This is a genomic window from Stenotrophomonas sp. YJH_SMC_19 (assembly GCF_059367915.1).
In genome coordinates, this window is the sequence record NZ_JCAFRI010000024.1 from 1 (window position 1) to 57671 (window position 57671).

54 protein-coding genes (1 of these 54 running past the window's edge) are annotated in these 57671 nt (G+C 66.8%); 48 read left to right on the top strand and 6 right to left on the bottom strand.

Going from position 1 to position 57671, the window contains the following annotated elements; genetic code table 11:
• Window positions 1-252: 252 nt before the first annotated feature.
• Window positions 253-759: a hypothetical protein gene (locus tag AC5P5R_RS18940; RefSeq protein ID WP_100438512.1), complete on the top strand. Its 507-nt coding sequence runs from the start codon at window positions 253-255 to the stop codon at window positions 757-759.
• Between the two features lie 122 nt (window positions 760-881).
• On the opposite strand, the gene AC5P5R_RS18945 is transcribed toward AC5P5R_RS18940, so the two are convergent.
• Together AC5P5R_RS18945 and AC5P5R_RS18950 are read right to left on the bottom strand one after the other, a co-directional pair.
• A complete protein-coding gene (locus tag AC5P5R_RS18945) occupies window positions 882-1430 on the bottom strand; it encodes a hypothetical protein (RefSeq protein WP_138927714.1) in 549 nt (182 codons plus the stop codon).
• 4 nt (window positions 1431-1434) lie between these two features.
• The gene (locus AC5P5R_RS18950) at window positions 1435-4194 is read right to left on the bottom strand and encodes a bifunctional diguanylate cyclase/phosphodiesterase (RefSeq protein WP_100438510.1); all 2760 of its coding nucleotides are present in this window, start codon (window positions 4192-4194) and stop codon (window positions 1435-1437) included.
• 131 nt (window positions 4195-4325) lie between these two features.
• Here AC5P5R_RS18950 and AC5P5R_RS18955 point away from each other — a divergent pair, with 131 nt between their 5' ends.
• Both AC5P5R_RS18955 and AC5P5R_RS18960 read left to right on the top strand, forming a co-directional pair.
• The gene (locus AC5P5R_RS18955; RefSeq protein WP_024958757.1) at window positions 4326-6428 is read left to right on the top strand and encodes a sensor histidine kinase; all 2103 of its coding nucleotides are present in this window, start codon (window positions 4326-4328) and stop codon (window positions 6426-6428) included.
• A 4-nt stretch (window positions 6429-6432) separates the two neighbouring features.
• A complete protein-coding gene (locus AC5P5R_RS18960; protein WP_005409582.1) occupies window positions 6433-8205 on the top strand; it encodes an EAL domain-containing protein in 1773 nt (590 codons plus the stop codon).
• A gap of 365 nt (window positions 8206-8570) precedes the next feature.
• Here AC5P5R_RS18960 and AC5P5R_RS18965 read toward each other — a convergent pair whose 3' ends face one another.
• From AC5P5R_RS18965 to flgA, 4 genes are all read right to left on the bottom strand, one after another.
• Window positions 8571-9788 carry an ATP-binding protein gene (locus AC5P5R_RS18965; RefSeq protein ID WP_005409581.1) on the bottom strand — a complete coding sequence of 406 codons (1218 nt, stop codon included), beginning with the start codon at window positions 9786-9788 and terminating at the stop codon, window positions 8571-8573.
• Window positions 9789-9879: 91 nt separating this feature from the next.
• Window positions 9880-10218, bottom strand: a complete 339-nt coding sequence (locus AC5P5R_RS18970; protein ID WP_005409580.1) for a flagellar protein FlgN — start codon at window positions 10216-10218, stop codon at window positions 9880-9882.
• Complete coding sequence (gene flgM, locus AC5P5R_RS18975) at window positions 10215-10520, bottom strand: flagellar biosynthesis anti-sigma factor FlgM (protein ID WP_005409579.1); 306 nt, start codon at window positions 10518-10520, stop codon at window positions 10215-10217. Before flgM ends, AC5P5R_RS18970 begins: the two co-directional genes overlap by 4 nt.
• 75 nt (window positions 10521-10595) lie before the next feature.
• Window positions 10596-11252 carry a flagellar basal body P-ring formation chaperone FlgA gene (gene flgA, locus AC5P5R_RS18980; protein ID WP_100438509.1) on the bottom strand — a complete coding sequence of 219 codons (657 nt, stop codon included), beginning with the start codon at window positions 11250-11252 and terminating at the stop codon, window positions 10596-10598.
• A 282-nt stretch (window positions 11253-11534) separates the two neighbouring features.
• Here flgA and AC5P5R_RS18985 point away from each other — a divergent pair, with 282 nt between their 5' ends.
• The 45 genes from AC5P5R_RS18985 to AC5P5R_RS19205 form a co-directional block, all read left to right on the top strand.
• Window positions 11535-12479, top strand: coding sequence for a chemotaxis protein (locus AC5P5R_RS18985; protein WP_005409577.1), 945 nt, complete (start codon window positions 11535-11537; stop codon window positions 12477-12479).
• 137 nt (window positions 12480-12616) lie between these two features.
• A complete protein-coding gene (gene flgB, locus AC5P5R_RS18990) occupies window positions 12617-13012 on the top strand; it encodes a flagellar basal body rod protein FlgB (protein ID WP_005409576.1) in 396 nt (131 codons plus the stop codon).
• Between the two features lie 3 nt (window positions 13013-13015).
• Window positions 13016-13423 carry a flagellar basal body rod protein FlgC gene (gene flgC, locus AC5P5R_RS18995; protein ID WP_005409575.1) on the top strand — a complete coding sequence of 136 codons (408 nt, stop codon included), beginning with the start codon at window positions 13016-13018 and terminating at the stop codon, window positions 13421-13423.
• Between the two features lie 23 nt (window positions 13424-13446).
• Entirely contained in the window at window positions 13447-14130 is a 684-nt protein-coding gene (locus AC5P5R_RS19000) for a flagellar hook assembly protein FlgD (RefSeq protein ID WP_005413273.1), read from the top strand.
• Between the two features lie 32 nt (window positions 14131-14162).
• The gene (flgE, locus tag AC5P5R_RS19005) at window positions 14163-15386 is read left to right on the top strand and encodes a flagellar hook protein FlgE (protein ID WP_005409573.1); all 1224 of its coding nucleotides are present in this window, start codon (window positions 14163-14165) and stop codon (window positions 15384-15386) included.
• A gap of 32 nt (window positions 15387-15418) precedes the next feature.
• Window positions 15419-16168 carry a flagellar basal body rod protein FlgF gene (locus AC5P5R_RS19010; RefSeq protein ID WP_043033567.1) on the top strand — a complete coding sequence of 250 codons (750 nt, stop codon included), beginning with the start codon at window positions 15419-15421 and terminating at the stop codon, window positions 16166-16168.
• Window positions 16169-16270: 102 nt separating this feature from the next.
• The gene (gene flgG, locus AC5P5R_RS19015) at window positions 16271-17056 is read left to right on the top strand and encodes a flagellar basal-body rod protein FlgG (protein ID WP_005409571.1); all 786 of its coding nucleotides are present in this window, start codon (window positions 16271-16273) and stop codon (window positions 17054-17056) included.
• Between the two features lie 22 nt (window positions 17057-17078).
• A complete protein-coding gene (gene flgH / locus AC5P5R_RS19020) occupies window positions 17079-17771 on the top strand; it encodes a flagellar basal body L-ring protein FlgH (RefSeq protein ID WP_043033568.1) in 693 nt (230 codons plus the stop codon).
• Window positions 17772-17773: 2 nt separating this feature from the next.
• The gene (locus AC5P5R_RS19025) at window positions 17774-18916 is read left to right on the top strand and encodes a flagellar basal body P-ring protein FlgI (protein ID WP_100438508.1); all 1143 of its coding nucleotides are present in this window, start codon (window positions 17774-17776) and stop codon (window positions 18914-18916) included.
• 1 nt (window position 18917) lies between these two features.
• On the top strand, window positions 18918-20117 hold the full coding sequence (locus AC5P5R_RS19030; protein WP_164281658.1) for a flagellar assembly peptidoglycan hydrolase FlgJ: 1200 nt from the start codon (window positions 18918-18920) through the stop codon (window positions 20115-20117).
• Between the two features lie 8 nt (window positions 20118-20125).
• Window positions 20126-22006 (top strand): flagellar hook-associated protein FlgK, encoded by a 1881-nt coding sequence (flgK, locus tag AC5P5R_RS19035; RefSeq protein ID WP_005413269.1) that lies wholly within the window; start codon window positions 20126-20128, stop codon window positions 22004-22006.
• Window positions 22003-23205: a flagellar hook-associated protein FlgL gene (gene flgL, locus AC5P5R_RS19040; RefSeq protein ID WP_100438507.1), complete on the top strand. Its 1203-nt coding sequence runs from the start codon at window positions 22003-22005 to the stop codon at window positions 23203-23205. Before flgK ends, flgL begins: the two co-directional genes overlap by 4 nt.
• A gap of 417 nt (window positions 23206-23622) precedes the next feature.
• Window positions 23623-24843 carry a flagellin gene (locus AC5P5R_RS19045; RefSeq protein WP_005413267.1) on the top strand — a complete coding sequence of 407 codons (1221 nt, stop codon included), beginning with the start codon at window positions 23623-23625 and terminating at the stop codon, window positions 24841-24843.
• A gap of 72 nt (window positions 24844-24915) precedes the next feature.
• Window positions 24916-26091, top strand: a complete 1176-nt coding sequence (locus AC5P5R_RS19050) for a flagellin (RefSeq protein ID WP_099473109.1) — start codon at window positions 24916-24918, stop codon at window positions 26089-26091.
• Between the two features lie 86 nt (window positions 26092-26177).
• On the top strand, window positions 26178-27356 hold the full coding sequence (locus tag AC5P5R_RS19055) for a flagellin (protein WP_005413265.1): 1179 nt from the start codon (window positions 26178-26180) through the stop codon (window positions 27354-27356).
• A gap of 440 nt (window positions 27357-27796) precedes the next feature.
• Window positions 27797-29215: a flagellar filament capping protein FliD gene (gene fliD, locus AC5P5R_RS19060; protein WP_043033573.1), complete on the top strand. Its 1419-nt coding sequence runs from the start codon at window positions 27797-27799 to the stop codon at window positions 29213-29215.
• Between the two features lie 128 nt (window positions 29216-29343).
• Entirely contained in the window at window positions 29344-29760 is a 417-nt protein-coding gene (gene fliS / locus AC5P5R_RS19065; protein ID WP_049448908.1) for a flagellar export chaperone FliS, read from the top strand.
• Window positions 29757-30050 carry a hypothetical protein gene (locus AC5P5R_RS19070; protein ID WP_005413263.1) on the top strand — a complete coding sequence of 98 codons (294 nt, stop codon included), beginning with the start codon at window positions 29757-29759 and terminating at the stop codon, window positions 30048-30050. Before fliS ends, AC5P5R_RS19070 begins: the two co-directional genes overlap by 4 nt.
• Entirely contained in the window at window positions 30047-30625 is a 579-nt protein-coding gene (locus tag AC5P5R_RS19075; RefSeq protein ID WP_005413262.1) for a PilZ domain-containing protein, read from the top strand. Before AC5P5R_RS19070 ends, AC5P5R_RS19075 begins: the two co-directional genes overlap by 4 nt.
• A 92-nt stretch (window positions 30626-30717) precedes the next feature.
• Window positions 30718-31350: a response regulator gene (locus tag AC5P5R_RS19080; protein ID WP_495226429.1), complete on the top strand. Its 633-nt coding sequence runs from the start codon at window positions 30718-30720 to the stop codon at window positions 31348-31350.
• 438 nt (window positions 31351-31788) lie between these two features.
• Complete coding sequence (gene rpoN / locus AC5P5R_RS19085; protein WP_005409557.1) at window positions 31789-33198, top strand: RNA polymerase factor sigma-54; 1410 nt, start codon at window positions 31789-31791, stop codon at window positions 33196-33198.
• Between the two features lie 14 nt (window positions 33199-33212).
• Entirely contained in the window at window positions 33213-33590 is a 378-nt protein-coding gene (locus AC5P5R_RS19090; protein WP_005409556.1) for a response regulator, read from the top strand.
• Window positions 33587-35092 (top strand): sigma-54 dependent transcriptional regulator, encoded by a 1506-nt coding sequence (locus AC5P5R_RS19095; protein WP_033833133.1) that lies wholly within the window; start codon window positions 33587-33589, stop codon window positions 35090-35092. The genes AC5P5R_RS19090 and AC5P5R_RS19095 overlap by 4 nt, the downstream gene beginning before the upstream one ends.
• Window positions 35093-35232: 140 nt before the next feature.
• Window positions 35233-35712 (top strand): hypothetical protein, encoded by a 480-nt coding sequence (locus tag AC5P5R_RS19100; RefSeq protein ID WP_012480112.1) that lies wholly within the window; start codon window positions 35233-35235, stop codon window positions 35710-35712.
• A 177-nt stretch (window positions 35713-35889) separates the two neighbouring features.
• The gene (locus AC5P5R_RS19105) at window positions 35890-36306 is read left to right on the top strand and encodes a hypothetical protein (RefSeq protein ID WP_044570072.1); all 417 of its coding nucleotides are present in this window, start codon (window positions 35890-35892) and stop codon (window positions 36304-36306) included.
• Between the two features lie 447 nt (window positions 36307-36753).
• Window positions 36754-37119 (top strand): flagellar hook-basal body complex protein FliE, encoded by a 366-nt coding sequence (gene fliE, locus AC5P5R_RS19110; RefSeq protein ID WP_005409552.1) that lies wholly within the window; start codon window positions 36754-36756, stop codon window positions 37117-37119.
• Window positions 37120-37132: 13 nt separating this feature from the next.
• Window positions 37133-38779 (top strand): flagellar basal-body MS-ring/collar protein FliF, encoded by a 1647-nt coding sequence (gene fliF, locus AC5P5R_RS19115; RefSeq protein WP_099497310.1) that lies wholly within the window; start codon window positions 37133-37135, stop codon window positions 38777-38779.
• Between the two features lie 7 nt (window positions 38780-38786).
• The gene (fliG, locus tag AC5P5R_RS19120) at window positions 38787-39773 is read left to right on the top strand and encodes a flagellar motor switch protein FliG (RefSeq protein WP_024958226.1); all 987 of its coding nucleotides are present in this window, start codon (window positions 38787-38789) and stop codon (window positions 39771-39773) included.
• A complete protein-coding gene (locus AC5P5R_RS19125) occupies window positions 39770-40411 on the top strand; it encodes a FliH/SctL family protein (RefSeq protein WP_005409549.1) in 642 nt (213 codons plus the stop codon). The genes fliG and AC5P5R_RS19125 overlap by 4 nt, the downstream gene beginning before the upstream one ends.
• Window positions 40408-41793, top strand: a complete 1386-nt coding sequence (locus AC5P5R_RS19130) for a FliI/YscN family ATPase (RefSeq protein ID WP_005413257.1) — start codon at window positions 40408-40410, stop codon at window positions 41791-41793. The genes AC5P5R_RS19125 and AC5P5R_RS19130 overlap by 4 nt, the downstream gene beginning before the upstream one ends.
• 3 nt (window positions 41794-41796) lie before the next feature.
• The gene (gene fliJ, locus AC5P5R_RS19135; protein WP_005413256.1) at window positions 41797-42264 is read left to right on the top strand and encodes a flagellar export protein FliJ; all 468 of its coding nucleotides are present in this window, start codon (window positions 41797-41799) and stop codon (window positions 42262-42264) included.
• Window positions 42264-43421: a flagellar hook-length control protein FliK gene (locus AC5P5R_RS19140; RefSeq protein ID WP_100438506.1), complete on the top strand. Its 1158-nt coding sequence runs from the start codon at window positions 42264-42266 to the stop codon at window positions 43419-43421. Before fliJ ends, AC5P5R_RS19140 begins: the two co-directional genes overlap by 1 nt.
• A gap of 160 nt (window positions 43422-43581) precedes the next feature.
• Window positions 43582-44097 (top strand): flagellar basal body-associated FliL family protein, encoded by a 516-nt coding sequence (locus AC5P5R_RS19145; RefSeq protein WP_012480107.1) that lies wholly within the window; start codon window positions 43582-43584, stop codon window positions 44095-44097.
• Window positions 44098-44107: 10 nt separating this feature from the next.
• Window positions 44108-45112 (top strand): flagellar motor switch protein FliM, encoded by a 1005-nt coding sequence (gene fliM / locus AC5P5R_RS19150; RefSeq protein WP_005409544.1) that lies wholly within the window; start codon window positions 44108-44110, stop codon window positions 45110-45112.
• Window positions 45109-45444 (top strand): flagellar motor switch protein FliN, encoded by a 336-nt coding sequence (gene fliN / locus AC5P5R_RS19155; RefSeq protein ID WP_005409543.1) that lies wholly within the window; start codon window positions 45109-45111, stop codon window positions 45442-45444. The genes fliM and fliN overlap by 4 nt, the downstream gene beginning before the upstream one ends.
• Complete coding sequence (fliO, locus tag AC5P5R_RS19160; protein WP_005409542.1) at window positions 45441-45860, top strand: flagellar biosynthetic protein FliO; 420 nt, start codon at window positions 45441-45443, stop codon at window positions 45858-45860. Before fliN ends, fliO begins: the two co-directional genes overlap by 4 nt.
• A gap of 1 nt (window position 45861) precedes the next feature.
• Window positions 45862-46641, top strand: a complete 780-nt coding sequence (gene fliP, locus AC5P5R_RS19165; protein WP_049404621.1) for a flagellar type III secretion system pore protein FliP — start codon at window positions 45862-45864, stop codon at window positions 46639-46641.
• An 82-nt stretch (window positions 46642-46723) separates the two neighbouring features.
• A complete protein-coding gene (locus AC5P5R_RS19170) occupies window positions 46724-46993 on the top strand; it encodes a flagellar biosynthetic protein FliQ (protein ID WP_005413254.1) in 270 nt (89 codons plus the stop codon).
• A gap of 13 nt (window positions 46994-47006) precedes the next feature.
• Window positions 47007-47798, top strand: coding sequence for a flagellar biosynthetic protein FliR (fliR, locus tag AC5P5R_RS19175; RefSeq protein WP_005409539.1), 792 nt, complete (start codon window positions 47007-47009; stop codon window positions 47796-47798).
• Window positions 47799-47962: 164 nt separating this feature from the next.
• Window positions 47963-50098 carry a putative bifunctional diguanylate cyclase/phosphodiesterase gene (locus tag AC5P5R_RS19180; RefSeq protein WP_100438505.1) on the top strand — a complete coding sequence of 712 codons (2136 nt, stop codon included), beginning with the start codon at window positions 47963-47965 and terminating at the stop codon, window positions 50096-50098.
• Window positions 50099-50214: 116 nt separating this feature from the next.
• Window positions 50215-52464, top strand: coding sequence for a CocE/NonD family hydrolase (locus AC5P5R_RS19185; protein ID WP_100438504.1), 2250 nt, complete (start codon window positions 50215-50217; stop codon window positions 52462-52464).
• An 84-nt stretch (window positions 52465-52548) separates the two neighbouring features.
• On the top strand, window positions 52549-53679 hold the full coding sequence (gene flhB, locus AC5P5R_RS19190) for a flagellar biosynthesis protein FlhB (RefSeq protein WP_100438503.1): 1131 nt from the start codon (window positions 52549-52551) through the stop codon (window positions 53677-53679).
• Window positions 53680-53723: 44 nt separating this feature from the next.
• A complete protein-coding gene (gene flhA / locus AC5P5R_RS19195) occupies window positions 53724-55784 on the top strand; it encodes a flagellar biosynthesis protein FlhA (protein WP_171956755.1) in 2061 nt (686 codons plus the stop codon).
• A gap of 145 nt (window positions 55785-55929) precedes the next feature.
• Window positions 55930-57546 (top strand): flagellar biosynthesis GTPase FlhF, encoded by a 1617-nt coding sequence (flhF, locus tag AC5P5R_RS19200; RefSeq protein ID WP_164281659.1) that lies wholly within the window; start codon window positions 55930-55932, stop codon window positions 57544-57546.
• Window positions 57533-57671 carry the 5' end (the start) of a MinD/ParA family ATP-binding protein gene (locus AC5P5R_RS19205; protein WP_005409532.1) on the top strand. The gene runs 749 nt beyond the window's last position, so the window shows 139 of its 888 coding nt (coding positions 1-139); its start codon is at window positions 57533-57535; the stop codon falls past the right edge of the window. Before flhF ends, AC5P5R_RS19205 begins: the two co-directional genes overlap by 14 nt.

The window sequence follows — 57671 nt, forward strand, 5'->3', positions numbered from 1 at the left end:
CGGGCGGTTCAGGGAGAATCCGGCGTGGGGACCCAAGCTACTTCTCGGTCGCAAGACCTGGATCCACACGGTCGCCCACGCCGGGCTCTCGGCACCCAAGGTGCCAGATTGGCAAGAGATAAGATCCACGCCATGCGTGGACGGCTTTCATCCGCCGGTGTGACGCCTGGCTCTCGCCGCAACATCCACGCATGGCGTGGATCTACTGTCCTGGCAGTGGCATGATCCACCGTTCCCGTTCATGGAAGACCGATGGCCATCGCCCTGATCGCACTCCTGCTGATCGAGACCGTCCTTCTGATGGCCTGGGTGGCCGGCTATTTCAGTTGGGGCATCACCCTGTTCAACGAACGCATCGCGGCGTCACCGGCCATGCAGGCCCGGCTCTCGCTGGGCAGCCTGGAACGTGACCTGCCGCAGGACAGATGGCTGCAACTGGCCTTCCATGCGCTGCCCGATGGCAGCATGGCGTTCCGCGAGAGCTTCGCGCCGAGCTTCGGCCTGCGCTACTTCCCGGTGATGCGCGGTCGCATCGTACTCAACGCGCGACGGCACGAAGTGCGGGTGATTGGCCTGTGCAGCTGGTTCGTGGCGATCCTGTCGCTGTTGCTGTTGCCACTGGTGGCGATGCGCCCGATGGTGGCACCGATGCTGCTGGTGCTTCCGCTGTTCCTGGCCAGCTATCTGGTCCAGAAGCGGCGCTATGCGGCCATTGTCGAGGCATTGCGCATGCAGTTGAAAGCGGATTTTCCGAGGTAGATCCACCCCATGCGTGGATGATCGAGAGGCACAGGCATCCGTGCCGACCAACGGTCGGCACCCACCAAAGCGGGTTGCGGTAGATCCACGCCATGCGTGGATGGTCGCCATGCGGCGCCTGCTTAGGCATCCGAGACACCCTTTCCGTGCCGACTGAGAACACCCGAGACAATCCCCGCGCCAATCGCGCCGAAACCGAAAGCGATGACATTCCTGACGGTCGATATGAGCAGCGCGAAGTTCAGTTGCCACGCGGTAGGAGGTAACCACCTGGAAATGTCCTGCAGCCGATCAGATAGCAGCTCGAAGCTCAGATAGTTCACGCTTGCACTGAGTATCAGGAGACTTCCAAACACACATTTCGAATGGTCGCCATGTACGTTTCTTCTGCAGAAGAGGTAGAAAACCAGGTAGAAATTGATCACCAACGACGCAATGGCGCTGGCGAAACTACCGTCGGCCGTGATGAAACGCGCCTCCGGCAGCCGTGCCTGAAGCTCACTGAGCCCACCCCAAGTGCAGAGCGCGACGACAACGAACATCTCGACCATGCGCATGTCGCTAGTTCGGGAAGGATCGTCGATCCATTCCCGGAAGCGAACAGGCAAACTCTTCGCGTCGCAATCCTCGCCCGATCCTGCTGATGAAATATTGCGCAACTGAGGAATCATCTACTCAGCGCACCAGCATCACTTCCCCACTGGCATCGGTGCGCAGCGAAACCGGCTGTGGCTGGCGCAGCCACTGCGCCAGGTCGCGCGGGCTGAGCGGGCGCGAGTACAGGTAGCCCTGGATCTCGTCGCAGCCCTGGCGGCGCAGCATGTCTTCTTCCTGGTGCGTTTCCACGCCCTCGGCCACCACCTTCATGCCCAGCGCATGCCCCAGGTGCACGATGGCCTGGGTCACTTCGGCCGTACCCGAATCGTGCAGCATGCCCTGCACGAAACTGCGGTCGATCTTCAGGCGCCCCACCGGGAAGCGGTTGAGGTAGTTGAGATTGGAGAAGCCGGTGCCGAAGTCATCCACCGCCAGCGGCACGCCGTGCCGTTCCAGCACGTCGAAGCAATGGCGCAGGATGTCGGTGTCACGGATCAACGCCGACTCGGTCAGTTCCAGCTCCAGCCGCTGCGGTGGCCAGCCATGGGCGTGGCAGATTTCGATCACGCGCTCGGCAAAGCCGCGGTCTCGCAGCTGTACCGCAGAAACATTCACCGCAATGCGGTCGAAACGCAGACCGGCACGGTCCCAGGCGGTTGCCTGGCGGCAGGCCTCATTCAGCACCCAATCGCCGATCCGCACGATCTCGCCGCATTTTTCGGCAATGGGGATGAACTCGGCCGGGCTGCAGTAGCCGATCCCGGGGCGGTGCCAGCGCAACAGTGCCTCGATCGCCGGCGGCTCGCCGTGGTGGGCGTGCAGCAGCGGCTGGTAGGCCAGGCTGAACTCTTCGCGCTCGATGGCGCCGTGCAGGGCATGCTCCAGCTCCAGCTTGCGCTGGATGCGGGCCAATGCGTCCTGGCTGTAGTACTGGTAGGTGTTGCGCCCCGCTTCCTTGGCCGCGTACATCGCGGCATCGGCGGCACGCAGCAATGAACCGAAATCGGTCTGTGCATCGCCCAGCATCGCGATGCCGACGCTGGCGCCGACCTTCAACGTGGTCTCGCCACGACGCAGCGGCTCGGCCAGCGAAGCGATCAGCTTGCGCGCGACGTGGCCGGCGTCTTCCGGCTCGGCCAGGTCGCGCAGTACCACGATGAATTCATCACCACTGAAGCGGCCGAACAGATCGTTGTTGCGCAGGTTCTGGTGCAGGCGCGTCGCCGCGGCCTTCAGCAGCGCATCACCGGTGGCGTGGCCGAAGCTGTCGTTGATGGTCTTGAAGCCATCCAGATCGATGAACAGCATCGCCAGCGATGTGCCACGGTCACGTGCTTCTTCGATGGCCTCTGCCGTCTGCTCGCCGAGCAGCACGCGATTGGGCAGGCCGGTCAGCAGATCGTAGTGGGCCAGCAGTTCGATGCGCTCGTTGGCTTCGCGCTCGCGGGTGATGTCACGGAACAGCACCACGAAGCGCGGCGGCAGGCCGTCACGGCGGTCCAGCTCGATCAGCACCTGCACCCAGACGCGCAGGCCGGACTGGCGGTAGAAGCACAGGTCCAGCTGCTCGGGCAGCCCGCCGTTGGCGATGCGCGCCAACGCCGCTTCGAAGGCATTGCGTGAGTCCTCGGTGTACAACGCCAGCGCCTGGTCGAGGGTGATCGGTTCCTTGCGCAGGCCGTGAATGCGATAGCACTCCTCGGTCCACTGCATGTGCCGGGTCTTCACCTCGATCTCGCAGCCGCCGATGCGGCCCAGCGCGGAGACGCGGTTGAGCAACTCGGTGCGCCAGCGGATCAACGCGTCGGTCTGGTGCTGCTCGGTGATGTTCTGCACCTGTCCGAGCAGTCGCTTGGGCTGTCCGTCCATGTCCAGCAACGGCTGCATCCACAGCCGCAGGTGCTGCGACGGCTCATTGCCCCGGGTCAGTTCCAGTTCGAGATTGGCCGCACGGCCATCGCGCCACAACCGCCGCCACGCCGCACGCAATGCGCCACGTGAACGTGGGTGCAGCTGCTTCAGCCAGCGCCGCTGGCCGGGTACGGCGCCCTGCTCCAGCGCAAGCATCGAACGCAGCTCCGGCGACCACCAGAAATGACCACTGTTGGGGTCGAACGACCAGCTGCCCATGCTGGCGATGCGCTGGGCCTCGCTCAGGTGCAGCTGCTGTTCCTGCAGCAGCCCTTCCAGCTGCTTCTGCTGTTCGATATCGGTATGGGTACCGACCATGCGCAGCGGCTGGCCATCGGCGGTGCGCGCGACCACGCGGCCCCGGTCCAGTACCCAGCGCCACTGGCCATCGGCCTGGCGGAAACGGAACTGCGCGCTGTACTGCTCGCTCAAGCCACGCAGATGCTCTTCCAGTGCGGCCCGCACCTGGGCGATGTCCTCGCCGTGCACGCGGGCCAGCATCTCGGTGGCGGTTTCATCGCCCACTGCCGGGGTGCGCACCACACGGTCACTGGGAATGTCCCAGTCCCACAGGCTGTGGCCGGCACTGTCCAGCGCCAGCTCCCAGCGCCCACCGCCGCCGAGCGGCACCGGTTCGGGAATGCTCAGCGTGAAGGCCAGCAGGTTGCCGGCGCCATCGTGCACAGCGCGCAGGTGGCCATCGTAGTGCCCGTGCGGGCCACCCGGCAGCGTGCAGGCCACGATGCCGCCATCGGCAGCCATCAGGCGCAGATCTTCCAGCATCGGCGCATACGCAGCCACGGTGGCCGGCAGGCCATGCTCGCGCGCAGCCGGATTGGCCGCCAGCGGGCGACCCGTGCGGTCGACGATGACCAGCGCCGACGCAAGCGGGTGCTGCAGCAGGCTGGCGATGATCCCTTGGTCCACGCGATCTTGCTCCGGATGACACGCCCGTCAGCGGGGCACGCAGTGGTTAACGGCGCCTGCGGCGGATAATTGAGTGGTCTGGGCGCACCTGCGCGGTAAGATGGCCGGCGCCCCTTTCAACCAGCCCGTCCATGCCTGCAGAACCGACCGGCACCGCCCTTGTACCCGATCCGCGGATGGCGCAGGCGCTGAGCCGCGACCGGCGACGGGTGGTCCTGAGCTACCTGGTGATGGCATTGGCCTGGATGATCGCTTCCGACAGTGCCGTGCAGGCGCTGGTGCCGGATCCGCAGCAGGCGGCGATGTGGCAGAGCGTGAAGGGCTCGTTCTTCGCACTGGCCAGTGCCGGCCTGCTGTACCTGCTGCTGCGGCCGCTGGCCGAGCATGTGCTGCACACCCATGCGCGCCAGCAGGCCTCGGAGCTGCGCCTGCGGCAGATGTTCGAGGGCAACCCCGGCCCGATCCTGGTCTACGACCTGGACACGCTGGCGATCCTCGATGCGAATCCGGCTGCCTGTACCACCTTCGGCTGGGAGCGTGACGAACTGCTGGAGCAGACCATCGACGCGTTGTGGCCGCCAGGCCAGGACCAGGCGCTGCAGACCAAGCTGGAGGCGATCCGCGAGGCGCCGGAGGAACTGTGCATCCTGCGTGCCCAACTGCAGCTGCGTGACGGCTCGCTGCGGCAGATGGAACTGCGCTCCAACGCCATCAGCTATGACGGCCACAACGCCCGCTTGTTGATTGCCATCGACCGCACCGCCGAAGACCTGGCCCAGCTGCGCCGTGACCAGGCGCTTGCGCGGGTGGAAGAAGCCCACGAACTGGCGCGCATCGGTGCCTGGGAACTGGACCCGTCCACCGGCATGGGCCGCTACTCCAACCAGGTCTACCGCCTGCTTGGCCGCCGGCCGCCGGAAGCCCGCCGCTGGCACCGCTTCGACGAGCTGCTGGTTCCCGCCGACCCCGCCACCGCCACCCAGACCGAACAGCTGCTGGCCGACCTCTGCTCGGGTGATCCGGTGCAGGTGGACGTACTGCTGCCCCTGCTGTCGATGGACGGACGCGCCCTGATGGTGCACCTGCGTGCCGCCAGTGGTGTCGATGAGTCCGGCCGCAGCCGCGTACTGGGCACCCTGCAGGACGTGACCGAGCGGGAGCAATCGCGGCGCCTGCTGCGCGAGCGCGAAGAACAGTTCCGTGAGCTGGTGCGGGTGCTGCCCGATGGCGTGGTGATCCTCTCCGACGAGCACGTGCTGTACACCAACGCCTGGGCGGCCAGCCTGTTCGGCTATGGCAGCCATACCCTGCTGGGTGAGCCGCTGTCGGCGCTGGTCGCTGCCGGTGATCTGGCCCGCGTCCGCGGCCAGCTGCGTGCAGGGCAGCCACACCTGGGCCCCGGCCACAGCAGCGTGGTGGCCATGCAGCGCGCCGACGGCCGCAGCTTCCATGCCGGCCTGGCGGTGGGCGAGGTCCGCTATGGTGGCCGCGACTGCAAGCTGCTGATCGTGCGCGACCTCAGTGATTCCGAACGGACGCGCAGTGCACTGGAAACCAGCAACCGCGAACTGCAGGCGATGGCCGGCCGCCTGTTCTCCCTGCAGGAAGACGAGCGCCGCGCGATCTCGCGCGATCTGCACGACGACATCGGCCAGGCGATCACGGCGATCAAATTGTCCGCCCATGCCGCGCAGGACGAGCACGATCCGCAGCGCCGCGCCGAGGACCTGGCACAGATCGTCAGCCTGGCCGACACCACGGTAGCCAAGCTGCGCGACATCTCCACTCTGCTGCGCCCTCCGCAGCTGGACGCGCTGGGCCTGGAAGCGGCCCTCAGCTGGCAGGCGCGGGTCCTGTTCCGTTCTTCGCAGGTGGAGCTGCTGGCCGAGATCGAGCCCCTGCCTCATCGCCCCGACAACAGCATCGAACAGGCCTGCTTCCGCATCGCACAGGAGAGCCTGACCAACGTGCTGCGGCACGCACGCGCGAGCCAGGTACACCTGCAGCTGCGCGACATCGGCAAGCGCAGCCTGCACCTGCAGATCCGCGACGACGGCGAAGGTTTCGACCCGGACGGCCCGCGCGGCCTGGGCCTGATCGTGATGCGCGAGCGCGCGCAGAGTGTCGGCGGCCATGTGCGCATCGAGTCCGCACATGGCGAAGGCACCCTGATCGACGTTCACCTCCCCTACCAGGCGGCCAGCATGGCCGCCGTTGAGTCACCGGAATACTGAGCCTATGTGGAATCCCAACCAGCCGCCGGTCAGCATCGATGATGCACCCGATCGCCTCGGTGCCGGCAACCCCGAGCTGCAGGCGATGGTCGCCGAAGCGGCCTCCGGCGGCACCGCGCTGATGCTGATGCACGTGGACATCGACCACTTCGCTTCCGTCAACGAGAACATGAGCGCCGAGGTGGGTGACCAGGCGCTGGTGCTGGTGGCGCAGCGGTTGCAGTCCTACCTGCGGGGGCGCGGCAAACTGTGGCGGCATGGCAGCGACGAGTTCCTGATCGCGGTCCCGCGCAACGCCGACGTGCCGCTGCCGGAGGACTTCGCCGAGGAGATCCGGCAACAGATGGAGTTGCCCCTGTCGGTGCTGCCGTACACGCTGTTCATGACCGGCAAGCTGGGGGTGAGCCTGTGCCCGGAACACGCCAGTAACGCCTCGCGACTGCTCGACCACGCCGAGGATGCGCTGTACCAGGCAGCCCGCGAAGGTGGAAACGCGGTGCGCATCCATGCAGTGGATACCCCGCCGAGCGCGCACAGCGAGAGCATCATCGCGCGCCAGATCGTCGACGCGATCCCCAACGGTGAGCTGAAGCTTCGCTACCAGCCGCTGGTCAGTGCCCGCGACGGCCATGTGGTGGGCATGGAGGCGCTGCTGCGCTGGCAGTCCCCCACGCTGGGCATGCTGGTGCCGGAGCGCTTCATGCGCACCGCCGAGCGACTGGGCATCATCGTGCAGATCGGCACCTGGGTGCTGGAGGGCGCGCTCAAGCAGGCCCGCCTGTGGCGCGACCAGGGCTTCGACGACTTCACCATTGCCGTGAACGTCTCCACCCTGCAGCTGCTGCGGCCGAACTTCTTCGCTGAAGTGATGGGCCTGATCCAGGCCGCGGGCGTGCCGGCACAGATGCTGACGCTGGAGATCAACGAAAGCGCGCTGACCAACAATGTCAATTTCGTGCACGAGACACTGGCCAACCTGCGCAACGAAGGCATCAGCCTGAGCCTGGACAACTTCGGCACCGGCGATTCCAGCCTCAGTGCGCTGGTGCGTTACCCGGTGGACAAGCTGAAGATCGACCGCAGTTTCATCAAGAGTGCACCAGCCGGCAACCGCGAAGCGGCCATCGCACGCGCGATCATCGCCATGGGCCACCAGCTGGGCATGACGGTCATTGCCAACGGCGTGGAATCGCAGGCGCAGCTGGGCTTCCTGCGCCGCAACGACTGCGACGTGTTCCAGGGCTACCTGTTCGGCGAACCGATGTCGGCCGATGCCGCCGGCATGACCCTGCGCCGCCGCTACCTGCGCCCGGAAGCCTTCGCCGAGACCCGCCCGGACCGCACGCTGCTGCTGCTGGACGACGAGGAGAACGTGCTGCGCTCGCTGGTGCGCCTGTTCCGCCGCGATGGCTACCGCATCCTGGCCGCCGGCAACGTGCGCGATGCATTCGACCTGCTGGCGATCAACGACGTGCAGGTGATCCTGTCCGACCAGCGCATGAGCGACATGAGCGGCACCGAGTTTCTGGGCCGGGTGAAGATGCTGTACCCGGACACGATCCGGCTGGTGCTGTCCGGCTACACCGATCTGAACACGGTGACCGACGCGATCAACCGTGGTGCGATCTATCGCTTCCTGACCAAACCGTGGAACGACGATGAGCTGCGCAAGCACATCCACCAGGCATTCCGCACCTATGAGGAGCAGCGTCGCAGCAACGCCGGTCCGGCGCCTGCGGAGAGCGGCGATGGCGGCGAGGATCGCCCGCTGCGGTAACGATCCCGTCTGGTAGAGCCAGCCGCTGGCCGGCTGCTCTCGATGCCCGGTTCAAAGAGGTTGCCGGCCAGCGGCCGGCACTACCCGAAGCGCGAACCCGGTCGGGGACAAGCCCTGGTAGAGCCGGCCGCTGGCCGGCTGCTCTCGATGCCCGGTTCAATGGGGTTGCCGGCCAGCGGCCGGCACTACCCGAAGCGCGAATCCAGGTCGGGGACAAGCCCTGGTAGAGCCGGCCGCTGGCCGGCTGCTCTCGATGTCTGGTTCAAAGAGGTTGCCGGCCAGCGGCCGGCACTACCCGAAGCGCGAATCCAGGTCGGGGACAAGCCCTGGTAGAGCCGGCCGCTGGCCGGCAGTACCCGAAGCGGTCAGCGCGGCTGCTTGACCGGCAGCACCACGCGGAAGCGCGAGCCCACGCCCGGGGTGCTGTCCAGGTCGATGCGGCCATGGTGCTTGTTGATGATGCTGTAGGAGATCGACAGGCCCAGGCCGGTACCGCTGCCCACCGGCTTGGTGGTGAAGAACGGATCGAAGATGCGCTGGCGCAGTTCCGGCGAGATGCCGCCGCCAGTGTCTTCAAATTCGACCCATACCTGGTCACCGTCGACACCGGTACGCACGGTGATCGTGCCGCGCTCGGCAATGGCGTGGCCGGCGTTGAGCAGCAGGTTCATGTAGACCTGGTTCAACTCGGACGGCAGGCATTCCACCAGCGGCAGCTGGCCGAACTCACGCACCAGGGTGACCTTGTACTTGAGCTCGTTCCAGATGATGTTGATGGTCGATTCCAGCCCTGCGTGCAGGTCGACCAGCTTCCACGATTCGTCGCGGCCGGAATACGAGAAGTCCTTCAGGTCACGCACGATGCGGGTCACCCGTTCGATGCCTTCGCGCGATTCGGCCATCAGCTGCGGCAGGTCGCGGCTGATGAAATCGATGTCCAGGCGGTCACGGATATCGTCGATTTCCGGAATCAACGCCTTCGGGTCGGGCGCACGAAGGGCGCGTTCGTAGGCTTCGATCACCGTGAACAGGCTGCGCAGGTACTCCTGCAGGCTGCCCAGGTTGGAGTGCACGTAGCCGATCGGGTTGTTGATCTCGTGCGCCACACCGGCAGCGAGCTGGCCGATGGACGCCATCTTTTCCGACTGCAGCAGCTTTTCCTGGGTACCGTTGAGGCGCAGGTAGGCCTGGCGCAGCTCGGCATGGCGCTGCTGCAGCTCGCGCTCGTAGTCTTCCTGCCCTTCGATATGGCGGAACAACGCCAGGAAGTGCCCTTGGCCGACCGGGCCGTGGTGGTAGAGGTGGGCGATGACCACACCCTCCCCCAGCGGCAGGCTGCCGTTCCAGTGACCATGCTGCCGCGCCTGTTCCAGCGCATCGGGTGGCAGCAGCTCACGCAGCCGCTGCGGCGGCAGTGCACCGTCCTCCCCACCCGCCAACAGGTTCTGCGCGGCCGGATTGGCCAGCGCCACCTGCCCGTCTTCAGTGAACAGCAGCAGCCCTTCGCGCAGGCGCTCAAGCAGGGCCTGCAGCACCGGCTGCGGCGGAAGGGGGGCGGTAACCAGGGCGTTGGCAGCGGACACGGCGACTCGGGACGTTCGAACAGGCGCCCAATATACGCGGTCACGCAGCGGGCTTCAGCCCGCGGGGGTGGGTAGTGCGACCGCCGTCGCGTCAGGCGACGGCGAGTGGGCGGCGGGCAGTGACGGTGTGTGACTGGCCCTTGGCGTCATAGGCCGAGGCGTCTTCGGTACGGCCCAACTGGCGCAATGCCCAGTTGACTTCGCGTCGGCGCCGCGAAAGCAGCACGCCATTGGCGCGGTTGCGCTCGGCCAGTTCCTGCAGCTGCTCGCCCTGCCCCACCGGCGGCGCGCCTTCCAGCGCACGCAGCGCTTCCAGCTTGGCGCCGGTGGCCCGGATCAAGGCGTGTACGTCGTGCTCGACCAGGGCCTGGCGTTCAACGTCCAGGGCCTGGGCGAGGCGCTGCAGCGGCTCGCTCATCGCCGCGGTCATCCGTGCAGCTGCTGGTCCAGATCGAGCATGCGCGATGCGATCGCGTCCGGATTGATCTTGTAGGTGCCGTTCTGCAGCGACTCGCGCACGGCGGCCACGCGCTGGGCGTCGATCGCCGGGGCGGTGGTCAGCTCACGCTCGATGGCCTGCAGATTGGTGGCCTCGCCGGTCAGGCGCAGGCTGTCGGCCGCCTCGACCGGGCGCGCCGCCGCATCGGTGCTGACGCCGGGCTTGTTGGCCGGGGTCGTCACGCTGCGCAGTGCCTGGGGGACCTGCAGGTTGCCGTCGATTTTCTGGCTCATGGGGTGTCCTGGAGTTGCCGTTCACAAGGGATAACGGCCGCAGGGCCGTGATCTTTAGGGATATTTTGCGGTAATTCAACGCGCCACGATTACGTCACCTGCGGCATCGACCGTGCCCTGCACGATCCGCCGCGAGGACAGGTTCTCGACCGAGACCCGCTCGTTCTCACCGGCATCACCCATCGCACGGCCGGCAATGCGGACCTCGACCGAACCGCGACGCGACACCAGGGCTACATTGTCTCCTCGCCTGATGAGACGCTGAACCACCAGGTCGTTGTTCGACAGCAGGGCTCCGGCCTGCAACGGACGGCGGGCGATGCGGCCGATCGCTGCATTGGGATCGGCCAGCACCGCACCGGCAATCCGGGCAGCGTCACGCTGGGCAGTGGTGATATCGGCGGCGGTGAGGGTTTCTCCAGTGCCGATTCCACGATTGAGCACCAGCACGGTCTGGTTGCGCCGCACCTTGACCGGCACGAACAGGCGCCAGCCCCCCGCATCAGGGCAACTGACCTCCACCGTGGTGTTGGCGGTAGGCTGCACCTGCAGCGCGCCGCCACACTTGGGCAGGCGCAGCGCATCGGCCACCTGGGCCTCACCCTCACTGCCAGCCGGCAGCGTCGACAACGCTGCGGTGCGGATGCTGGCTACGGGTTGCCAGTCGGCGGCCGCCGCCCACGGCGAGGCCAGGGCAAGCGCGATGGCCAATAGAGATGTGACCCGGCGCATGGCGCCTCCTGTCGATGGGACCTGGCCCAGCTGCGTGCAAGGTGTGTGCCAGAGACGAGGCCTCGGGATGGGGATGTGTAGAGTCGACTGTTAGTCGACTTTCGCGTCAGTCGACTTTCGCGCGAAGCGCGGGATTTCCCGCGATCCGATAAGAGCAGTCGACTATAAGAGCAGTCGCCCAGAAGAGCAGTCGACTAACAGTCGACTCTACAGAAGCGGTGTGGAGCGCGCGGGCGGCAGAGCGCCCTCAAGTTCGGCGCCTACCCCGCCGATACAGCAGCCATGTCCCATGACCTGCTCAACCGGATCGACCAGCGGACCCGTCTGGCCGGCCACAATCGCCTGGCGCTGCTGCTGTTCCGTCTCGGCGGACGTCAGCTTTTTGGCGTCAATGTCTTCAAGGTGCAGGAAGTCCTGCGACGCCCGGAACTGTTCCAGGTGCCCGGGCTGCCCAGCCAGTTCTCCGGCGTGGCCGACGTGCGCGGCCGCTCGGTGCCGGTGCTGGACCTCGGCCTGGCGATCGGCCATCCCGAGCGCGAGCCGGAGGCGGACACCTCGCCCGGCTACCTGGTCGTTACCGAGTTCAACCGCTCGATCCAGGGCTTCCTGGTCAGCGGCGTGGAGCGCATCGTCAACATCGCGGTGGAAGACATCCATCCGCCGCCGGAACTGGGCGCCGAATCGAGCTACCTGACCGCCGTGACCCGCTTCCAGGGTGAACTGATCCAGGTGATCGACGTGGAAAGCGTGCTGGCGGACATCGCCCAGGTGCGCGGCGAAGCGGTGCTCGATCCGGCGATGGCGATGCCCTCCGACGGCCCGCAGCTGCAGGTACTGGTGGTGGATGACTCGCGCGTGGCCCGCCAGCAGATCCGCAGCGTGCTCGACCAGCTGGGCGTGGGTGCCACCCTGCTCTCCGATGGCAAGCAGGCGCTGGACCATCTGCTGCAGATCCACGCCTCGGGCGAGAACCCGGCCGAGCGCTATGCCATGGTCATCTCGGACATCGAGATGCCGGCCATGGACGGCTATACGCTGACGACGGAAATCCGGCGCCATCCGGGCCTGGCCGGCCTGTACGTGCTGCTGCACACCTCGCTGTCGGGCGTCTTCAACAACGCCATGGTCGAGCGCGTGGGCGCCAACGCCTTCGTCGCCAAGTACTCGCCGCACGAGCTGGCCGATTTCGTGCTGGACCGCCTGCGCAAGGTGGCGCTGGCGGCCTGAGGCCACTGATCCGGTAGTGCCGGCCGCTGGCCGGCAACCGCAGATCCATCGGGGAGCCGGCCAGCGGCCGGCACTACCCTCTCGAATTTGGCACACCCCTTGCAGCTTCCCGGGCAACGTTCCCGTGGGAGTGCACCGTGCGCAACCTGATTACCGACTACCTGGGCGTCCATGCCCAGGCCATGCCGTTGCGCGAACAGCGGATGAAGCTGATCGCCAGCAACCTCGGCAATGCCGACACTCCCGGCTACAAGGCCCAGGACCTGGACTTCGATGCCGCCCTGCGCCATGCCCAGGGGCAGGATGCCAATGGCCTGATGGCCACCACCCATGAGCAGCACTACGAAATCAGTAGTGGCCTGAACCCGTTCCAGATCGCGCGCGAAGGCGTGCAACCCAGCCTGGACGGCAACACCGTCGATCCCGATGCCGAGCGTGCGGCCTATGGCCGCGCCGCGCTCGAGTACCGCGCTTCGCTCAGCTTCGTCGAGAGCAAGGTGCGTTCCATGTTGACCGCGATCACGGGGCAATAAGCCATGAGCAACCTGCCGATCTTCGATATCGCCGGCTCCGCGCTGCAGGCGCAGTCGGTGCGCATGAGCACCATCGCCTCCAACCTCTCCAACGCCGATACCGTCGCCGGTTCCGCCGACGCGGTGTACAAGCCGCTGGAGCCGATCTTCCAGGCCGTCACCAGCAAGAACGATCCGAACATCACCTCGGTGAAGGTGAAGGAGATCACCCAGAGCGATGCGGCGCCGATCAAGCGCTATGAGCCGGGCCACCCGCTGGCCGATGGCGATGGCTACATCTACCAGCCCGACGTCGACCCGGTGGCGCAGATGGTCAACCTGATCTCGACCTCGCGCAACTACCAGGCCGGCGTGGAGATGTTGACCACCGCCAAGGAACTGGCCCTGGCCACCCTGACCATGGGCCGCTGAGGCCCGCAGTACCGGATACCGCCATGACCACCGCCGTCAACAACCAGACCAACCAGGACGTCTACACCGCACTCGGTCTGAACGCCCCGAACAGCAACGCCACCAAGAAGAAGAACACGCTGGACCAGGCCGATTTCCTGCGCCTGATGACCGAACAGCTTCAGCACCAGGATCCGCTGAAGCCGATGGACAACACGCAGATGGTCGCGCAGATGGCGCAGATGTCCACCGTGCAGGGCATCACCGATCTGAACAAGACGGTGAAGGGATTCCAGGAATCGATGGCCAGCGACCAGGTGCTGCGTGGTGCGGCGCTGGTCGGCCACCAGGTGCTGGTGCCGTCGGAAAAGCTGGTGCTGGAAAAGGAAGGCAACGTTGAAGGCACGGTGGCCGCGCCTTCGGCCGGCATCATCACCGTCGACATCACCGATGCCACCGGCGCCAAGGTCACCTCGCTGAGCGTGGAAGCCAAGGCCGCCGGCGAGACTGCGTTCCAGTGGGACGGCAAGGATGCCAACGGCAAGCGCATGGAGCCGGGCAAGTACTCCATCGTTGCCAACCACGTCGATACCGCCGGCAAGAGCACCAAGCTGTCCACCTACGTGCAGGCGCCGGTGGAAAGCGTGACCGTCGGTTCCGACGGCCTGTACCTGAACCTCAAGGGCCTGGGCACGGCCCCGATCGACTACGTGCTCCGCGTCAGCTGAGCCGCACACCCCGCACTTACCAGGAGCATCCCATGGGCTTCAATGTCTCGCTGTCCGGCATCAATGCCGCCAATTCCGACCTGAGCGTCACTGCCAACAACGTCGCCAACGTCAACACCACCGGCTTCAAGGAATCGCGCGCCGAATTCGCCGACCTCTTCTCGGCCACCGGCTATGGCCTGTCGAAGAACGCGGTCGGCTCTGGCGTGCGCGTTTCCAATGTCGCCCAGCAGTTCAAGCAGGGCCACAACGAACAGACCGGCCGCAGCCTGGACATGGCCATTTCCGGTGAAGGCTTCTTCACCATGAACATGAACGGCACCCGCGTGTACTCGCGCGCCGGCAATTTCCAGACCGATCCGTCCGGCTACGTGATCAACCCGCAGGGCGCACGCCTGCAGGTGTTCGCACCGAATGCCGATGGCACCAACTTCGATGCCGGCCGCATGGTCGACCTGCAGCTGCTCACCACCGACAGCCCGCCGAAGCAGACCAGCGAAGTGAAGGTCGGCTTTACCCTGCCGGCCAACGCCAAGCAGCCGACGGTCACCACCTTCGATCCGACCGACTCCAACAGCTACAACCACTCCAGCGGCGGCATCACCGTGTACGACTCGCTGGGCGTCAGCCACATCCAGGTCTCGTACTTCGTGAAGGGTGCCAACCCGAACGAGTGGACCGTGCGCAACTACGTGGACGGCCAGCCGGCCGGCGCGCCAACCCCGGTCACCTTCGACAACAGCGGCAAGCTGACCGCACCGGCGGACGGCAAGGTCAGCCTCGGCACCTTCACCCCGACCACCGGTGCCGGCGTGCTGAACATGACGCTGGACGTGAGCGGCTCGACCCAGTACGGCGAAAAGTTCGCGCTGCGCAACACCCAGCAGGACGGCTACGCCGCCGGCAAGCTCAATGAGATCACCGTGTCGGAAACCGGCGTGGTCTATGCCCGCTATTCCAATGGCGCCGACAAGCCGCTGGGCCAGGTCGCGCTGACCACCTTCAACAATCCGCAGGGCCTGGAATCGAAGGGCAACAACCTGTGGGTGGACACCTTCAGCTCGGGCACCCCGCGCACCGGAATGCCGGACACCTCCAATCTCGGCAAGATCCAGGCCGGCTCGCTGGAAGCATCCACCGTCGACCTCACCGAGCAGCTGGTCAACATGATCACCGCGCAGCGCAACTTCCAGGCCAACGCGCAGATGATCACCACCCAGGACCAGATCACCCAGACCGTCATCAACATCCGTTGATGAGCTGCTGACCCTGTCACGGAACTCCCCGCATGGATAAAGCCCTTTACGTGGCGATGACCGGTGCCCGCGCCTCCCTGCAGGCGCAGGGAACGCTCAGCCACAACCTCGCCAACTCGGACACCCCTGGCTTCAAGGAAGCGCTGGCCAATACCGAAGCCTTCCCGATCAAGGGCCCGGGCTTTGCCTCGCGGGTGGATGCGCTGCACGTCGACGCCGGCTTCAACCGTACGCCCGGCTCGCAGCACATCACCGGCAAGCCGCTGGATCTGTCCCTGCAGACCGGCACCTGGCTTGCCGTGCAGTCCAGCGACGGCAGCGAGGCGTACACGCGCGGCGCGGCGTTGTCGGTGACGCCGAACGGCCAGCTGGTGACCTCCAGCGGCCGTTCGGTACTGGATGACAACAACAACCCGATCGCCATTCCGCCCTACCAGGCGATGGAAATCGGTGCCGACGGCACGCTCTCGATCATCCCGCAGGGCGAAGGCCCGCAGACGATGGCGCAGATCGGCCGCATCAAAGTGGTGCAGGCGCCGGACGAGCGCCTTGAGCGTCGCCTGGATGGCCTGTTCCGCAACACCGACCCGCGCCAGCCGTTCGCCCCGGCACAGGGCACGGCCGTGCAAAGCGGCCAGCTGGAAGGCAGCAACGTGGACGCCGCAGGCGCGCTGGTGCAGATGATCCAGCTGCAGCGCCAGTACGAAATGCAGGTGCAGGTGATCAAGCACGGCGACGAGAACGCGCGCAGCGCCAACAGCATGCTGCGCCTGGGCAGCTGACGGAATTCCGGCGCCACCTGACAGCGGCGCTGGCACACCGCTTGCACACCCGAAGACAAGGGCCGCACCGCGCGGCCGGCTCCACCAGACAGGACACCGAAGATGAACCAGGCATTGTGGATCGCGAAAACCGGACTGGATGCGCAGCAGATGCGCATGTCGGTGGTTTCCAACAACCTCGCCAACACCAACACCACCGGCTTCAAGCAGGACCGTGCCAGTTTTGAAGACCTGCTGTACCAGCAGGTGCGCCAGCCCGGCGGCTCCTCCTCGGCACAGACGCAGCTGCCAACCGGCCTGCAACTGGGTACCGGCGTGCGCGTGGTCGCCACCGCCAAGAATTTTGAACAGGGTGGCCAGCAGCAGACCGGCCGCGCCCTCGACGTGATGGTCAATGGCCGCGGCTTCTTCGAGGTTCAGATGCCTGATGGCAGCTCGGCCTACACCCGTGATGGCTCGTTCAAGATCAACCAGGACAGCGAGCTGGTCACCAACAGCGGCTACCCGGTGCAGCCAGGCATCCAGATTCCCGAAGGCGCGCAGTCGGTAACCATCGGTACCGACGGCACCATCAGCGTGAAGATGGCCGACGGCGCCGCCTCGGTGGAAGTCGGCGCGCTGACCCTGACCGACTTCGTCAATCCGGCCGGCCTGCAGGCCCGTGGCGAGAATCTGTTCCTCGAGACCACGGCCTCCGGCCCGGCACAGAACGGCAACCCCGGCCTCAACGGCCTCGGCACCGTCGTGCAGGGCGCGCTGGAAGGCAGCAACGTCAACGTGGTGGAAGAGCTGGTGTCGATGATCGAAACCCAGCGCGCCTACGAAATGAACGCCAAGGCGATTTCCACCACCGATTCGATGCTCGGCTACCTCAACAACAAGCTCTGACCGGCCAACCCGGGAAACCGCCATGTCGCACATTTCCAACTTCGCCCGCACTGCCCTCGCCTGCACCGTGGCTGCCCTGCTCGGTGGCTGCGTGATTGCCGGCGATGTGCGCCCCTATCCGGCAATGGCACCGATCCAGCCGATCATGCCACCGCAGGCCGAACCGACCGCCGGCGCGATCTACGCGGCCGGCCCGACCCTGCAGTTGTATTCGGACCGTCGCGCGCGCGATGTCGGCGACCTGCTGACCATCACCCTGCTGGAAAACACCACCGCGCAGACCAGTGCCAATACCGCCACCAACAAGGAATCGAACCTGAGCCTGGGCACGCCGTCCATCCTCGGTGCGCCGGTCACCCTGGGCGGCAAGGACATCCTCAGTGCGACGGCCAAGGGCGCGCGTGACTTCACCGGCAAGGGCAACAGCGCGCAGAGCAACCGCCTGCAGGGCAGCGTCACGGTCACGGTGATCCAGCGCCTGCCCAACGGCAACCTGGTGGTACAGGGGCAGAAGAACCTGCGCCTGAACCAGGGTGATGAACTGGTGCAGGTGCAGGGCATCGTGCGCCCGGGCGACATCAGCCAGGACAACACCATTCCGTCCAGCCGCGTGGCCGAAGCCCGCATCGTCTACGGCGGCCGCGGCCCGGTCGCGCAGTCCAACGCGATGGGCTGGCTGAGCCGCTTCTTCAACTCCGGCCTGACGCCGTTCTGAGTATGGCCATGAAACTCTTCTCCTCTTCTTCCTGGCAGCGACGCATGACGTCGCTCTACTGCGGCGTGTTCCTGGTCTTCGCGGTGGTGGCCCCGGCCAGCGCCGAGCGCATCAAGGACCTGGCCCAGGTCGGCGGCGTGCGTGGCAATGCGCTGGTGGGTTATGGCCTGGTGGTCGGCCTGGATGGCAGCGGCGACCGCACCAGCCAGGCACCCTTCACCGTGCAGAGCCTGAAGAACCTGCTCGGCGAGCTGGGCGTGAACGTACCGCCGAACGTCAACCCGCAGCTGAAGAACGTGGCCGCCGTGGCGATCCACGCCGAACTGCCGCCGTTCGCCAAGCCGGGCCAGCCGATCGACATCACCGTGTCCTCGATCGGCAACGCGGTGTCGCTGCGCGGCGGTTCACTGCTGATGGCCCCGCTGCGCGGCGCCGACGGACAGATCTACGCCATCGCGCAGGGCAACCTGATCGTCGGCGGCTTCGGTGCGCAGGGCAAGGACGGTTCCCGTGTCTCGGTGAACGTGCCCAGCGTCGGCCGCATTCCCAACGGTGCCACCGTTGAGCGCGCCCTGCCCGATCCGCTGGCCAACGGCGGTGACATCACCCTGAACCTGCACAACAACGACTTCACCACGGTCTCGCGCATGGTCGCCGCGCTCAACAACGCCTTCGGCGAAGGTGCGGCGCGTGCGGTCGACGGCGTGACCGTAGCGGTTACCGCGCCGACCGATCCGGGCGCACGCATCGGCCTGCTGGCGCGCATCGAGAACCTGGAATTGACCCCCGGCAGCGCCCCGGCCAAGGTGGTGGTCAATTCGCGTACCGGCACCGTGGTCATCGGCCAGCAGGTGCGCGTGGGACCGGCTGCGATCTCGCATGGTTCGCTGACCGTGACCATCCAGGAAAACACCAACGTCAGCCAGCCCAATGCGCTGTCCGGCGGCCGCACCGTGGCCAGCCCGCAGTCGACCATCACCGCCACCAACGACGGCAGCCGCATGTTCAAGTTCAGCGGCGGCACCACCCTGGACGAGATCGTGCACGCGGTGAACGCCGTGGGCGCAGCACCAGGCGATCTCATCGCGATCCTGGAAGCCCTGAAGCAGGCCGGCGCATTGAGTGCCGAGCTCGAGGTGATCTGATATGCGCATCAATCCCGCATTCGATCTGCACCCGGCACAACAGAACGATCCGGCGAAGATCGACAAGGTCGCGCGCCAGCTGGAAGGCCAGTTCGCGCAGATGCTGGTCAAGAGCATGCGTGACGCCAGCTTCGGCGACTCGCTGTTCCCCGGCGAAAACAAGATGTTCCGCGAGATGTACGACCAGAAGATTGCCGAGGCGATGACCCGCGGCAAGGGCCTTGGCCTGTCTGGCATGATCAGCCGGCAGCTGTCCGGCCAGGCCGCCGATGGCCCGGCGCTGGATACCCGCGTGGACCCGGCCAAGGCCAGCCGTGCCTATCAGCTCAATGCACCGGCCAAGCCGGCACCGTCGCTGCCGCTGGAAGACGGCAGCCAGGCCGTGCGCCTTCTGCAGCAGATGGCCGCCGGCGCGCAGTCCGGCGCACACGCGGCGGTTGCACCGATGGAACAGGCGCTGGACCTGATCGCCGGGCGCGAAAGCAGCAGCATGCACCGCTCGCTGGGTACCGAAGATCCGTACATCGGCGGCCTGCAAGGCGAGGACTGGGCTGCCAACAGCGACCAGTGGGCGGCCACCGCCAGCAACCGCGGTACGGCCATCAGCCCGGCCGATGCGATGGCGACCCGTACCGCCGTCGCCCAGCTGGGCGAACACACCCCGGAAGGCTTCGTCGCCAGCATCTGGCAGCACGCGCAGCGTGCGGCCAAGGAACTGGGCGTGGATGCCCGCGCCCTGGTTGCCCAGGCGGCGCTGGAAACCGCCTGGGGCAAGCGCCACATCAAGCATGCCGACGGCAGCACCTCGCACAACCTGTTCGGCATCAAGGCCAATGGCTGGAACGGCCAGCGCGCCGTGGCCGGCACCCACGAGTACGTCGATGGCGTGCGCCGCAACGAGACCGCCAGCTTCCGCGCCTACAGTTCGCCGGCCGAGAGCTTTGCCGACTACGTGCGCCTGCTGAAGACCAGCCCGCGCTACCAGCAGGCCCTGCAGGCCGGCACCGACGTGCAGGGCTTCGCCCGTGGCCTGCAGCGCGCCGGCTATGCCACCGACCCGCGCTACGCGGCCAAGATCGCCGCGATCGCCGGCGGACCGACCATCGAGCGCGCCGTCAGCGCCGTGGCCGATGCCGGCTCGCGCCTTGGCCAGACCTTCGCCAGCACCGCAACCGCGGCGCTGGGTATCACCCGTCGTTGAGGAACCCCATGTCCAGCGTACTTTCCACCGGTACCGGTGCCCTGCTCGCCTTCCAGCGTGCGTTGGCGACCACCAGCCACAACGTGGCCAACCTCAATACCCCGGGCTACAGCCGGCAGAAGGTCAACTTCGCCACCGCTGATCCCCAGAACTACGGCTACGGCACGGTCGGCAACGGCACCCGCATCACCGACATCCGCCGTACCGCCGACCAGCTGGCGATCTCGCGCCTGCTCGACAGCAGCGGCGAGCTGGCGCGCCTGAAGCAGCTCTCCGGCATGGCCGACCGGGTCAATTCGTTGTTCTCCGACGCGGCAACCAACGTGTCCGGCGTCTGGTCGAAGTTCTTCGATTCGGTCAGCGGCCTGTCCTCCAATGCCGCCGGCACCGCCGACCGCCAGAACATGCTGGATGGTGGCAAGGCGCTGGCCAACCGCTTCGTGCAGCTCAACACCCACCTGAACAACCTCAACAGCGAGGTCAACAACGGCCTGCTGGCCGGTGCCACCGAGGTCAACCGGCTGGCGCAGGAGATCGCGCAGATCAACGGTGCGATCGGCACCAACATCGCTACCGCCGCACCGGACCTGCTCGACCGCCGCGACCAGTTGATCACCCAGCTGATCGGCTACACCGGTGGCACGGCGGTGATCCAGGACGGCGGCATCATGAATGTCTACACCGCCGGCGGCAACGCACTGGTGGTGGGCACCACGGCGACCAAGGTCACCACCGTGGCCGACCCGTACCAGCCCGAGCGCCTGCAGCTGGCGCTGGAAACGCAGGGCAACACCATCCGCCTCGACCCGAAGGCGGTCGGTGGCCAGATCGGCGGCCTGCTGGAATTCCGCGACACCGTGCTGACACCTGCCCAGGCCGAACTGGGCAAGCTGGCGGTAGGCCTGGCCGAGAGCTTCAACCAGGTGCATCACCAGGGCGTGGACCTGTATGGCCAGCTGGGGGGTGACTTCTTCAACATCGGCAACCCGCGCGTCACCGCCAACAATGCCAACACCGGCACCGCCAGCCTCAGCGCCAGTTATGGCGACCTCGGCAAGCTGGACGCGCAGAACGTGGTGCTGCAGTTCGATGGCACCAACTGGAAGGCCAGCCGTGCCGACACCGGTGCCAACGTTCCGCTGACCGGCACCGGTACGGCCGCCGATCCACTGGTGATCAACGGCGTCAAGCTGGTGGTCGGCGGTACCCCGGCGGCCAACGACCGCTTCCTGCTGCAGCCGACCGCAGGCGTGGCGGGCAGCATGGAAGTGGCGATCACCGATCCGTCGCGCATCGCCGCTGCCGCGGCGGTGAAGGGCGCGGCGGCGACGTCCAACACGGGCACCGGCAAGCTGAGCGGTGTCACCGTCAGCGATTCGACCAACGCCAACCTGCGCAATCCGGCCGCGATCGTGTTCACCTCGGCCACCACCTATACCATCGATGGGGGCCCGCCGCAGACCTATACTCCCGGCCAGACCATCAGTGCCAATGGCTGGAGCTTCGTGCTGGACGGTGCGCCGAAGGTTGGCGACACCTTCAACATCACCCCGACTCCGGCGGGCTCGTCGGACAACAGCAACGCCTCCAGGCTGTCCAAGGTGGAGAGCGCCAAGGCATTCAACAGCGGCACGGTCACCCTCAACGGCGCCCTGGGTGGCCTGACCACCCAGGTAGGTGCAGCCGCCCGCTCGGCCGAGTATTCGCTGGAAGCGCAGCTGGTGATCAATGACAAGGCGCAGGAAGCACGCGATGAAGTATCCGGCGTCAATCTGGACGAAGAGGCGGCCGACATGCTTCGCCTGCAACAGGCCTACCAGGCAGCCTCGCAGCTGATCTCCACCGCCGACAGCATGTTCCAGACCATCCTGGGAGCCGTCCGTCGATGAGCAGCCGTATCTCCACAAGCATGATGTTCAACCAGTCCGTGTCGCTGATGATGGCCAAGCAGGCCAAGCTCAGCCACCTGGAGCAGCAGATCGCCACCGGCAGCAAGATCGTCAGCGCCAAGGACGATCCGGTTGCCGCTGGTGCGGCGGTCGGGCTTGACCGCAGCCTGGCCGCACTGGACCGGATGAAACTGAATGCCGGCAACGTGCAGAACCGACTGGGCGTACAGGAGAACACCCTGGCCCAGGTCAACGACCTGATGGCGCGCGTCAACGACCTGACCATCCAGGCCAGCAATCCGGCACTGGGCGCCGCCGACAAGAAAACGCTGATCACCGAACTGAACCAGATCCGCGAGGGCCTGCTGTCGCTGGCCAACGCCGACGACGGCACCGGCCGCTACGTGTTCGGCGGCACCAACGATGGCGATCCGCCGTTCGCCAAGATCAATGGCAAGGTGGTCTACCGTGGCGACCAGACCCAGCGCCAGATTGAAGTCGGCCCCGATACCTATGTGCGGGATGCCCTGCCCGGCAGCGAAATCTTCATGCGCATTCCTACTGGCGACGGCTTCGTCGATGGTGTTGCCGCGGCCAGCAATACCGGCAATGGCGTGCTGACCAACATCACCCGCGATGGCAGCGACAGCTGGAACGGCCAGTCCTTCAGCATTCGCTTCACCGCCGCCGACCAGTACCAGGTACTGGACGGCGCTGGCAACGTGACCGGCACCGGCGCGTTCAAGGCTGGTGACAACGTGGAAGTCAACGGTGTGCGCCTGCAGATCACCGGCGCACCCGCTGCCGGTGACAGCTTCAGTGTGAAGCCGGCTACCAGCCGCGACATCTTCGACACCATGGACAAACTGATTGCCGCGCTTGATGCCGACACCGGCACCACCGCCAAGATGAGCGCGCAGCAGAACGAACTGCAGAGCGCCCTGCGCGACGTGGCTCGTGCGTCGGAGCGGATGATCGATTCGCGTGCGGCCGGCGGTGCGCAGCTGAAGGCACTGGACAATGCCGCCGACATGCGTGAAGCCAACAGCGTGACCCTGAAGACCACGTTGTCGCAGATGCGCGACCTGGACTATGCCGATGCACTGAGCCAGTACCAGCTGCAGAGCACCGCGCTGCAGGCGGCACAGACGATCTTCTCGCAGATGCAGTCGATGTCGTTGTTCAACAAGATCCGCTGACGCATCTCCTGCGTCACCCCTGAAAGGCCGCGATGCCCTGCATCGCGGCCTTTTTCGTTTCTGCGTGCCCGTTCCGTCGCGCTCGCCGGGCGTGGGCTGGCGCTACCGGAAACATGCTGCACGCATTTTCCGTGATTGCCCATCAAGCCAGGCCCTGCCCCGCCGATACCTTCATCAGCGCTGGTTGGGCATGCCCAACCGCCCCTTCCGGGGTCGCCTTCACGCCCGGCCAGGGCTGGAAAACCCCGGAAAAACAGCCTCCGGCACCGGATTTCAGCGTCGACGGAATTCACGGCTAAAGGTTGTTGACAAAGCGCCGTTATTCATTTGGCAACAGCGAAGCACACAGCCACACAAAAAAACAGGCGGCGCTTCGTTTCATTCACCAACGGGTTCCATATAAGAGGAGACGACCCCATGGCACAGGTAATCAACACCAATACGATGTCGCTCAACGCTCAGCGCAACCTGAGCACCAGCGGCAGCTCGCTCGCTACCACCATCCAGCGCCTCTCGTCCGGCCTGCGCATCAACAGCGCGAAGGACGACGCGGCCGGCCTGGCCATCAGCGAGCGCTTCACCACCCAGATCCGCGGTCTGGACGTGGCCATCCGCAACGCCAACGACGGTATCTCGCTGGCCCAGGTCGCCGAGGGTTCGCTGAGCGAAGTCGGCAACAACCTGCAGCGCATCCGTGAACTGGCCGTGCAGTCCTCCAACGCCACCAACTCGGCCAGCGACCGCAAGGCCCTGCAGGCTGAAGTGACCCAGCTGGTCTCGGAAGTCGACCGCGTGGCCAAGCAGGCTGACTTCAATGGCACCAAGCTGCTGGACGGCTCCTTCACCAGCCAGCTGTTCCAGGTCGGCGCCAATGCCGGCCAGGCCATCGCCATCAACAGCGTGGTCAACGCCAAGGCTGATTCGCTGGGCGCGGCAACCTTCGCCAACGGCTACACCGGCACCAGCCTGGCCGCCGCCGACAAGGCCACCGCCGACACCACCTACTCCGGCCTGCAGATCTCGGTGACCCCGCCGGGCGGCACCGCCACCACGGTCACCATCAACGACTTCACCGTGAAGGCGGGCGAATCGATCACTTCGGCCACCTCTGCCGCGATCAACAACAAGCTGGGCGAAACCGGCGTCATGGCCTCGGTCAATGCCGGTGTGATCAGCCTGGCCTCGGTCAAGGACGGCCAGACCTTCACCCTGGGCGTCAGTGCCGCAACCCCGCCGGCTGGCGCCACCGCCGCGACCATCGCCGGCCTGGGCCTGACCGAAACGAGCACCAACGGCGGCCTGCTGACTGGCGCCACGGCCAACTTCGTCAAGGACCTGAACGTCACCACCGCCGAAGGCGCACAGAAGGCGCTGTCGATCGTCGACAAGGCCCTCGAATCGGTCAACAGCGTGCGCGCCGACCTCGGCGCGATCCAGAACCGCTTCACCTCGGTGGTGGCCAACCTGCAGACCTCCTCGGAGAACCTGTCCGCATCGCGCAGCCGCATCCGCGATACCGACTTCGCCAAGGAAACCGCCGAACTGACCCGCACCCAGATCCTGCAGCAGGCCGGTACGGCCATGCTGGCCCAGGCCAACCAGGTACCGCAGAACGTGCTCAGCCTGTTGCAGCGCTGACATGAGCCGCCCCCGGGGCACGTCGGGGGCGTCTAACCCAACTCACGTGCAACCGCTCAAGGACCTCTCCTCATGGCACAAGTCATCAACACCAATACGATGTCGTTGAATGCTCAGCGTAACCTGAGCACCAGCGGCAGCTCGCTGGCCACCACCATCCAGCGCCTGTCCTCCGGTTCGCGCATCAACAGCGCCAAGGACGACGCCGCCGGTCTGGCGATCTCCGAGCGCTTCGGCACGCAGATCCGCGGTACCGACGTCGCCATCCGCAATGCCAACGACGGCATCTCGCTGGCCCAGGTCGCCGAAGGTTCGCTGACCGAAATCGGCAACAACCTGCAGCGCGTCCGCGAGCTGTCGGTGCAGGCGTCCAACGCCACCAACTCGGCCAGCGACCGCAAGGCGCTGCAGGCTGAAGTGACCCAGCTGGTCTCGGAAATCGACCGCGTCGCCAAGCAGTCGGACTTCAACGGCACCAAGCTGCTGGACGGCACGTTCTCCAGCCAGCTGTTCCAGGTAGGCGCCAATGCCGGCCAGGCCATCGCCATCGACAAGACCATCGATGCCAAGGCCAACGCCCTGGGTGGTGCACAGTTCTCCAGCGGTACCGCAACCGCAATCGCCGGTACCGCTGACACCGACACCGCAGTGGGTGCGTTCACCATCACCGACAGCAAGGGCACCGTCTTCAACTTCGGCGCCATGACGGTCAAGAGCGTCGGTGACGCTGCCGCCAACACCGCTGCAAACGGCAAGGCCGTCGCTGCCGCCATCAACGCCAAGATCGGCGAAACCGGCGTGCTGGCCGAAACCGATGCCGCCGGCGCACTGACCCTGACCTCGGTCAAGGACAGCGTGAACAACGCGGGCGCTTTCACTGCCATCGGCAGCTCGCTGGCCGGCTTCGCCGCGGCAACCCCGGTCCCGGGCAAGCAGTTCGCCGACAAGATCGACGTGTCCACCGTGAAGGGTGCACAGCAGGCAATGGAAGTGGTCGACAAGGCCCTGGGTGCGATCAACAGCACCCGCGCCGACCTCGGCGCGATCCAGAACCGCTTCACCTCGGTCGTGGCCAACCTGCAGACCTCGTCGGAGAACCTGTCGGCTTCGCGCAGCCGCATCAAGGATACCGACTTCGCCAAGGAAACCGCAGAGCTGACCCGCACCCAGATCCTGCAGCAGGCCGGTACGGCCATGCTGGCCCAGGCCAACCAGGTGCCGCAGGGCGTGCTCAGCCTGCTGCGCTGATCCGCTCGCTGATCGACCTCCGGGCGCCGCATGACGCGGCGCCCGGATCCTGAAATACGTTCCACCTTCGCCAAAGGAAAAGCACCATGGCACAAGTCATCAACACCAATACGATGTCGTTGAATGCTCAGCGCAACCTGAGCACCAGCGGCAGCTCGCTGGCCACCACCATCCAGCGCCTGTCCTCCGGTTCGCGCATCAACAGCGCCAAGGACGACGCCGCCGGCCTGGCGATCTCCGAGCGCTTCGGCACGCAGATCCGCGGTACCGACGTTGCCATCCGCAATGCCAACGACGGCATCTCGCTGGCCCAGGTCGCCGAAGGTTCGCTGACCGAAATCGGCAACAATCTGCAGCGCGTCCGCGAGCTGTCGGTGCAGGCCTCCAACGCCACCAACTCGGCCAGCGACCGCAAGGCGCTGCAGGCCGAAGTGACCCAGCTGGTCTCGGAAATCGACCGCGTCGCCAAGCAGTCGGACTTCAACGGCACCAAGCTGCTGGACGGCACGTTCTCCAGCCAGCTGTTCCAGGTCGGCGCCAATGCCGGCCAGGCCATCGCCATCGACAAGACCATCGATGCGAAAGCGGGTTCGCTCGGCACCTCGACCTTCGCAAGCGGTGCAACTGACGTACTGGCCGCCAGTACCGACGGCTCGCGCATTACCGGCAAGGTAATGGGCGTGGACATCGGCACCGTCGAGATCAAGGCCGGCGCCACCACTGCCGACGCGTCCAAGGCTGTCGCCACGGCGATCAACGCAAAGATCGGCGAAGCCGGCCTCTATGCCGAGGCGAATGCCGACGGCTCGATGAAACTGACCTCGGTGAAGGAAGGCAAGGCCGTCGTCGCTGCCGACATCGCGCTTGAGCGCAGCGATCTGACCGCCGCGACCGGCGTGTGGAGCGCGAAGACCGCAGCCGGTGCTTACACCGCTGGCACCGCCACCGCCGCCAACGTGCAGAAGCTGGACGTGAGCACGGTGCTTGGTGCACAGCAGGCGATGGAAGTGGTCGACAAGGCCCTGGGTGCGATCAACAGCACCCGTGCCGACCTCGGCGCGATCCAGAACCGCTTCACCTCGGTCGTGGCCAATCTGCAGACCTCGTCGGAAAACCTGTCGGCGTCGCGCAGCCGCATCAAGGACACCGACTTCGCCAAGGAAACCGCAGAGCTGACCCGCACCCAGATCCTGCAGCAGGCCGGTACGGCCATGCTGGCCCAGGCCAACCAGGTGCCGCAGGGCGTGCTCAGCCTGCTGCGCTGATCCACGGCAAGAAGGCGCCGCTACCGTCGGATCGAACCGACGGTAGCGGCAACCCGGAAGCCACGGTGCACGAAGGCGCGGGCCATGCCCGGCCCGGGATCGCTCCCGAACCGGCTTGGCATCGCCCGCTCCTGCGGACCTCTCTTTCAGCGCTGTACCTTTGACTGTACGTACCGGGCGGCTTCGTCTCCCCCCGATTGTCAGTAGCCTGATCCCTCCCCTGCATTGGGGGAGGGCTTTTTGCAGACTCCCGGCAGCCCGCGGTGAACCTACCCGCACCCTGCCCCAGCCTTCCTGCAACCCGCGTGCCAGAACCTGCGCCAGACCATTGGCACGGCACGTGCATCAACGAAGTCCTCAAGACCCAGCGGCGCAGGCCGCTATTTTCGTTGACGACGGGCCACCGCACGACGGCCAGGCCCGGATACCAGGAGAATCACATGGCAAGCTTTGGATACGGTGGCATTGGCTCGGGGCTCAACATCTCGGACATCGTCAACCAGCTGGTCGCAGCCGACCGCAAGCCCGCCGACAACGCGCTGAACCTGCAGCAGTCCAAGGCCAAGATGCAGCTGTCGTCGATCGGCACTGTCACTTCAGCCTTCGACAAGCTGAAGACCGCGCTGACCGCACTGAAGGCCACCACCGCCTTCGATACCCGCACCGTGACCGCCACCGGCAAGGCGCAACCGGCCAACACCGACGACGTGCTGACGGCCTCGGTGGCACTGTACGACCTGGGCACGACCAAGGCAGCGGCCTCCAATGGCACCCACCAGGTGGAGGTGAAATCCCTTGCCACCGCACACAAGCTGATTGCCAATACCTCGGTAGGGAAGACCGACACCTTCGGCGCCGGAACCTTGACGCTGACCGTTGGCGTCGGCGACAAGGCAAAGACGATGAAGGTCGAGGTGGAAGCCGGCGATACGCTGACCACCGTGCGCAACAAGATCGACGCCGCAGGCCGCAAGGAAGGCGTGCAGGCGACCCTGATCGCCTCGGGCGACAACCAGTACCTGTCGATTGCCCAGGAAAAGACCGGCGCCGCCAATGCCATCAAGCTCGAATACGGCGGCAGCGACCCGAAACTGACCGCACTGGTGGGCAGCCTCCAGGAAAACACCGCGGCAGCCGATGCCGAGCTGACCATCGATGGCGTCACGGTGGTCAGCGCCAGCAACACCGTGGCCGACGCCGTGCCGGGGTTGACCCTGAACCTCAAGGTCAAGGGCAAGAGCACCGTCGTGATCAGCACCGATACCACTGCAGCCACCAAGGTGATGCAGGAGTTCGTGACCGCCTACAACGCAGCAATCGCGGCGATCAACACCGAGACCAAGTACGACGCCAAGACCAAGGAAGCCGCCACGCTGACCGGCGACGCGCAGATGCGTGGTGCCTCCAGCCAGTTGCGCTCGGTGATGTCGGGCGTGCTGAAGGAACTGTCCGCCGATGGCCTGGACCCGAAAACGCTGGGACTGCAGACGCGTGGCTACCCCAACGCCGACGGCAGCCTGGTGCTGGACGCCACCAAGTTTGCCGCCGCGCTGGCCAGTCAGCCCGAGAAGATCCGCTCGGCAATCACCGGCGACACCGGCGGTGCCGGCACGCTGTACACCATGGTCGACGGCTACGTCAGTACCACGGTCGGCAAGGAAGGTGCCTTCGTCGCCCGCACCAAGGGCCTCAACACCACGCTGGACAACATCGACAAGCGCCGCAAGGACCTCGACACGCGCATGAAGAACGTGGAGGAGCGCTACAAGAAGCAGTTCATCGCACTGGACAGCCTGATGGGCAAGCTGCAGCAGAGCAATACGTCGCTGCAGCAGCAGCTGGCACAGCTGAACCGCTAAAGGACGGCGTGCAACGCTCAAGTTTGGCGTGTAACGCACCGATAACGGACGCAACAGCAATCAACGCCGCACCGCCGGCAGCGGTCCCCACGACCGTCCGGCGGCACCCCGCGCAAGGAGAATCACGAATGTACGGTTCCAGCCGTCAATATGCCGAGCAGTACCGCCAGGTGGGAGTGACCAGTGCGGTCGCCGATGCCGATCCGCACAAGCTGGTGGCGATGCTGCTGGCCGGCGCGCTGGAGCGCGTGCGGCGCGCCCTGGCCAGCCTCGAGCGTGGCGACCAGGCCGGCAAGGGCAAGGCGATCGGCGAGGTCTGCGCGATCGTCGGCCACCTCAATGGCTCGCTGGATCATGAGGCTGGCGGTGAAATCGCCGGGAACCTGTCGGCACTCTACGACTACGTGCTGCAGCGCCTGACCGAGGCCAACCTGCACAACGACCGTGCCGCCCTCGATGAATCCCTGCAGTTGCTGGGCGAGATCGACAGCGCCTGGAATGCGATCCCGATGGAACAGCGCCGCCCGGCTGCGGTGGCCCCATGAGCCTGCACGAACTGCACGCCCAGCTGGACGCCTTCGAAAAGGCCCTGGGCGAAGACGCCCTCGACCAGGCCGACAGCCTGCTAGACGGTCACGACAGCACGCTGCATGCCCTGCTCAGCCAGCCGCTGACCTCGGACGACCACGCACCACTCAGTGCGCTGTTCGAACGCCAGCAGAACCTGCTGGGCCTGCTGCGCCAGCGTCGCGATGCGGTGGCAGCACTGATGAATGACGGCCAGCGCTCTCTTCGCGCGGCCCATGCCTACCTGCAGGCAGAATCGCTGGCATGACCCAACTGCCGACAACGTCGCTGCACCATCCCGCCGAAAGCGAGCTGTTCGACGAAACGCTCAGCTGCGAGCTGGCACTGCCCGCCGAATTCCAGGCAGGCAGTGGCACCGGCCGTACCGGCAGTGCCGAGGGCCTGCTGCGCAGCCTGGCGCTGGTTGAAGACAGCCGCGTTGACGAGCATGACGACCGCAATGAAGCCAGCCTGCAATTGCAGCGGCTGGAGGCGAAGCTGGATCTGGCGATGGTGTTGCTTGGCCGCCTGGTCCGCCAGCAGGGCCAGGAACTGACCCTGCGCCCGGTGCGCTGGTCGCGCCGTGGCATCCGCCTGCAACTGGGCCCGCGCAGTGGCGCCAGCCCCGGCCAGGCGGGCCTGGTCCGTCTGCAGCCCAGTGATTGGCTGCCCGACCATATCGACCTGCCGGTGGAAGTGATTGCCGAAGCGGCCGATGGCGGCGGCGGCCACTATCTGTGGCTGCGCTTCCAGCGCCTTGGCGATGGCCTGGAAATGGCCATGGAGCGCCACCTGTTCCGCCTGCACCGGCGTCAGGTGGCCGAGGCACGCCGGGCGCGCTGAAACCTGCCACCATCACGCTTGGCGGGCAAGCCTTGGCGCGCCCGTTCAGCTAAGTTAAGGTGGACTCCCCTACACGGACATGCTGCGTGCCTGTGCGAGTTCTCATCGTCGACGATCACACCCTGGTCCGCGCCGGCCTGGCGCGGCTGCTGCAGGGGTTTGCCGACGTGCAGCTGGTTGCAGAGGCCAGCAACGCCGAACAGGCGCTGCAGCTGGCCCTGCAGCACGCCCCGGACGTGGTCCTGATGGACCTGTCATTGCCTGGCCGTACGGGTCTGGAAGCGCTCAGCGATATCCGGCTGCGCGCGCCCGGTACCCGGGTTGTGATGATGACCATGCACGACGACGCCGCGCACGTGCGCGATGCCCTCGACCGCGGCGCGGTCGGGTTCGTGGTCAAGGATGCGGCACCGCAGGAACTGGAGCTGGCGCTTCGCGCGGCGCGTGCCGGCCAGGTGTTCCTGAGCCCGCAGATCTCCGCCAAGATGCTGGCACCGATGCTCGGGCGCGAGAAACCCACCGGCATCGCCGCACTGTCGCCGCGCCAGCGCGAGATCCTGCGCCGCATCGGCAAGGGCGAGAGCAACAAGGAAATCGCCGCCGACCTCGGCATCAGCGTCAAGACAGTGGAAACCCACCGCGCACGCATGATGGAGTCACTGGGCTGCCGTCGCGCCAACGATCTGCTGCTGCTGGCCGCGCGCCATCAGCACGAGCTGGAGTAAGCGCCAGCCTCGGCGTGACCAAGCGATGGCTCGGTAGAGTGGGCTGTTGGTAGAGTCGACTGTCAGTCGACTTGCGCGCGGAGCGCGGGACTTTTCCCTGGTCTGATCGGAGAGCAGTCGACTGACAGTCGACTCTACCGGTGATCGTCTCTATCGACAGCCGACGCAGCCAACCCGCACCCGGCGTCGAATTCCCGTCAACCCGACACTCCCCGACAGGAATCCGTACACGGTGCAGCCCGATCAATCCCGGCCTTGCACCGGAAATCAGCAACTTAGCAGCGATCATCGTCAACATTCCGCGCCACTGTAGGGAATATCCCCACACGCCGTCAGGAAATTCACGAAGCTCCTCAGGAACCCCCCGATTCCGCCCCCGCCGGATCAAAAGCAAGATGCGTTCCACAAGGCGCCGGGGAGCGGCGCCGGGGAACCACGATGAAGGCTGCACTCTCGACCCAGCTGGGCCAACAACTTCACCTCACCCCGCAGCTGCTGCAGTCGATCCGGCTGCTGCAGCTTGATGGCCTGCACCTGGAACAGGAAATCCAGCGCCTGCTGGACTCCAATCCCCTGCTGGAAATCGAAGAGCCCGAAGCACCGGCCGCCGACGCCACCGACGTTGCCACCGCGACGCTGGAAACCGCCGCGTTCGACGAGCTGCCCGAGTCGTCGATGTGGGACGTGGCCGGCGCCAGCTGGCAGGACGGCGACGACGACCGCATGGCGCGCATCGCCGCCGGCGAATCGACCGACCCGCAGCTGCGCGTGCTGCAGCGTCTGTCGCTGGACATGGATGACCGCCAGCTGGCAGTGGCCGCATTCTGGCTGGACCACTGCGACGAGGCTGGCTACCTGCAGGCGCCACTGGGCCAGCTGCAGCTGCTGGCCAGCGCCCAGTTCGACATCGACGCCGACGGCGTCGAAGCCATCCGCCAGCAGCTGCTGCACGGTGACCCGGCCGGCATGGCCGCCCAGGACCTGCGCGAGGGCCTGCAGGCGCAGCTGCGCAGCCTTCACGGCGCGGTGCCCGCCCGCCACCTGGCCACGCGCATCCTGGACGGCGCACTCGATGCGCTGGCCGCACATGATTACCCCGCCCTCGCCCGCCAGCACGACGCCGAGATCGACGATGTGCGCGAAGCGGTACGCCTGATCCTGTCGCTGCAGCCACGCCCAGGCGACAGCCTGCTGCCGGAACGCAATGCCGTTGTGGTTCCGGATGTGGTCGCCTGGCACGCCGATGGCCAGTGGAAGGTGGCATTGAACCCGGCCACCAGTCGCCGCGTCTCCATCAACAGCCAGTACGAACAGGCGCTGGCAGAGACCAGTGAGGCCGCCCCGGCTCTGCGCGAGATGCTGCAGGAAGCGCGCTGGTTCAGCCGCGGCCTGTCGATGCGCTACGACACCCTGCTGCGCACCGCGCGGGTGATCGTCGAGCGCCAGGCCGCGTTCCTGGTGCGTGGCGAGGAAGCCATGGCACCGCTGACCCTGAAGGAAGTGGCCGAGGAAATCGGCATGCACGAGTCCACCGTCTCGCGCATCACCACCGGCAAGTTCCTGCAGACCCCGCGCGGCACCTTCGAACTGAAGCATTTCTTCGCCGTCCGACTGGAAGGCGCCAGCGTCTCCGGGCAGGCGGTCAAGGCCATGGTCCGCCGCCTGATCGACGCCGAACCGGCCGGTCGGCCACTGGCCGATGAGGCGATCGCCGGCCTGTTGTCACGCCAGGGGGTGAACATTGCCCGCCGAACCGTCGCAAAATACCGGGAACAACTGGACATCGCCCCGGCCCGTGAACGGCGTCGGCTCGGCGCCAGGCAACCACAGCTGGCCCGGGTGGGCTGAAAAGGATGTTGGACATGAACAAGCTTACCGTCCTGCTGGTCGATGACCACGAGGGCTTCATCAACGCGGCAATGCGCCACTTCCGCAAGATCGACTGGCTGCAGATCGTCGGCAGCGCCGGCAACGGCCTGGAAGCGATCGAGCGTTCGGAAACGTTGCGCCCGCAGGTCGTATTGATGGATCTGGCAATGCCTGAGATGGGCGGCCTGCAGGCCACCCGCCTGATCAAGTCGCAGGACGACGCACCGTACATCGTGATCGCCAGCCACTTCGACGACGCCGAGCACCGCGAGCACGCGCTGCGTGCCGGTGCCGACAATTTCGTCAGCAAGCTGTCCTACATCCAGGAAGTCATGCCGATCCTGGAAGGCCTCAGGGAGGAACAGTCGTGAGCGAATCGCGCATCCTTGTGCTGGACAACGACGCCGTGCGTGCAGAGCGCACCGTTGCCCTGCTGGAGTTCATGGACTTCAACCCGCGCTGGGTCTCCGACGCGGCCGACTTCGATCTGGGCCGGCAGCGCCAGAACGATTGGATGGCAGTGATCGTCGGCAGCCTGGACGACAACGCCGCCAGCACCGCACTCTACAACTGGCTGGGCGGCAGCAGCCTGCCACCGCCGGTACTGCTGGCCGACGGTGATGCCGCAGCCTTCGCGCAGCAGCACGGCCTGCACGAAGCCAACATCTGGCCGCTGGAGACGCCGCTGCGCCACGCGCAGATGGAAGCCCTGCTGCGCCGCGCCAGCCTCAAGCGCCTGGATGCCGAGCACCAGGCCGGTGCGGCGCAGGAGCAGGGACCGACCGGCAACGGCCCGGCGGTCACCGCGCTGCGCACCATGATCGAGCAGGTCGCCGCGTTCGACACCACCGTGCTGGTGCTGGGCGAATCCGGCACCGGCAAGGAAGTGGTGTCGCGCGCCATCCACCAGCGCTCGCCGCGCCGTGATGGCCCGTTCGTGGCGATCAACTGCGGCGCCATTCCGGCCGACCTGCTGGAAAGCGAACTGTTCGGTCACGAAAAGGGTGCCTTCACCGGCGCATTGACCGCGCGCAAGGGCCGCTTCGAGATGGCCGAAGGCGGCACCCTGCTGCTGGACGAAATTGGCGACATGAGCCTGCCGATGCAGGTGAAGCTGCTGCGCGTGCTGCAGGAACGCAGCTTCGAGCGCGTCGGTGGCAACCAGACCATCCGCTGCAACGTGCGTGTCGTGGCCGCGACCCACCGTGATCTGGAAACCCGCATCGCCGAAGGCAAGTTCCGTGAGGATCTGTTCTACCGCCTCAACGTGTTCCCCATTGAAGTACCCGCGCTGCGCGAGCGTCGCGAGGACCTGCCGGCACTGGTGGAAACCATCGCCGCACAGCTGGCACGAACCGGCCGTGGCGAAGTGCGCTTCACCCCGGAAGCCCTGCAGGCACTGGCCGGCTACGAGTGGCCGGGCAACGTGCGCGAGCTGACCAACCTGGTCGAGCGCCTGGCCGTGCTGCATCCGGGTGGATCGGTGCGCGTACAGGACCTGCCGGCCCGCTACCGTGGCGATGCCGCGCTGGCCGCCGTCGCTACGCCGGCGCCGGCACAGCCCGCCACCAGCGAAGAGCGACTGGACCTGCGCAGCTTCTCGTTCCACACGCCCGGCAGCGGCAACCAGCCGGCGCTGGAGCACGGCATCGCCGTCAATCGCCCGGCGGCACCGGCCGCCCTGCCCGACGAAGGCATGGACCTGCGCAACCACATGGCCAACATCGAACTGGGCCTGATCAACGAAGCACTGGAACGGACCCAGGGCGTGGTCGCCCATGCCGCCCAGCTGCTCGGCCTGCGCCGCACCACCCTGGTGGAAAAGCTGCGCAAGTACGGCATCGAACGCGAGCAGGCCGAACTGGCCGGCTGAAGCGCGCTACCAGCATGAAGGGGGCACGAACGCCTGGGCTTGCCCGGGCGTTCGTGTTTTTGAGATTTACAACTTTTCCCAATGCGTTCTGCTTCGTTACGCAATAGCCTCAAGGGTTGTGATTTCGACCAGGGAATGCCATGAACGGGACCTTCGAAGATTCCATGCAGGAAATACTGGAATCAATGCTGAGCGTTTGCCTGGAGTACGGAGAGCATCGCGTGGATGGGGTCTACCTGTACGGTGCAGCGGAAGATGGGACGTCATCTGCAGACGTCTTCTATGACATTGGCGGTCACCTCTACAGGACCAACCAGTTGAACGACGCTCCCGCGGCCGGAAGTGGTCAGCCGTTTGACCTTTCCGATTCCCGTGGCAGCGCCCTGCTGGATTTTCTCTTGGACGATCTTGATCGCCTACTTGAACTTCATAAGAATCATGATCGAGAACCCCCTACCCAGCTGAAGGCGCACTTCGACGCCGTTACGGAAAAGCTGAGCGTCAAGTTCAGCCACGATCTCCATTTCTCCAATACCGAAGATCTCCTGCCTTCCGATATGTTCGAAGCGTGGCTGCAGGAAGTGAAGGAACGCTCCTCAAATGCCCGAGGCAACGGTTAACCCGAAGCCCATGCGAGGCGTCGAATGCGAGCACGCCGCGCCGACCAGCTGAACGAACTCGCAGGGGTCAAAGTGCCACCTGCGGTAGGGAGCCGAAACTCCCGCGTTTACAAGTCTTCCTAAAGACAGCAGCGCCGAACTGCGGTGCATTGGCAAGGACATCCCAAGGAGGTCCACATGCATCGCTTGATCCTGCTCGCCGTCCTGCTCTGCCCGGCCCTGGCCACCGCGGCCAACTGCATCCTGCCCGCCACGCTCGACCAGCGCCAGTTCACCAACCTCAGCGACCCGCTGTACGCCCCGGACAACCCCAATGCCGGACGCATGGTCCAGGTCAGCTTCGCCGGCAGCCAGTACGTGCTCGACATCCTCGGCACCGACCTGCGCATCGGCGGCAGCTACCGCTACCAGCGCCTGGCCCCGCATATCGCGGAACTCCACATGACCGAGGCCCACCCGGCCGGCCCCGCCCACTACACCCTGCTGCTGACCTGCCAGAGCGACCGCCAGGGTCGCTTCATCTACACCCAGCACGACGGACCCATTGCCCCGCGCCAGCGCCAGAATTCCGGCCGATGGACCCTGCAGCCATAGGCCAGAAAACCGACGCCGGTTAAACGGCGCCACGACCGGAGTCAGAGCCGGTTGCGTTGCAACGGGATCCGACCCCGTGCCGACCAACGGTCGGCACCCACCATCATCAGAAGCACCATCAGAAGCACCATCAGCAGCAGGTTCCAACAGATCGCGGCCCACTGTCGAAGGCGGGGTGGGTCCGGTTGCGGGGGTGTCCGCGGCATGGATGACGCGGCCAAGCCCCCAAGGACGGGTTTACGGCGTCCCCCGTAACCGGACCCACCCCGCCACCCCACGGATAGCCCGATTTTGACGTTGATGTTGACGTGGCCTCTGCGGGTGCAGGGCGCAGCCCTGCCACCAAACACCCCCACCCTCACTTCACTGAATCGAAAACCGGTTTCGGCACGGCACTTGCACTGGCTACAGCAGACAACCCCATCCCTGTTTCTGGAACCGTTGCAGATGTCCCACTCCGTCACTTCGATCCTTTCGCAGATCCGCTCCTATCAGACCCAGATGGGACAGCCGGCGCTCAACCCGCTGGGCGAAACGCCTCGCAGCAACGCCCTGCCGGGCACGGTGCTGGATGCACCGCAGGCCCAGCCGGCCAGCTTCACCGAAACCCTGCGTGGTGCGATTGCCGGCGTCAACGATGCGCAACAGAAATCCGGCGCCCTCGCCAAGGCCTTCGAAATGGGCGACCCCAGCGCCGACCTCGCCAAGGTGATGGTCGCCTCGCAGCAGTCCCAGATCGCCTTCCGCGCCACCGTGGAAGTCCGCAACCGTCTCGTCCAGGCTTACCAGGACGTGATGAACATGCCGCTGTAAGGAATAGAGACGCATGGCACTGACGCTCTCCAAGGACAGCCTGAACGCCGAAAAGGCCGGGCAATGGTTCGACCGCCTGCAGAGCCTGCAGATCACCCGTCGGCTGGGCCTGATGGCGATGATCGCGGTGGCGGTGGCGGCAGGCCTGTCCGTGTTCTTCTGGTCGCAGAAGCCGGGCATGGTCCCGCTGTACACCGGCCTGGACCAGAAGGCCACCGCTGAAGCCACCGACCTGCTGCGCGCCGCGCAGATTCCGTTCGCGCTCGACCCGGCCACCGGTGGCATCACCGTGCCGGAAAAGAACCTGCACGACGCCCGCCTGAAGCTGGCCGGTTCCGGCCTGACCGACAGTGGCAAGCTCGGCTTCGAGCTGATGGAACGCGACCCGGGCTTCGGTGTGAGCCAGTTCGTCGAAAGCGCGCGCTATCAGCACGCGCTGGAAACCGAACTGTCGCGCACCATCAACACGCTGCGCCCGGTGCGCGATTCGCGCGTGCACCTGGCTATTCCCAAGCCCAGCGCCTTCACCCGCCAGCGCGACGTAGCCAGTGCCTCGGTCACCCTGGAACTGCGTGGTGGCCAGCAGCTGGAACGCAGCCAGGTGGATGCCATCGTGCACATGGTTGCGGCCAGCATCCCGGATCTCGCGCCGGAGCGGGTGACCGTGGTCGACCAGAGTGGGCGCATGCTCAGCATCACCGACCCGAACAGCGAAGCGGCGGTCAACGCTGCCCAGTTCGAGCAGGTGCGCCGCCAGGAAACCTCGTTCAACCAGCGCATCCGCGAGCTGCTGGAACCGATGACCGGCCCTGGCCGCGTCAACCCGGAAGTGAGCGTGGACATGGATTTCTCGGTGACCGAGGAGGCCCGCGAGCTCTACAACGGTGAGCCGCAGAAGCTGCGCAGCGAGCAGATGAGCGAGAACACCACCAGCACCCCTGGCCCGCAGGGTGTGCCGGGTGCCACCAGCAACAGCCCGCCGGGCCAGCAGGCTGCACCGGCCACCGCGCAGACCCCGACCGAAAGCAGCAAGAACGCCACCCGCAACTACGAGCTGGACCGCACCCTGCAGCACACCCGCCAGCCGGCAGGCCGCATCAAGCGCGTCTCGGTGGCGGTGCTGGTGGACAACGTGCCGCGCGCCGGCGCCAACGGCAAGATGAGCCCGCAGCCGCTGTCGGCCGCCGAACTGACCCGCGTCGAAGCGCTGGTCAAGCAGGCCGTCGGCTTCAACGCCGAGCGTGGCGATACCGTGTCGGTGATGAATGCCCCGTTCGTGCGGGATACCACGCCGGTCGAAGGGCCGGCCTGGTGGGAGCTGCCGTGGGTGCACGATGCCGGCCGCATGCTGCTCGGCGCGGTGGTGGTGCTGGCGCTGCTGTTCGGTGTGCTGCGCCCGGCACTGCGTGCGATCACCGGCCAGAACAAGAAGAACGACGAACAGGCTCTGGAACCGCACACCGCGGACGTACAGCTGGTCGATGACGATGGCATGCCGCTGCCGGCGCTGGGCGCCGACCGGGCCAGCCTGGCCGGACCAGACGCACTGGCCCTGCCGGTGGATTCTTATGAGGAACGACTGCGGATGGCGCGTGAAGCCGTGAAGACCGACTCCAAGCGCGTGGCCCAGGTGGTCAAGGGCTGGGTGGCCAATGACTGAGGCACAACTGACCGGCGTACAGCGCGCGGCCGTGCTGCTGCTGTCCCTGGGTGAGCTGGATGCGGCCGAAGTGCTGCGCCACATGGAACCCAAGGAAGTGCAGAAGATCGGCATCGCCATGGCCACCATGACCGACATCACCCGCGAGCAGGTGGAACGGGTGATGGACCAGTTCGGCCAGGAGCTGGGCTCGAAGACCTCGCTGGGCGTGGGCTCGGACGACTACATCCGCAACATGCTGGTGCAGGCGCTGGGCAGCGAGAAGGCCGGCAACCTGATCGACCGCATCCTGCTCGGCCGCAACACCACCGGCCTGGATGCGCTGAAGTGGATGGACCCGCGTGCGGTGGCCGACCTGGTGCGCAACGAGCACCCGCAGATCATCGCCATCGTGATGGCGCACCTGGAAACCGACCAGGCCGCCGACGCGCTGAAACTGCTGCCGGACCGTACCCGCGTGGACGTGCTGCTGCGCATCGCCACCCTCGACGGCATTCCGCCGAACGCACTCAATGAACTCAACGAGATCATGGAGCGCCAGTTCGCCGGCAACCAGAACCTGAAATCGTCCAACATCGGCGGCGTGCAGTGCGCGGCCAACATACTGAACTTCATGGACAGCGGCCAGGACCAGGCGATCCTGGGCGAAATCGCCCGCATCGATGCGCCGTTGAGCAACCGCATCCAGGACCTGATGTTCGTGTTCGACGATCTGGTCGACCTGGATGACCGCGAAATGCAGCTGGTGCTGCGCGAAGTGAGCGGCGAGCGCCTGGGCCTGGCCCTGCGCGGTGCCGACATCAAGGTGCGCGACAAGATCACCCGCAACATGTCGCAGCGCGCGGCCGAAATCCTGCTGGAAGACATGGAAGCCCGTGGCCCGGTGCGCCTGTCCGACGTGGAAGGCGCACAGCGCGAGATCCTGGCCATCGTCAAGCGCATGGCCGATGAAGGCACCGTCACCATCGGTGGCAGCGCGGAGGCCATGCTGTGAGCAACGTCGTGCGCTGGCTTGCCCCGGACCTGCTGGCCCAGCCCGAACCGGTGCTGGAGCAGGAGGATGCGTTCGAACTCACTGAGCCGGACCCGGAACACGAGCCGGAGCCGCCGCTGCAGCTGCCGACCCTGGAGGAAATCCAGGCCATCCAGGACAGCGCCGAGAAGGAAGGCTTCCAGCACGGCCATGCCGAAGGTTACGGCCAGGGCCAGGCCGAAGTGCGTCGCCTCGCCGCGCAGATCGAAGGCATCCTCGACAACTTCAGCCGCCCCCTGGTGCGGCTGGAGAACGAAGTGGTCGGCGCACTCGGTGAGCTGGCGGTACGCATCGCCGGTGCGCTGGTCGGCCGCGCCTATGAAGCTGACCCGGCACTGCTGGCACAGCTGGTCGGTGAGGCCATCGACGCGGTGGGTGGCAGCACCCGCGAGGTCGAAGTGCGACTGCACCCGGATGACATCGCCGCCCTCGCCCCGCTGTTGAGCCTGCCGCCACAACAGCGCCTGGTGCCAGACACCAGCCTCAGCCGCGGCGATCTACGCGTGCACGCCGAAGCCGTGCGCATCGACGGCACCCTGGAAGCCCGCCTGCGCGGCGCGCTGGACGCGGTGATCCGCCAGACCGGAGCCAATGCATGAACCCCGATCCGCAGCCGACGCCGCCACCGGCCGACTGGGCCATGGCCCGCAACCTGCGCCTGGCCCGTCGCCTCGATGGACTGCGCGTGGATACCGCCCATGGCCGTGGCCTGATCCGCGAAGGCGTGCTGCGCCGCGCGGTCGGACTGACCCTGGAAGCCGTCGGCTGCGAGGCGCCGCTGGGGGCCAGCTGCAAGGTGGAAGTGGTCGACGGCGGCTGGGTCGATGCCGAAGTGGTCGGCTTCGCCGGCGAGCGCACTTACCTGATGCCCAGTGCCGAGCTGCATGGCCTGTTGCCCAATGCGCGGGTGGTGCCATCGGCGCGCCGCGGTGGCGTGGAAGTGGGCGAAGGCCTGCTTGGCCGCGTCATCGACAGCGATGGCGTGCCGCTGGACGGCAAGGGCCCGATCCGCGCCGAAGGCCATGTCGGCATGGCCGGCGTGTCGATCAATCCACTGGCGCGCGAACCGATCACCCAGCCGTTGGACGTGGGCGTGCGCGCGATCAACGCCCTGCTGCCGATCGGCCGCGGCCAGCGCGTCGGCCTGTTCGCCGGCTCCGGCGTCGGCAAGTCGACATTGCTGGGCATGATGACCCGCTACACCGCCGCCGACGTGATCGTGGTCGGCCTGATCGGTGAACGTGGCCGCGAAGTGCGCGATTTCGTCGAGACCACGCTGGGCGAGGAAGGCCTCCGCCGCGCCGTGGTGGTGGCCAGTCCCGCCGACCGGCCGCCGCTGGCGCGCCTGCACGGTGCCTACCGCGCTACCGCCATCGCCGAATGGTTCCGCGACCAGGGACTGAACGTGCTGCTGCTGATGGACTCGCTGACCCGCTTTGCCCAGGCGCAGCGCGAGATCGGCCTGTCGGTGGGCGAGCCGCCGACCACCCGCGGCTACCCGCCATCGGTGTTCGCCAAGCTGCCGGCACTGGTCGAACGCGCCGGCAATGGCGCCAAGGGCCGTGGCTCGATCACTGCGTTCTACACGGTGCTGACCGAAGGCGATGATCCGCAGGACCCGATCGCCGATGCGGCGCGCGCGATCCTCGACGGCCACATCCTGCTCTCGCGGCGCGTGGCCGACAGCGGCCTGTACCCGGCCATCGACGTTGAATCGTCGGTCAGCCGTGTGGTCACGGAAATCGCTGACGAGCCGTGGCGCCTGCGCATCCGCAAATTGAAGCGACTGGTCTCGGCCTACTCGGCCAACCGTGACCTGATCGCCATCGGTGCCTACCAGCGCGGCAACGACGCGGCCACCGACGAAGCCCTGGAACGCTGGCCGGAAATCATGGAGTTCCTCGGCCAGGACGTTGCCAAGGCCGCAGATCTCCCGCACAGCCAGGCGGCGCTGCAGCGCCTGGTGGAACAAGAGAGTTAAGCCATGAACCAGTCCAAGCGCATTGATCCCCTGCTCAAGCGGGCCCAGGAACACGAGGACGCGGTCGCCCGCGACCTGGCCGAACGCCAGCGCGTGCTCGATACCCATCTATCGCGACTGGACGAACTGCGCCGCTACGCCGAGGAGTACGCCAACGCACAGATGGCCGCCACCAGCCCGGCGCAGCTGCTGAACCGACGCGCTTTCCTCGACCGGTTGGACAGTGCCGTCGAACAGCAGCAGGCCACGGTCAATGGCAACCGCGAAAAGGTGGAAGCCGAGCGCGCCCGGCTGATCCTGGCCAGCCGTGACAAGGCCGTGCTGGAACAGCTTGCCGCCAGCTACCGCGCGCAGGAAAAAGTGGTGACCGACCGCCGCGACCAGCGCGAGATGGACGATATCGGTGCGCGCCGCGCGCGCCTGGTCCAGGCCGAAGACCAGGACGGCACCGAGCAGGGAGGTCGCTCGTGATGCCCTCCTCACTCGCCGGCAGCGCCAACCCTGCCACGCCGGCCACCAGCAACAGTGCGGCGCGCGCCCCGCGCAGCGAAGGCAGAAAGGACTTCAGCCAGCTGCTGCAGGACGGCGCGCCCTCTGCACCCGCCCCTGCCGGCAGCGCCACCACGCCGTCGCCATCCACGTCGAGCCAGCCGTCGACCACAGACAGCAGTGGCCAGGCACCAGGCGAACGCAGCGACGCCGAAGCGGTAACCGCTGAAGCGCCGCCGCCAGCGCCCGTTGCCGTGACCCCGGCTGCACCCGCTACCGACAAGGACAAGCCCGCCGCGACCGAAGACGCCCCTTGGCCGCCGCTCGGTCTGGCCGGCCTGGTGCTGGCGATGCCGACGCCCGTGGATCCGGCCGCTGCCCTGCCGACCACCGCTGCACCGTCGCAGGCCAGCGACGGCAGCGCACTGCCCGTTGCCCCTGCCGCGAACCCGGCACTGCCTGCAACCGCGCCAGCAGCGGCCACCGCAGCGACGGCCGACGGCAAACCGGCGGCGACCAGCGCGGACGATGCCAGCGCGCTGCCACTGCCGGAGATGATCCTGCCCGGCAAGCGCAGCGAGCGCGGCGAAGGCAGTGACGTGGCCGCCGTTGGCGACCGCACCAGTGCACCACTGCTGCATGCACCGGCGGGGGCCGCCGTACAGGACATGAAGGCGGCGCTCGCCACCGGCAACGCGATCTTCAATGGCGAACCCACACCGAAGCCGGTGCTGGGTGACGACGGCTTCGACCAGGCCATTGGCGCACGCCTGGGCTGGCTGGCCGACCAGAAAATCGGCCACGCCCATATCCGCCTGAGCCCGGACGATATGGGCCCGGTCGACGTGCGCCTGCAGTTGAACGGCGACAAGGTGCATGCCAGCTTCAGCAGCCCGCACGTGGACGTGCGGCAGGCTCTGGAAAGCAGCCTGCCGCGCCTGCGCGAGCTGCTGGGCGAACAGGGCTTCCAGCTGGCACACGCTGATGTTGGCCACCAGGCCCCGGGGGGCGACGGCAATGCGTCGGGAGCATCTGGCAACGGTGGGACCGCCGGTGACGGAGAACCGTCGCCGGGCGACACCAACGTGTCGTCCGCACAGTTGATCCGCCAGCGCGGGTTGCTGGACGCCTACGCCTGACAGGCGTGCCAACCAAGGTTGGCACCCACCAGAACAGGGTAGCGCCGGGCCATGCCCGGCGGAACGCCGGAACCCGACGGAATTCCGTCACCCCCCTCGGCCCCATCTTCGGCACACCCCTTGCATATCCCGGTGAAGCAACCCTCAGGAGCTTCACCCCGTGGCCGCAGCCGCTGACAAAACCAAGAAGACCGCCGAGAAGGACAAGGCCGCCAAGCCGCGCAGTCCGATCCTGATCACCGCACTGGTGGCCGTACTGGCCGCCGCTGCCGCCGGTGGCGGCGTCTGGTTCTTCACCCAGTCCAAGCACGAAGACAAGGCCGCGCAGGCCCCGAAGAAGACCACGACCCCGGCACCGGCCCAGTATTTCGCGCTGGACCCGGCCTTCGTGGTCAACCTCAACGGCCCGGTCGATGGCCCGCGCTACCTGCAGCTGGAAGTGCAGCTGATGACCCGCGACCCGGCCGCGCTGGAAGCGATCAAGACCCATGCACCCGCCATCCGCGCACGCCTGCTGATGCTGTTCTCGCAGGTCAGCCCGGACCAGATCGCCGATGTCGCCGGCAAGCAGAAGCTGCAGGCTGCGTCGCTGGCCGAAGTGCAGAAAGTGCTCAAGGCCGAGACCGGCAGCAATGGTGCCGACGACCTGCTGTTCACCAGCTTCGTGACCCAGTAAGGGCCCACCGATGAATGATCTGTTGTCCCAGGACGAGATCGATGCCCTGCTCCACGGCGTGGACAGTGGCGCGGTCGAAACCGATCCGGAACCGCCGTCCGGCGAAGCGCGCTCGTACGACTTCGCCAGCCAGGACCGCATCATCCGCGGTCGCATGCCAACCCTGGAAATGGTCCACGAGCGTTTCGCGCGCCTGTGGCGGATCGGCCTGTTCAACCTGATCCGCCGCTCGGCCGAGCTGTCGGTGCGCGGCATCGAGCTGATCAAGTTCAACGACTACATGCACTCGCTGTATGTGCCGACCAACCTGAACCTGATCCGCTTCAAGCCGCTGCGCGGTACCGGCCTGATCGTGTTCGAGCCGACCCTGGTGTTCGCCATCGTCGACAACTTCTTCGGTGGCGACGGGCGCTACCCCACCCGCATCGAAGGCCGCGAGTTCACCGCCACCGAAATGCGGGTGATCCACCTGCTGCTGAAGCAGACCTTCGCCGACCTGCGCGAGGCCTGGGCACCGGTGATGGATGTCGACTTCGAATACATCAATTCGGAGATCAACCCGCACTTCGCCAACATCGTGACGCCGCGCGAGTACGTGGTGGTGTGCCGCCTGCACGTCGAGCTCGATGGCGGTGGCGGCGACATCCACGTGACCCTGCCGTACTCGATGCTGGAGCCGATCCGCGAGCTGCTCGATGCCGGCATCCAGAGCGACCGCAACGACCGCGACGAGAGCTGGGGCAAGACCCTGCGTGAACAGCTCAACATCGCCGAAGTCACCCTGTCCAGCGTCCTGGCCAGCAAGCGCATGACCCTGCGCGACCTGACCCAGCTGAAGGTCGGCGACATCCTGCCGATCGAGCTGAGCCCGCAGGTGCCGGTGTGCGTGGAGAACATCCCGGTGTTCACCGGCGAGTTCGGCATCGCCAACGGCATGAACGCCGTGAAGATCACCGCTACCCATCCGCCGGGCACCCGCCCGCGCGTACCCGTCATCCAGGAAGACCCGCAATGAACGATATCGACGCCCTCGAACCCACTCCGGCCCAGTTCAGCAGCCTGCAGGCCGATGAGGCGAACGGCCCGGACCTGAACCTGGACGTGATCCTCGACGTACCGGTGACGCTGTCGCTGGAAGTCGGTCGCGCGCGCCTGCCGATCCGCAACCTGCTGCAGCTCAACCAGGGTTCGGTGGTGGAACTGGAACGTGGTGCCGGCGAGTCGCTGGATGTGTTCGTCAACGGCACCCTGATCGCCCATGGCGAAGTGGTGGTGATCAATGACCGCTTCGGCGTGCGCCTGACCGATGTGGTCAGCCCGAGCGAGCGGATCCGGAGACTGCGTTGAGCCTGCTGGCCTCCACCCTGCTGGCGGTCGGCAAGACCGCCGCTCCGGCCGGCCCGCAGATCGGCCAGCACGCAGCCGCCGCACCGAGCCTGTTCGGCGCGGTGCTGGCGCTGCTGGCAGTGCTGGCGCTGGTCATCGGCCTCGGCTGGCTGCTCAAGCGCCTGCCCGGCAGTGGTTTCCGCCCGGCCGAAGGCATGAAGGTGGTGGCCAGCCTGAGTGTCGGTGCCAAGGAGCGCGTGGTGGTGGTCGAGGTCAACGGCCAGCAGCTGCTGCTGGGCGTCACCGCCGGCGGCATCAACACCCTGCACACCCTGCCCGAACCGCTGCCGCCGCCCGCGCCCGTGCGCGTGCCGGACTTCAAGAATCTTCCGAATTTCGCCCAGCTGCTGCAGCAGCGGCTGCGCAAGGACCCCTGACATGCGTGTCGCCCGTACCCGTCTTGCCACCCTGATGCCGTGGCTGCTGATGCTCGCCCTGTGCCTGTTGCCGGCACTGGCCTTCGCTGCACCCGGCGCACCGACCACGCCACTGCCGGACATCAACGTCGGCAAGATCGGAGGTGCGCCGGTCAGCCTGCCGCTGCAGACCCTGCTGCTGATGACGGCGATCACCCTGATCCCGTCGATGTTGCTGGTGCTGACCTCGTTCACCCGCATCATCATCGTGCTGGGCCTGCTGCGCCAGGCGCTGGGTACCGGGCAGACCCCGTCCAACCAGGTGCTGCTGGGCCTGGCCCTGTTCCTCACCGCGATGGTGATGATGCCGACCTGGGACAAGGCCTGGAGCACCGGCATGGCGCCGTACCTCAATGGCGAGATCGACTTCCAGACCGCCTGGACGCTGACCACCACGCCGTTGCGCGGCTTCATGCTGGCGCAGATCCGGGAGACCGACCTGATGACCTTCGCCGGCATCGCCGGGCACGGCACCTACGCCAGCCCCGACGCGATCCCGTTCCCGGTACTGGTCGCATCGTTCGTCACCAGCGAACTGAAGACCGCCTTCGAAATCGGCTTCCTGATCTTCATCCCGTTCGTGATCATCGACCTGGTCGTGGCCAGCGTGCTGATGTCGATGGGCATGATGATGCTGTCGCCGATGCTGGTGTCGGCACCGTTCAAGATCCTGCTGTTCGTGCTGGTGGATGGCTGGGTGCTGACCGTGGGTACGTTGGCGGCGAGCTTCAATCCGGCGTGATTGAGAGGCAGTCGGGCATGGCTCGGCTCTACAGAAGCACAGTCGAGCGCGGCTCGACTCCACACAAGCAGATGGACCCCGAATGTCTCCCGAACTTGCCTTGACCGAACTGCGTGGCGGCCTGATCACCGTGTTGTGGGTGGCCGGCCCGCTGCTGCTCACCGTGCTGGTGGTGGGCGTTGTGGTGGGCGTGGTGCAGGCCGCGACCCAGCTCAACGAACCGACCATCGCCTTCGTTGCCAAGGCGGCGGCACTGACCGCGGTGCTGTTCGCGCTCGGCAGCCTCCTGATCGGCCACCTGGTTGAATTCACCACGCTGCTGTTCCAGCGCATTCCACACCTGATCGGCTAGGACACGCGCCTCGATGGACGCCGCCACCCAGATGGCTGCCGACGGCCTGCAGGCCTTCGGCATGATCGGCACCGTGCTGTGGACCATGCTGCGCATCGGCGCGGTGGCCATGGCCATGCCCATGGTCGGCACCCGCGCGGTGCCGGCACGGATCCGCGTGATCCTGGCCGGTACCCTTGCCATCGCGTTGGCACCGCTGCTGCCGCCGGTTCCGGACTGGACCGGCTTCGATGCTGCCACCGTACTGACCATCGCCCGCGAGCTGGCCATCGGCGTGTCCATCGGCTTCCTGCTGCGGCTGGTGTTCGAGGCCGGCGCGATGGCCGGCGAACTGATCGCCCAGGGCACCGGCCTGGCCTTTGCGCAGATGAGCGACCCGCTTCGTGGCGGCACCTCCGGCGTGATCGGGCAGTGGTTCTACCTGCTGTTCGGCCTGCTGTTCTTCACTGCCAACGGCCATCTGGCGCTGATCTCGCTGGTGGTGGACAGCTACCGGGCGCTGCCGATCGGCGCGCCGCTGCCGGACCCGCACGCCTTCTTCAGCATCGCTCCGACCTTCCTGCTGACCGTGCTGCGCGGCGCACTGACCCTGGCCATTCCACTGACCGTGGCGATGCTGGCGGTGAACCTGGCCTTCGGCGTGCTGGCGCGTGCAGCCCCGGCACTGAATCCGATCCAGCTGGGCCTGCCGGTCTCACTGCTGCTGGGCCTGTTCCTGCTGGCCCTGCTGGCCGGGGAAATGGGCCCGCCGGTACAGCGCCTGTTCGATGCCGCCTTCCAGGCTGCGGACGCGGTCACACACTGACCCGATCATCACGTTTTACTGCTTGCCCTTCCCCCGGGTCTGCGCGCTAGAGTGAATGCGCGGCAACCGGGGGGATGCCGCACGTGGCCGCCGCCCTGCGTCGGCCTGCCTCATGCATGCCCCACCGTGGTTTCCGTCGACAGGCAGGTCCGGGAGACTGACGAATGCTGGTAGGCACGTACAACCCGTGGCTGGTGGCGATCTCGTTGCTGGTTGCCGTGATGGCGTCATACACCGCGCTGGCGATGGCCGGGCGCACGGTCACCGCACCCGGCAAGGGCGCGGCCTGGTGGTGGCGCCTCGGTGGTGGCTTCGCCATGGGCCTGGGCATCTGGTCGATGCACTTCATCGGCATGCTCGCCTTCGACCTGCCCATTCCGCTCGGTTACGACCTGCCGATCACCCTGCTCTCCCTGGCCCTGGCCATCGCCTCATCGGTGTTCGCGCTGTGGCTGGTTTCGCTGCGCACCCTGCCGCACCCACGCCTGGCCGGCGGGGCATTGCTGATGGGTACCGGTATTGCCGGCATGCACTACGTCGGCATGGCGGCGATGCGCATGCAACCCGGCATCGACTATGACCCGGGCTGGCTGCTTTTTTCGCTACTGGTAGCGGTGGCCGCTTCGTGGACCGCGTTGTACGTAGCCTTCCGCCTGCGCGCGCAGCGCACCCGTGTCGGCGACCGGCTGGCAGCCGCTGGCCTGCTCGGGCTGGCCATCGTTGGCATGCACTACACCGGCATGGCCGCCGCACGCTTTCCGGAAGGCAGCATCTGCGGCGCGGCGGTCGGCGATGGCCTGCAGAACGAGTGGCTGGCGATGCTGGTAGTGGTGCTGACGGTCGCGATCCTCGCGGTGGTGCTGGTGGTGTCCTGGCTGGACCAGCGGGTGGAGGCGCAGCTGCTGCGGCTGCGCAATTCCATGCTGAGCACTTCGTTGACCGATGCGCAGCAGGAACTGACCCAGGCCGCACTGCATGATCCGCTCACCCGCCTGCCCAACCGCCTGCTGTTGCAGCGCCGCATCGTGCAGGCACTGGCCGAGGCCGAACAGGGCGGCAGCCGCTTCGCGGTGATGTTCATGGACCTGGACGGCTTCAAGCAGGTCAACGATGCCTATGGCCACCAGGCGGGTGACGCATTGCTGGTGGCGGTGGCCGAGCGCACCCGCCAGCTGCTGCGCCCGCATGACATGCTGGCGCGCCTGGGCGGCGATGAGTTCGTGCTGGTGGTGCGCATCGAGCACGATGAGGATCTGCCAACCCTCGCCCGGCGCATCCTGCAGGCGGTCGGCAGTGGACCGCTGCTGCCGGACAACGAACTGCAGGTAACCGCCAGCATCGGTGTGGCGATCTGCCCCGACCACGCCGCCAGCGAGCGGCAGCTGATGGCCTTTGCCGACGCGGCGATGTACCAGGCCAAGGAATCCGGGCGCAACGCCTTCGTGCTGTTCGCCGACTGGATGAATGACAGCGCCGAACAACAGTTCCGGCTGCTGGCCGACCTGCGCCGCGCCATCGGCAGCGAGCAGCTGTTCCTGCACTACCAGCCCAAGATCCGCGTGGCCACGCAGAAGGTGGCCGGTGCCGAAGCGTTGATCCGCTGGCACCATCCGGAGCATGGCCTGATTCCGCCCGATCGGTTCATCCGCCTGGCCGAGCGCAGCGGCGCGATCAACGAGATCGGGCGCTGGGCGCTGGACCAGGCCTGCCTGCAGCTGCGGCGCTGGCACGATGCCGGTCACGAAGGCTGGTCGATGTCGGTGAACCTGTCGCCGGTGCAGTTCAGTTCGCCGCACCTGCTGCAGGATGTGCGCGCGGTGATCGAACGCCACAACATCGCCCCGCGCCACCTGGTGCTGGAAATCACCGAAAGCACGGTGATGCGCGATACCGACACCAGCCTGCGCCTGCTGCAGGCGCTGTCGGTGCTGGGCGTAGGCATCTCCATCGATGACTTCGGCACCGGCTATTCCAGCCTGCTGTACCTGAAGCGGCTGCCGGCCACCGAGATCAAGATCGACCATGCGTTCGTGCGCGACCTGGAACACAGTGCAGAGGACGTGGTGATCGTCTCGGCGATCGTGGCGCTGGGCCATGCGCTGGACATGGACATCGTCGCCGAGGGCGTGGAGACCGCCGCCCAGCGCGCCTACCTGGAGCGCCTGGGCTGCGACTACCTGCAGGGCTACCTGCTGGGACGGCCGGTCGATGCGGCGCGCTTCATGCAGCTGCACGACCTGCCCCGGCCGCGGGTGGAACTGGCGCAGAGCCCACCGCCCAGCGACAACGCGCCCCGGTAGCGCCGAGCCTGCGCTCGGCTCCCGCCGGGCACGGCCCGGCGCTACCATTGGTTGGCCTTCGGTAGATCCACGCCACGCGTGGATGCGCCGTTCCACCCTCATCCCAGGAAGCGCCCGTGGCCCTACGCACCCCCCTTGCTGGCCTGTTGCTGGCCCTTGCTGTTGGCCACGCTGCTGCCGCTGATCTGCCGTGGTCATTGCCAGCCGATGCTTCCCCGGCCCAGGTCGACGCTGCCCTGCAGGCCCTTGGCAAGGGCGTGCTGAAGTCGCCCAGCCTGACCGATGTACAGCGCGGCCACGCGTTGGTGGCGGCGGGCCAGACGGCCGAAGCGCGGCAATCGATCCAGCAGGCACGCGCATCGCTTGCAAGCGACGGTGATACCGCAGCAGTGCAACGCTGGGTACCGATGCTGCTGCTCGTCACCGCCGGCGAGCAGGACGCAGCGGAGTATGCGCGCGCCTTCCACGCCACCTTCGCCGCCCTCGACGACGTTGCCGCGATGCAGGCCGGTGCCGCACTCTCGGTTGAGCCAGCCCCGGTGCGCGCCCAGCTGGAGCAGGCCGTCGCGGCACAGGCGGGGGCGACGACCATTGCCGAGGCTGTCGCCCTGGAACTGCTGCGCCTGCGGGCGGTACTGCGTGCGCAGACCCTGGCCGCTGCCCTGGCCCCTCCGCTGGTCGCGGCGGAAGAGCAGCGCCGCTTCGCCATCGACGACGCATTGCGCATCCCCGTTGGCGATGGCGTCGTGCTGTCGGCGCAGCTGGCCCGCCCTCGCGCCGCATCGGTGCCCCTGCCTGCGGCCATGCTGTTCACCATCTACACCGATCCACCCAAGAACCGGCAGAAGATGCTGCTGGCCGCCGCGCATGGCTACGCCGGCATCGTGGTCGATGCGCGCGGCAAGGGCCAGGGCAGCGGCACCATCGCCCCCTACGAGCATGACGGCGCGGACGCCAACGCGGCCATCGACTGGATCAGCCGCCAGCCATGGAGCGATGGCCGGGTGGCCATGTATGGCGGCAGCTACGAGGGCTTTACTGCCTGGGCGGCGGCGCGCCATCACCATCCCGCATTGAAGACCATCGTGCCCTACGTTGCCGCCATCCCCGGCCAGGGCCTGCCGATGGAGAACAACGTGTTCCTGAGTGCCAACTACGGTTGGGCGTTCTATGTGGCCAATGGCCCGATGCTGGACAACGACACCTACAACCAGAACGAACGCTGGTCACAGCTGCCCCGCCGCTGGTATGCCTCCGGCCGCCCTTACCGGCAGATCGACCAGATCGACGGCACGCCCAACCCCTGGCTGCAGCGCTGGCTCGATCACCCGACGTACGATGCCTACTGGCAGTCGATGGTTCCCTATGGCGACCAGTTCGACGACATCCGCATCCCGGTGCTGACCATCACCGGGTACTACGACGACGGCCAGATCTCGGCACTGCAGTACTTCAAGGACCACCTGCGGCACCGCCCCGATGCCGACCATGCCCTGCTGATCGGCCCCTACGACCACCGCGGTGCGCAGTCGGCGCTCAAGCCGATGCAGCTACGTGGCCATGAGCTGGATCCTGTCGCGCAGTTCGACACGCCCGCACTGACCTTCCAGTGGCTGGACCATATGCTGCGCGGCGCCCCTCGCCCGGCGCTGGTGCCCGACCGCGTAAACTACCAGCTGATGGGCGCCAACCGCTGGGGGCATGCGGCAACACTGGACGCCGCCGCGGGTGCCCATCGCCGCTACCACCTGTCGGCCGCACCCGCTTCGCCCGATGGCTACCACCGCCTGCAGGAACAGCCGCCAGCGCCGGGCCAGCTGGAGCAGACCGTGGACATGGCCGACCGCAACGAAATGCGGCACGGCTACTACCCGTTCCCCATCGTCGCAGCACAGGATGAAGCCGACACCGCGCTGGCCTATGTCTCGGAACCCTTCACCGGACCGATGGATCTGGTGGGCAGCTTCTCCGGCGACCTGAAGGTGCGGATCAACAAGCGCGACTTCGATTTCACCGTCACCCTGTACGAGCTGATGGCCGATGGACACCGGATGCAGCTGTCCTATTACATGGGCCGGGCCAGCCACGTGCGTGACCCGGGTACGCGCCAGTTGCTGCAGCCCGGCCAATGGACCCACCTGCCCTTCGATCGCACGCGCATGGTCGCCCGCCGCCTGGCTGCCGGCAGCCGCCTGCTGGTGAAGGTGGATGTGCTGAAGGACGCCATGCACCAGGTCAACCACGGCAGCGGCCGCGATGTCAGCGATGAATCGGCCGCCGATGCGGGCGCCCCGCTGCAGGTGGATTGGCACAGCGACAGTGTTCTGACGATTCCCCTGCACCCCACCAGCGACACCCCCCAGTAGAGCCACGCCATGCGTGGATAGGCAACGGCTCATCACGGAACACTTCTTGCACGCACCCCGGCATCCCCTGCCGCAGTGCCTGTGATGTCCGAGAACGAATCCGCCGGCGAAAAGACCGAACAACCTACCGAAAAACGCCTGCGCGACGCCCGTGAACAAGGCAACCTGCCGCGCTCGCGCGAACTCGGCACCGCCGCCGTGTTCGGCGCCGGCGTGCTGGCGGTGATGGCCATGAGCGGCTCGATCGGCCGTGGCGCCAGTGCCTGGATGAAGCACGCGCTCAGCCCGGAACAGAGCCTGCGGCAGAACCCGAAGGAACTGTTCGGCCACTTCGGCGACCTGCTGCTGCAGTTCATGCTGGTGATCGCACCGCTGGTGCTGGTCTGCCTGCTGGCCAGCTTCGTCGCCCCGTTGGTGATGGGCGGCCTGCGCTGGTCGCAGAAGGCGTTGCTGCCCGACATCAACCGCATGAACCCGATGAGCGGGCTCAAGCGCCTGTATGGCCCGGAGGCCATTGCCGAGTTCACCAAATCGCTGCTGCGCGTGGCCTTCGTCGGCGTCGCCGCCGGGCTGGTGGTCTGGACCGGCTTCGACACCCTGCGCGGGCTGATCCACCACCCGCTGGAAACCGCCATCACCGATGGCCTGGGCTTCACCCTGCGCCTGCTGCTGGCCACCGCCGGCGCGATGCTGGTGCTGGCCGCCATCGATGCGCCCTACCAGCGCTGGAACTGGATGCGCAAGCTGAAGATGACCCGTGAAGAGCTGCGCCGGGAAATGAAGGAAAGCGAGGGCAGCCCCGAGGTGAAGGGCCGCATCCGCCAGCTGCAGCAGCAGATGGCCAACCGCCGGATGATGGAGGCAGTGCCCACCGCCGACGTGGTGGTGGTCAACCCGACGCACTACGCGGTGGCCCTGAAGTACGAAGGTGGCGCCATGAACGCCCCCACCGTGGTCGCCCTGGGCGTGGACGAAACCGCCCTGCGCATCCGTGAAGTGGCCGACGGCAACAAGGTCGCGATCGTCTCCGCCCCGCCTTTGGCACGCGCCTTGTATCGGGAAGGCCAACTCGGAAAGGAAATCCCCGTGAGACTGTATTCGGCCGTCGCCCAGGTCCTGTCCTACGTCTACCAGCTGCGCGCCTCGCGCACTGGCCCGATGCCGGACGCCCCGCACATCCAGGTGGATGAATTCGGCAAGGGGGGCCGCCCGTGAGCGCCCAGCCCTCCACCGGCTTCAACACCCGCCGCGCCCTGGAAATGATCCGCCAGGGCCTTGGCGCACCGCTGATCGTGCTGGCCCTGCTGGCCATGGTCGTGGTCCCGCTGGCCGCGCCGGTGCTCGATGCGCTGTTCACCTTCAACATCGCCATCTCGCTGATGGTGCTGCTGGCGGTGGTCTACGTGAAGCGCCCGCTGGACTTCACCATCTTCCCGATCGTGCTGCTGATCACCACCATGCTGCGTCTGGCGCTGAACGTGGCCTCCACCCGCGTGATCCTGCTCAACGGCCAGAACGGCCACGACGCCGCGGGCAAGGTCATCGCCGCCTTCGGCGAATTCGTGATCGGCGGCAACTATGCGGTCGGCATCGTGGTGTTCGCGATCCTGACCATCATCAACTTCGTGGTGATCACCAAGGGCGCTGGCCGCGTCTCGGAAGTGACCGCGCGCTTCATCCTGGACGCGATGCCCGGCAAGCAGATGGCGATCGACGCCGACCTCAACGCCGGTTTGCTGACGCGTGAAGAAGCCAAGCTGCGCCGCGAGGAAGTGCGCGAGGAAGCCGACTTCTACGGCGCGATGGATGGTGCCAGCAAGTTCATCCGCGGTGACGCCATCGCCGGCATCCTGATCCTGTTCATCAACATGCTCGGCGGCCTGGCCGTGGGCGTGCTGCAGCATGGCATGCCGTTCGGCGAAGCCGCTGCCACCTACACCCTGCTGTCCATCGGTGACGGCCTGGTGGCGCAGCTGCCGGCCCTGCTGGTCTCCAGCGCGGTGGCGATGCTGGTGACCCGCGCCTCGCGCTCGCAGGACATGGCCCAGGCGATGACCGGCCAGGTGTTCGGCCAGTACCGCGCGCTGGCGATCACCGCCGGCATCATCGGCGTGGTCGGCCTGGTGCCGGGCATGCCCAACGTCGCTTTCCTGACGCTGGCCGCGATCCTCGGCTTCATCGCCTGGAAGGTCTACCGCAAGGGCAAGGCCGCAGCCACCGACCCGGCAGCCGCCGGCAATGAGGCGGCCGCACTCAACGCACTCGGCCGCCCGGCGGCACCTGCGCCGACCGCCGAACTGAGCTGGGACGAACTGCGCCCGGTCGATCCGCTGGGCCTGGAGGTCGGCTACCGGCTGATCCCGCTGGTGGACAGCAACCAGGGCGGCGAACTGATGGCGCGCATCAAGGGCGTGCGCCGCAAGCTGACCCAGGACGTCGGCTTCCTGATCCCGTCGGTGCATATCCGCGACAACCTGGAACTGCCCGCCAACGGCTACCGCGTGCTGGTGCACGGCGTGCCGGTGGCCACCGCCGAGATCCACCCCGACCGCGAACTGGCGCTGGACCCGGGCAGCGCGCTGGGCACCCTGGAGGGCATTGCCGGCAAGGATCCCGCGTTCGGCCTGGATGCCACCTGGATCCAGCCGCACCAGCGTGCCCAGGCTGAAACGCTGGGCTACACCGTGGTCGACCCGGCCACCGTGGTGGCCACCCACCTCTCGCACCTGATCCGCGAACATGCGCCGGAACTGCTCGGCCACGAGGAAGTGCAGCACCTGCTGGCCAACCTGGCCAAGAGCGCGCCCAAGCTCGTCGAAGATCTGACGCCGAAGGCGCTGCCGCTGTCGGCGGTGGTGCGCGTGCTGCAGAACCTGCTGGTCGAGCGCATCCCGATCCGCCAGCTGCGCAAGATCGCCGAGGCGCTGGTCGAACACGCGCCCAGCAGCCAGGACCCGGCGGTGCTGACCGCCGCCGTGCGCACCGCGCTGGGCCGCTTCATCGTGCAGGAGATCGCCGGAATGTCGGCGGAGCTGCCGGTGTTCACCCTCAACCCGCAATTGGAACGTGTCTTGCAGGAGTCCACGCAGGGCAACGGCGCCGCGCTGGAACCCGGACTCGCAGAGCGACTGCACCAGAGCCTGGCCGAATGTGTCAGCAAGCAGGAAGCGCGAAACGAGCCGGCGGTCGTGCTGGTACCGGGCCCGGTGCGCGCCGCGCTGGCCCGCCTGGTCCGCCACAGCGTTCCGTCGTTGTCGGTCCTGGCCTACAGCGAGGTGCCGGAGGACAAGCGCCTGAAGCTGGTCGGAACGATCAGCTGACGCCGCCCACCGATGCGCCAGAAAACAGACACCACCTTCGAACCAACGCAACAGACAGATACCAAGGGGAACCCGCACCGTGCAGACCACCGACCACCCGAGTTCTCCGACCGCCACCCCGCCGTCTTCGTCCCGTGACCACAGCATGAAAATCAAACGATTCGTCGCCGCCGACATGCGCTCGGCCATGAACCTGGTGCGCAAGGAACATGGTCCTGACGCCGTGATCCTGTCCAACCGCCGGATCGAGGAAGGCGTCGAGATCGTCGCCGCGGCCAACTACGACGAGAGCGCCGTGCAGCGTGCACTGGAAGCCTCGCGCCGTGATGTCGCACCGCCGCCGGCACCCAAGCCGCGCACCGCTGCCGACGCGGTGATCGCCGCGGTCACCCGCCGCCGCAGCAGCACCCCGGCGCCGGAACCGGTCGCCGCCACCACCTCGGCGGTGGCCGCCCTCGCCCGTGCGGCCGTTGGGGCCACCGGCCGTACCCTGGACAGCGCCGACGAGATCGTGCCGACCCGTGGCAGCACTGGCTTCGCCGCCACCCTGGCGCGCGCCGCCGTCAACAAACCGGCGCTGCCCGAACAGAGCTTCGCCCCGTTCGCCGAGGCCATCGTTGCACCGGCCGCCACCGTGCCGGCCAACCGCGCCCGCTTCCAGATCGACCCGCCGCGCGAGATGCATCACGAAAGCGTGGCCCCGGCCGTGCAGCCGCCACCGCTGCCGACCGCTGCCGTGACCGAAGCGCAGCCCGGGATCGCCGCCAGCGAACCGGCAGCGGCCGAAGCCGCCGGCGAAGCCAGCCCGGCCCCCATGCTGGCCCTGGCACCGACGCTGACCGTGGTTGCCCAGGACGACGCCGAGATCCGCCAGCTGCGCCAGGAAGTGGCCGGCATGCGCCAGGTGATCGAGCGCGAGATGAACCGCTTCACCGACGAGCGCCTGCGTGGCAGCCCGGTGCGCGCCACCGCGCTGGACCTGATGGACGAGTACGGTTTCGACGCCGGCCTGGCCCGCGACGTGGCCATGCAGATCCCGCTGGAGACCGAAGCCCATCGTGGCCGCGGCCTGATGCTGGGGCTGATCTCGCGCAAGCTGCCGATCGCCCCGGTCGACCCGCTGGAGGAAGGCGGCGTGATCGCCTTGGTCGGCCCGACCGGCGCCGGCAAGACCACCACCATCGCCAAGCTGGCCTCGCGCTTCGCCGAGAAGCATGCGCCGCGCGATGTGGCCCTGGTCACCACCGACACCACCCGCATCGGCGCCCGCGAGCAGCTGTACGGCTACGGCCGCCAGCTCGGCATCGCGGTGCACGAGGCCAACAGCGGCACCGACCTGGACCAGCTGCTGGAACGCCTGAAGGACTACAAGCTGGTGCTGATCGACACCGCCGGCCTGGGCCCGCGCGACCGCGCGCTGGCCGCGCAGCTGCAGTGGCTGCGCGCCGCCCGCCAGGTACGCACCCTGCTGGTGCTGCCGGCCAACACCAGCTTCGGCGACATGGACGAGGTGGTCCGCCGCTTCGGCGCCGCCAACCTGCAGGGCCTGGTGTTGAGCAAGCTGGACGAGACCGGCCGCTTCGGCAACGCCCTGTCAGTGGCCGTGGACCACGCCCTGCCGATCACCTGGGTGACCGATGGCCAGGACGTTCCGGAGGACCTGCACCGGGCCAGTGCGGCCAATCTCGTACTTCGCCTTGAAGATTTGCGCCGCGCGGCCGATATGCCCTGCAACCCGGAGTTGAACCATGCCGTCGCGTGAGTACGCCAAGCTGACCAAGACCTTCCCGCTGTCGGCCACCCGCAGCGAGCCGCTCGGCCCTGTGCGCACCATTGCCGTCACTGGCGGCAAGGGCGGCGTGGGCAAGACGAATGTGTCCGCCAACC

Coding starts and splice junctions, on each gene's coding strand:
- AC5P5R_RS18940 (WP_100438512.1), top strand. CDS start 253: ATGGCCATCGCCCTGATCGCACTCCTGCTGATCGAGACCGTCCTTCTG.
- AC5P5R_RS18945 (WP_138927714.1), bottom strand. CDS start 1,430: ATGATTCCTCAGTTGCGCAATATTTCATCAGCAGGATCGGGCGAGGAT.
- AC5P5R_RS18955 (WP_024958757.1), top strand. CDS start 4,326: ATGCCTGCAGAACCGACCGGCACCGCCCTTGTACCCGATCCGCGGATG.
- AC5P5R_RS18960 (WP_005409582.1), top strand. CDS start 6,433: ATGTGGAATCCCAACCAGCCGCCGGTCAGCATCGATGATGCACCCGAT.
- AC5P5R_RS18970 (WP_005409580.1), bottom strand. CDS start 10,218: ATGACCGCGGCGATGAGCGAGCCGCTGCAGCGCCTCGCCCAGGCCCTG.
- flgM (WP_005409579.1), bottom strand. CDS start 10,520: ATGAGCCAGAAAATCGACGGCAACCTGCAGGTCCCCCAGGCACTGCGC.
- flgA (WP_100438509.1), bottom strand. CDS start 11,252: ATGCGCCGGGTCACATCTCTATTGGCCATCGCGCTTGCCCTGGCCTCG.
- AC5P5R_RS18985 (WP_005409577.1), top strand. CDS start 11,535: ATGTCCCATGACCTGCTCAACCGGATCGACCAGCGGACCCGTCTGGCC.
- flgC (WP_005409575.1), top strand. CDS start 13,016: ATGAGCAACCTGCCGATCTTCGATATCGCCGGCTCCGCGCTGCAGGCG.
- AC5P5R_RS19000 (WP_005413273.1), top strand. CDS start 13,447: ATGACCACCGCCGTCAACAACCAGACCAACCAGGACGTCTACACCGCA.
- flgE (WP_005409573.1), top strand. CDS start 14,163: ATGGGCTTCAATGTCTCGCTGTCCGGCATCAATGCCGCCAATTCCGAC.
- AC5P5R_RS19010 (WP_043033567.1), top strand. CDS start 15,419: ATGGATAAAGCCCTTTACGTGGCGATGACCGGTGCCCGCGCCTCCCTG.
- flgG (WP_005409571.1), top strand. CDS start 16,271: ATGAACCAGGCATTGTGGATCGCGAAAACCGGACTGGATGCGCAGCAG.
- flgH (WP_043033568.1), top strand. CDS start 17,079: ATGTCGCACATTTCCAACTTCGCCCGCACTGCCCTCGCCTGCACCGTG.
- AC5P5R_RS19025 (WP_100438508.1), top strand. CDS start 17,774: ATGGCCATGAAACTCTTCTCCTCTTCTTCCTGGCAGCGACGCATGACG.
- AC5P5R_RS19030 (WP_164281658.1), top strand. CDS start 18,918: ATGCGCATCAATCCCGCATTCGATCTGCACCCGGCACAACAGAACGAT.
- flgK (WP_005413269.1), top strand. CDS start 20,126: ATGTCCAGCGTACTTTCCACCGGTACCGGTGCCCTGCTCGCCTTCCAG.
- flgL (WP_100438507.1), top strand. CDS start 22,003: ATGAGCAGCCGTATCTCCACAAGCATGATGTTCAACCAGTCCGTGTCG.
- AC5P5R_RS19045 (WP_005413267.1), top strand. CDS start 23,623: ATGGCACAGGTAATCAACACCAATACGATGTCGCTCAACGCTCAGCGC.
- AC5P5R_RS19050 (WP_099473109.1), top strand. CDS start 24,916: ATGGCACAAGTCATCAACACCAATACGATGTCGTTGAATGCTCAGCGT.
- AC5P5R_RS19055 (WP_005413265.1), top strand. CDS start 26,178: ATGGCACAAGTCATCAACACCAATACGATGTCGTTGAATGCTCAGCGC.
- fliD (WP_043033573.1), top strand. CDS start 27,797: ATGGCAAGCTTTGGATACGGTGGCATTGGCTCGGGGCTCAACATCTCG.
- fliS (WP_049448908.1), top strand. CDS start 29,344: ATGTACGGTTCCAGCCGTCAATATGCCGAGCAGTACCGCCAGGTGGGA.
- AC5P5R_RS19070 (WP_005413263.1), top strand. CDS start 29,757: ATGAGCCTGCACGAACTGCACGCCCAGCTGGACGCCTTCGAAAAGGCC.
- AC5P5R_RS19075 (WP_005413262.1), top strand. CDS start 30,047: ATGACCCAACTGCCGACAACGTCGCTGCACCATCCCGCCGAAAGCGAG.
- rpoN (WP_005409557.1), top strand. CDS start 31,789: ATGAAGGCTGCACTCTCGACCCAGCTGGGCCAACAACTTCACCTCACC.
- AC5P5R_RS19090 (WP_005409556.1), top strand. CDS start 33,213: ATGAACAAGCTTACCGTCCTGCTGGTCGATGACCACGAGGGCTTCATC.
- AC5P5R_RS19100 (WP_012480112.1), top strand. CDS start 35,233: ATGAACGGGACCTTCGAAGATTCCATGCAGGAAATACTGGAATCAATG.
- AC5P5R_RS19105 (WP_044570072.1), top strand. CDS start 35,890: ATGCATCGCTTGATCCTGCTCGCCGTCCTGCTCTGCCCGGCCCTGGCC.
- fliE (WP_005409552.1), top strand. CDS start 36,754: ATGTCCCACTCCGTCACTTCGATCCTTTCGCAGATCCGCTCCTATCAG.
- fliF (WP_099497310.1), top strand. CDS start 37,133: ATGGCACTGACGCTCTCCAAGGACAGCCTGAACGCCGAAAAGGCCGGG.
- AC5P5R_RS19130 (WP_005413257.1), top strand. CDS start 40,408: ATGAACCCCGATCCGCAGCCGACGCCGCCACCGGCCGACTGGGCCATG.
- fliJ (WP_005413256.1), top strand. CDS start 41,797: ATGAACCAGTCCAAGCGCATTGATCCCCTGCTCAAGCGGGCCCAGGAA.
- AC5P5R_RS19140 (WP_100438506.1), top strand. CDS start 42,264: ATGCCCTCCTCACTCGCCGGCAGCGCCAACCCTGCCACGCCGGCCACC.
- fliM (WP_005409544.1), top strand. CDS start 44,108: ATGAATGATCTGTTGTCCCAGGACGAGATCGATGCCCTGCTCCACGGC.
- fliN (WP_005409543.1), top strand. CDS start 45,109: ATGAACGATATCGACGCCCTCGAACCCACTCCGGCCCAGTTCAGCAGC.
- fliP (WP_049404621.1), top strand. CDS start 45,862: ATGCGTGTCGCCCGTACCCGTCTTGCCACCCTGATGCCGTGGCTGCTG.
- AC5P5R_RS19170 (WP_005413254.1), top strand. CDS start 46,724: ATGTCTCCCGAACTTGCCTTGACCGAACTGCGTGGCGGCCTGATCACC.
- fliR (WP_005409539.1), top strand. CDS start 47,007: ATGGACGCCGCCACCCAGATGGCTGCCGACGGCCTGCAGGCCTTCGGC.
- AC5P5R_RS19180 (WP_100438505.1), top strand. CDS start 47,963: ATGCTGGTAGGCACGTACAACCCGTGGCTGGTGGCGATCTCGTTGCTG.
- flhB (WP_100438503.1), top strand. CDS start 52,549: ATGTCCGAGAACGAATCCGCCGGCGAAAAGACCGAACAACCTACCGAA.
- flhA (WP_171956755.1), top strand. CDS start 53,724: ATGATCCGCCAGGGCCTTGGCGCACCGCTGATCGTGCTGGCCCTGCTG.
- flhF (WP_164281659.1), top strand. CDS start 55,930: ATGAAAATCAAACGATTCGTCGCCGCCGACATGCGCTCGGCCATGAAC.